Below are 57,671 nucleotides of genomic sequence, written 5' to 3' on the forward strand. Positions count from 1 at the left end.
TTGTGCATCCGTCTTTGCCCGTCAAGTAGCGTTCGGCCACATGAATTTTGAAAGCCTTCGTAAATTTGACCATAAAAACACCCCATAAAAGTTGGATTTTTATGTCCAACTTTTATGGGGCAGTTCACATTCGGGGTTTTTCGTATACGCACGAATCGCTATAATGAACCTATTCATTTAGACGGGAGAAACAACCATGAGCAAAATCATTTTCAATATCCATCAAATTGATCAGCTTGAGTCGAACCCGAACGTTTCGTCGGTTTCAGAACGCTCGATCCAATACACCGGTGAATTCAAAATAAAGGCCGTGCTTGAAAACATGGACGGCAAGGGACCCCGGCAGATCTTCACGGAGGCTGGATTCGACCTGACGGTAATTGGGAACAGGAAGGCGAAGTCCGCGTTGGAACGATGGCGCCGAACATATCGAAAAGACGGGGAAGACGGTCTCCTGAACGACAAACGTGGAAAGGCTCTGGGAGGTGGACGCCCGAAAACAGACGAGTCGATGGAGAGACGGTTAGCGAAGGCAGAGGCAAGAATCAAGTACCTGACGGCAGAGAATGAACTCTTAAAAAAGCTAGAGAAGTTAGAAGGGCAGGCGAAACATACGAACTGACACCAGCAGCGAAATATCAGGCCATCAACACCGTCATCCGCATCGCATAGCTGAAGTACCTCGTCCGCCCACTATGTGAGATCGCCGGCGTGAGCCGGAGTGGCTATTACGCCTGGTTGAACCGTGCCGAGGCGGAGTCCCTCCGGGAGGAGCGTGATTACCTAGACGCGACACTCCTCAAGAAAATCCACGACAGCCATAAAGGTAAAGTCGGTTATCGGGGGCTGTACATGGAGGTGCTCGCGACACTCGGCGTCCGGATCAACCACAAACGGATTCTCCGACTGATGCGCAAGTATAACATCGTCACCAAAATCCGGAGGATGAATCCTTATCGGAAGCTCTCTCAGGCGACGCACGAGCATCGCGTCGTGCCGAATCTGTTGAACCGTCAGTTCCGACAGAGCGAGCCTGGAAAGGTGTTCGTGACCGACATCACCTACCTCCCGATCGCCTCCGGCGAGAACGTCTATCTGTCATGCGTGAAGGACGTGGCCACGCGTGAGATCGTGGCGCACAAGCTGTCCGCAAGCCTTCACATGGACCTCGTCTTTCAGACGATGGAAAAACTTGAAGATCACCTCCAAGGGAATCTGCATCCCGAGGCGATGATCCATTCGGATCAAGGCTTCCACTATACACATCCGGACTACCAACAACTCGTTCGCAGCCTTGGACTGATCCAGTCCATGTCACGTCGAGGCAACTGTCTCGACAACGCACCAATTGAATCATTCTTTGGCCATTTGAAGGACTATGTCACCAACCGATCGTGTGGATCAATCGAGCAGGTCAGAGAAATGGTCGGGGACTACATAAACTATTACAACTGCGAACGCGGTCAGTGGAACCTAAAAAAGATGACCCCGGAACAATATCGGGGCCATCTAATCGCCGCATAGGACATACGGGCTTTTTATTAAACTGTCCATTTTACGGGGCTCAGTTCAAATTGGACGGGGCTACCCTAATTTTATTGAGACAATATAAAAACACCTTCGGAGTGGTACACTTTTAAAATGTGCTAGCATCGAAGGTGTTTTCTGCTTGAATAAAAACATATATCAGATTGAGTAAATATATATTACTTATATTATATAATTATTTTAAAAAAGGAAAAAATTAAAAATAAGGGTTGATTTACCTTTTATTGAATTATTATCCTTGTAAGGTATTAAACAATATTAAAGCAGAGGTGGTTTATATAAGATTTAAGATCACGCTTGTTCTAATTGCATCTCTTTTTGCTTTCTTTGTTTTCTTTAGACCAGAGAGCGAGACTAAAAGCACGTCAAATCACCTCAATAATTGGGCTGACAAAATAGTTGGACATGATCCAACTGTTTACGATGATCCCATTAAAATCGCTATTTTAGATAGCGGTATTAATAAAGATCATCCTGCTTTAGAAGATTTAAAGTTCGAAGAATACAATGCAATTTCTAAGGCTGAAGAAGCTGTGTCCGATGACTACGGGCATGGCACCGCGATTGCAGGACTAGTTGCGGGCCAAGGAGAACGAATACAAGGCATTCTAACTAATCCAATTATCTATGACGTAAAAGTATTAGATGAGAATGGTGAGGGTAAGTTAGAACCTGTCGTAGAAGGGATTAAATGGAGTATAAATAACGAGGTCGACATCATCAACATTAGCTTTGGATTTACCAAAGACTACGACGAGTTACATAAGATCATCCAAGAAGCATTAAAGCAAAATATCATCGTAGTAGCATCTTCTGGGAATAATATGGGGCTTTTTGTAGATTATCCTGCTAGTTACGAAGGTGTAATTTCAATAGGCTCTATCAATAAAGAACTTCAAATTGATGAATCCTCAGCTATCAATGGTGTGGACTACTTTGCCCCAGGAATTGATGTAGTTTCTACCTCTAAAGATAAAGACTACAAATCCTTTTCCGGGACTTCTTTTGCTTGTGCTTATGCCACGGGAGTGATTTCTTCAATCGTTTTGAAAGAAGATTATGTTCGTGGTAATCAAATATCCTCAGTCCTCAACCAGTACTTGGTCTCTACAAAAAGCAAAGACAACTCTACAGCACGTATTCTAACTCTTAACAAAAAAATATTGGAGGATTCTAAATGAAAAAGTGGTTTACTAAATTTCTACTTGTAGTTTTTACTAGCGGCGCGTTATTGACGCCGTCACAAGGAGCAAATGCAGAAGGTAATGTGAAGGTAGCTGATGAATCCGATTACTCTATTCAATCGCTTCAAGAAGGTGATGAAGAAATCGTATTCAACTATGAAAACAGCATTGAAAATGAGTATGAAGAAGATTCAAAAACCATCTATACTGTTGATGTAGAAGATGAATTTAACATTCATAACGAGAACTTTGAAATGACTGTTTCTGAGTCTGATAACGAAATGACTGTTTTCTCTCAACTAGACAATGGGAGTACAAAACTTTCATCTGAGTTTTATGTAAATATTGAAACTGGTGAAACGTATGTAACTGAGACAGTACCGAATTCAGAAGGTGGAAACACTACTAAAGTTTATGATATTGCTTTTACTGATATCGAAGGCGAAGAGTTCAAAGCAACTCTTATTGATCGTGACAGTGACGATGTATATAATATCAATACAATTGATGCAAAAGCTTCTGCAATTCCAGTGTTAGCTATCGTTCTCCAAATGGGCGCTAGATGGGCTATTAAGAAGTATGGTCAACGTGCATTGATCAGTGCTTTTGGAAAATACGCGTTGAGCAATGCAATTAAAAATGTTCCGAGTTTGGTAGTAAAGAGTAAGCATCTTCAAAGTCACACGGGAACATGGGCCAAGTTTAGCACTAACAGTCAAGCAACTGCTAAGTCGTGGATTAAAGAAGCTCTACAAAAAGTTTCAGTCTCAAACTTTCAAATTAATAACAATGAAAAACTATCCTTCAGATTTGATGTAAGTATGGGTAGAAAAGTTGGAACTAAGGGTGAAACAAAAATTCGAATTGTGATAGGATATGATGGAAAAATATGGTCAGCATTCCCGGTCAAGTAACTTTTAACTACGATTTTATCAGTGATAGTAATTCGATCTCCAATAAGTCTGCTAGAAATGTACCTACTATCCTCTCTGTAGAAGCGGATTTCACAATTGAAATCAATCAAGAAGTTTATTTTCAAGCTGAACTTCCTATTTTAGAATTCTACAAATCTTTATACAGATGGAAAGAAAACTTGAGCTCAACTTCTACCCCTGAGTTTCATTATTACTCCGTTGAACATGCAGACTATGATAACGGAGCAATTATTTCGATGATTCCTTTCTCAGATAAAGGTAGAATCAAGTCAATCTGGGCAAAACTTGATGTTTATAATGTTTTTGACCTTGATTATCTGGTTAAAAGTCTATTAGATTTAGAAAGTAGCTTGAAGAATGATATCGAGAACTTCTATGGCATCGATATGAATAAGTTCATAAAACATATACCTTTTACTCTTGCCCCAGATGATAATGAATACAGTTAATAGATTTTATACAAAAACTCTTTGAAGAACCGGAAAAAATGGTTTCTCAAAGAGTTTTATTTGTCTAATTTTTTATACTTACACCTCCATCAATATTACACACAATCCTTTAAAACCATTTAAAACATTATTTAATATAATATCGAGTCTTATCGATTTTTTCGACAACTCAAATATACGTAAAAATGTAATGAAATTTATTTATACATAATTTTTTTGAAAATTCACAAAAGCTATTCATACTCATTGTCAAAAATATAAATAGAATAATGTCGGTGATATGATATGCTCCCCAATAGGTAGACAGATGAAATAACAAATCTGTTTATCTATTGGGGAGTGTTTTTTTATGGCGAGAAGTCGGCATTCGATTGAACAAAAACTGAGTGCACTACGTATGATGGAAGAAGGAACATGCACCTGGAAGGAAATCGAGGAGGCTCATGACGTCTCTATGAATACCCTTCAGTTGTGGAAAGTGAAATTCGATACCGGTGGGATCGATGCGTTGAAGGAGTCGAAGACATGGAAACATTACACCAAGGAACAGAAGATCGCGGCCGGACGTGACTATCTCGATGGGTTCACTAAAATGGAGGTTCTCTCCAAATATCATATTAGTAGTTGGTCGGTTCTATATCGGTGGATCAAGAAGTATACTGGTCATAGCGAGTTAACAGATTCGAGAAAAGGGATGGATCGAGCTATGGCCAAAGGGAGAAAGACAACATTCGAGGAACGCATGGAGATCGTCAGGTATTGCCTGGACAACGGACGGAACTATCAACGGACGGCCGAGATATTCGCCGTGTCGTACCAGCAGGTCTATGGCTGGACGAAAAAATATGACGCCGACGGCGTGCACGGGCTCGAGGACCGGCGCGGACGGACAAAGCAAGAAGAGGAACTGACCAACGAGGAGCAGCTTGAACGTCGCATCCAACAGATCGAGCGGGAGAACGAGCGCCTTCGGGCCGAGAACCTGTTCCTAAAAAAGTTAGAGGAGATCGAGAGGAGAGGTTGATCAGCCAGATCCGGCTACAATTGCGTTACACGGCCATCAAGGAAATGTCGACAAGCGACACGTTCCCGGTCGTGCTCTTATGCGAGATCGCGCAGGTCTCACGGGCCGCCTATTATAAATGGTTAAAACGTACCGTCTCGGTACGCGAGGAAGAGAACTTGAGTCTACTGGAGGACATCCGTCTCCTCTACGACCAGGTGAACGGGACCTACGGGTATCGACGGATCACCATGACGGTCAATCGGAGACGACGCCAGCATGGCCTACCGGCATACAACGAAAAGCGGGTCTATCGTCTCATGCGCATCCACGAGATCCGTTCGGTCATCCGCCAGAAGCGAAAACGGTACAAAAAGTCTTCCCCGCAGCATGTGGCCGAGAACCTGATGAACCGAGAATTCAGCGCGTCCCGACCGGACGAGAAATGGTGCACCGACGTCACCGAGTTCAAATATGGCGCCGGGAGGAAGGCGTATCTGAGCGCGATCATCGACCTCTATGACGGCTCGATCGTCGCCTATCGCATCGGGAAATCCAACAACAATGGGCTCGTCTTCCAGACGATGATCCCAGCGATCGCGGGGCTCCGTACAGGAGCGGGTCCGATGATCCATAGCGACCGAGGATTTCAATATACATCGAGAGGGTTCAAACGCATGGTGGAAGACGCAAAACTGACCCACAGCATGTCTCGCGTCGGACGTTGTCTCGACAACGCCCCGATCGAGGGTTTTTGGGGTACCCTGAAAGTCGAGATGTACTACCTGCGTGAGTTCCAGGCCTATAGCAAACTCACGTCGGCCATCGAGGCCTACATATCGTTCTACAACCATGATCGTCTCCAGAAACGACTAAACGGCTTGAGCCCTGTCGAATACAGGGCTCAAGCCGCCTAGGTTGGTTTTCATTATTTACCCTGTCTACTTGACGGGGAGCAGTTCAATAGACACATTGGTATCTTTTAGATATTTTATAAATTCGGTCACGATTCATATCTGTTCAACCATTCTTTATACACGCACCACATAAGTTTCGACGCGCCAACTTTCTTAAGCGTTGTTCTGACGCTCCGTGCCTCCCGTAAGGGGAAGCGGTGCGATGAGCGACTTCGCCACAAGGCGTTAGACGCTCACGCATGAGCCCGGATCACCATTCCTTCTCCCATGCCCCGTCTTCAGAGACTCCCCAATCCTCGAAGCGATACTTGATGAGCCAATGCACATGCATCACTTCATATTCGAATACACCCTTCGATAGCTCCGAGACGACGAAGCTGACGTCCCCATCCGCCACTATCCATGTCCCATATAGATACACGATCTTGATGGGACACTCTTCCGCATCCAGATAGATCACCACGCGGAAGTAAGGCGAGTTCCGTCCTTCATCGAACCGGACGACTTTCTCGACGCAATGTTGCCTGTCGACGACACGCATCCACTCGGGGTGTTCCATCAGTTCCGAGAAGACGGTCCGAACGAACGGATCCAATCCCGCGAACGCATAGTCATCAAGCAGCCCCTCATCCATCACGTCTCACCCTTTCCGGTTCTTTATAGAACGATTCCCCGTCCAGAGCCAGTTCAGTCCTTGTTCATGAACCTCCAGAAATGAAGACTTTTAAAAAATGTATACAACTATCCCTTTTTCTTATGTACGACGATTCCGTCGAATCATATTGGTATTAAAAAAGACGGTGAGGTGGGTCAAGCGTTCTCCTTCCTTCACATCACAAAGAAGATCCATGCTCACAAGTTTTAAGTCGTCAAATTCTTCTTGAAGCCGGTCAGGAAGGCGTCGAAGCAATACCTCCGTCATCTCGTCCATTGTCTGTTGATCTAGTTGGTAGCTGTCCATCTGAATCATCCTCTCCTGCTGATAGCCTCATGATACCTCGTATCCATGTAAGCAACATCTCGCCTAATTTCACGTAAGCCCTGGTGTTGTTTCAAACAAGCCCTAGGGCTTGTTTAGAAAACATGATCATTTTCAATAAACAAACCGCGTTTTTACTTCTATCGTTTCATCAAAAAAACTCTTTACGAGACACGTCAAAATACTATCCTATATCTACGCACGAACCACTCCGTTTTCGTCATACGAAAACGACCCTTTCCCGGATCCCGCTCTATGGATCCAGGCGATAGCAACGTGAGTCGCCCGTCCCGTCAAAGAAAAACGTACGTTTTTCGTCCTTGCCCTTACCGGACGGACCGGGACCGGTCCCCCGGCCCCACTCCATTCCATTCAACCCATGTAACCTCGCTGTTTCATACTGACGTATGACTCGTCCGCACCGAGGATGAGATGGTCGAGCACCGGGATGCCGATAAGGTCCCCGGCTTCATGTAACCGTTCGGAGACAAGGATGTCCTCCCGGCTCGGGGTCGGGTCTCCGCTCGGGTGCTGATGACAGACGATGAGACATGAGGCATTGTTTAGAATCGCGCATTTGAAGACTTCCCGTGGGTGTACAACGCTCGAGTTGACGCTCCCGACGTGCGCCCGATGGACACCGATGACCCGGTTTTTCGTGTTCAGCATGATGACGAGGAACACTTCACGGTCGTCGTCCCCGATGAACGATGACCCGATTTGTCGGGCGCTGTCCGGAGAATGGATGATGGCGTGCTCGAGGGCGACCATTTCCTCGCGAACCTCTTGCTTGATACGGATGACCTCGATGATGGCGGATAGTTCCATGATGGTTTGTCCCCTTTCGGATAAGCTGACCTCAGAACGAACACCGTTGTGCGTCCTGTTGACGGGAACGAAGCGAGCGTCGGGAGACGGTGCAAGGGCGACCGCAGGGAGAGCCTCAAAAAAATGCGTAGAGCGCTTACAGGACCTGGCTTCCGTAGCCAACGAGCGAAAAGCCTCGCTTTGAGCCAAAAGCGAAGGAAGACGGGCCGAAGGGTGCGTCATTTTTTTGACGTCCCTTGCACCGACGACCAGCGAGCTAGAGTACGGAAACAGGACGCACGGATTACCATTCATGAAATATCCTGTTCAAAACAGATAAAAAGAGTATAAAATAAGAACAAACGTTCGTTTTTTATTAGGAGGGTGATTTTTTATGACGATGTATCGCGATCGGGGTGAGCTGAAATGGATTCCGTTCCTCATGCCCGAGCACAAGGCGCTGCTGACGAAGTACTATAAGGAGATTCAGAAGATTGAGATGCCCGATATCGACGAACAGGTCCTATCAGTTTATGAGAAGGTGTTGAATGACGCAATTTTCAGCGGGGATATGGTGGAGGTGAAATATGTGGAGGAGCGGGAGATGAAACGGTTCAAGGGTTTTGTCCACCGGACGAACTACATGGAGCGGACCGTCGAACTGGCCAATCAGCGGGACGGTATCATCCATGTGCCGTTCAAGGCAATCATTCACGTGGAACAATCGATGGACTAACGCCCTAGCGGTTGTAATTGACGTAAAATCCCTTGTTGGTTTTATGGTGGTATGTGGAACCAGAAGAGAACGGGAACACGCTAGCCTAAAGGTGTAGTATATCAATCTTGAAAATATAAAAAGCATTAATCACTCCCATTTAAATGCTTTGGAGGTATTATCAAGGCTCTTTTTTTATCTAAGTAAATTGTCGTATACTGGAAACAGAGAATGTAATAATTGTTTGACCACTTTCTAATCATACTCAGATATCATTAGCGTGTGCTTTTTCATACTAGAAAGCCTACAACAACCTATGCAAAATAAATAACGGAGGAAAAAAGTATGCTCTTTTCAAAGCGAAACAGCCAAAAAGAAATTGAGATATTCCCTTATGACAACACTTTACCAGACCGTCTTCGAAAACAACTCTACCATTTATTGGTGGAGGTTTATCAGATTGAAACCCGTCGTGGTTATGCGACAGAATCTAGCGCACTATACCTCTTGAACCAACCGAATCTATTCGCGGATGTTCGACAATATATTTGTGCTGAGCATGGTCTACTTGATTTTTCTGATGCTCCAGGTTACGGAAAAGATTTCAGTGATCCCATTTCAGCCTGTCTAAAATTTTTATTAAGTTGCATTGAGAGTGACTGGGTCGTCGATATGATTGAGCTACTCTTTAGATTCGCTGTTGATTTCAGTTTAGCTGGACCCGAAACGATTAAGACCTTGAACATGAGATTCCGGGAGAACGGTGTCGGACTAGAGTTTGTGGAGGACCAATTCATCAAAATTGACTCTACCATACTCCACACGGAGGCAATTAAGCCAGCACTCACACTCATGCATAACGCCCAATTCGCAGGACCTTTGAATGAGTATTTGGAGGCACACGGACAATACCGTGACGGTGACAACAAAGCTGCTATCACTTCCGCTGCTAAATCGTTCGAGAGCACGATGAAGACTATTTGCCAAGTCAATGGCTGGTCAACAGGAAAGGGGACAGCCGCCGCACTCATTCAGGCACTCTTTGACAATCAGTTCCTTCCAAGCTATTATCAAACGCAGCTCACCTCTCTTCGGGCGACGCTTGATGGACTGCCTACAGTCAGAAATAATAACACAGGACACGGGCAAGGCCCGACGATTGTCAATACTCCGGATTACCTGACCCAATACGCTCTCAACCTCGCTGGGGCGAACATCACCCTTTTGATTAAAATATATAATGAATCTCAGAAATAGCTTGATTATCTGCAATTATACGTCGTCCTCAACACTGTGAAATGGAGGCTAATTACATGGAGTCTAGAAATAAAAAAGCAATCCTACAAATAAAGCGGACTATAAAAGATATTAAAAATTATCAAAATGATTATTTTTATGCAAATGTTTTTGAAAATTTTGCATCGACTCTTAATAAATATGCGCTTCAACTAGACTTACCTGGTTTTAAGTTTGAAGAATTTCATTACTCCGTATCTAAAAAAACTATCAATGAGAATGGGTATCGATCATTGCTACACTATGTAGAAACGTTGGAGGAAGAATTACCTCAAGCTTATACAAACCATACAGATAATAATCGTCCCCCTTCAAAAACAGATGCTCAAAAAGTGTTTATAGTTCATGGAAGAGACACGACTTCCTTAATCGAAACGGAGCTGATACTTAATAGAGCAGGATTGAAGCCTATAGTTTTAAGTAGACAAATAAACAGTGGGTTGACGTTGATTGAAAAGTTTGAAAAATACGCTGACGTTTCCTATGCGGTGGTTTTACTTACACCCGATGATGTAGGAGCTTACGTTGAAGGGAATATTCAGCCAGATTTAAAGTTTAGAGCAAGGCAAAATGTACTGTTCGAACTAGGATTTTTTTATGGGAAATTGGGAAGATCGAATGTAACCTGTTTAATAAAAAACAATGTTGAAAAACCGAGTGATATTGATGGGATAGCCTATATCCCGTTTGATAAATCTGTGGCTGAGATTGAACTTCACTTACTTAAAGAGCTAGGTGCCGCGAATATGAATGTAGAGTCTCTTTGGTAGAATCTAACTTTTATCTAAAGCTTACATCCTGCCTTTCAAAATGTACCGACTTCAGCTCAAATTGATGAACGAATTTAAATATCGTATCTACAAATTTGATACTTCTAGAGAGATTAAGCACAGCTAAAGTCCACGGTTATAGGAGAGAAAAAATGAATTTATTTATTGTTGGAAATGGATTTGATTTAGCACATTTTTTACCTACTAAGTACGAGAACTTTCATACATATTTAAAAAACACTTATCCAGGAGCTTTACAGACTGACCTTTCTTTTGATATATCATCAATCACTCATCCAGATGGTTCCGAAATCTTTGAGGCTAATGAAGTCGTTGCTTTCATAATAGATATTATATCCGAAGCAGAGACTAACGGTGACAAGTGGTGCGATTTAGAGAACAGTTTAGGAAAATTAGATTTCGAAAAATATTTTGATGAAATGTCCTATCTTTACGATGAGGCCGATGATGATTTTAATGAATTTCATAGGGCATATGATTATGAAGATGTTTCAAGTAATTTTCACGATGTGATTATAAAAGTAAAAGACTTATTTGCAGAATGGATTAATTCAATAAAAATATCAGACGTTAAAGCAAAACAAACTTTCAAAGAAATATTGGATACCTCAAATGACTATTGTATTAACTTTAACTACACTAGGGTATTGGAAGATATTTACGGAGCAAAAAACGTATTTCATCTGCATGGACAGCAAAATAGTGAAATAATTATCGGTCATGGAATCAATCAAAATGAAGACAGTCGCTATATTGGCACTGAAGATGCGTTGTGGGAAATCCATCACGCCCTAAAAAAAGATACCAGTAAAGTAATTGAGCATTGGAAATCACTATTTGATTCATTGAATTTAGTAGATAAAATATATTCTCACGGCTTTTCATTTTCTGATGTAGATTTGCCATATATTAAAAGAGTTTGTGAAACTGTTAACACTGAGTCTGTCACGTGGTTTTTGAATGACTTTGAAGAGAGTATCATTAGAGAAGAATACATGAACCGGATTAGACGATGCGGATACAGAGGTGCGTTCTCTGCATTCAGTTTATAAACGAAAAACTGAATAGTTGGCACTTCTCCACTACCTAATAAAATCAAGCTTGAAAAATGTCATTTGTTCATATTGTATTCCTCAAGTATTATTGGGCGAGCCTACAGTTTTGTCTTCTGATAGTTCTCTTGCGCTTCATATAATGACACTCTGAAAAGGCTATAGATTCGTTAAACATTTTACATATACAATAATTAAGAGGATGTATACATTTCGACGTCGAATGTATACATCCTCTCTAGAATTACTTACGGTTACTTGTATTTGCTAATCAAATACGGGAAAATGTAAACGAGGTAATCAAGTGTATTTTATGTCTTATATATTTGTATACAATAAATGATAAAGCGGTGAATCTTATGCAGTCAAATGAAATTAAAGTGACTTCCTTTCGCGTCTCACAAGAGGTTAAAGAACATATTCAACGCCTTACAGAACAACGACAGCTGTCTACCAATCAATTGTTCGAGGAATTAATCACTTTATTTGATAAACAGTCTCCAGACCCTTTAGTCGTCGAGGAGAACGCATCACTCGAAGCAGCACTGAATCAAGTCCTTGCCCTGTTCAATGAACGAGCCACTCGACTAGAAACGCAACAAAAAGAACATGAGAGAATCAACGCGCGCTATAAAAATACCATTCAAGACCTTGAACAAAGCGTAATTGCAGAAGCTGAACGACTCCAAGAAGAGTATGAGCAAAAGGTGTCGTCACATGAAATTGAAGTCACTCAATTACAAGATCAAATCAGCCAACTGATCACGGAAAAAAAACATGCTGAAGAAACGTTGGATACAGAACGGAACTCATTTAAAGAAGAGTTAAAAGATCAGAAGAGAACAGTTTTTCATCTAGAGGGTGAACTGAAGACGCTCGAGCAAGAGCGTAGCCAGCTCAACCGTCAAAACCAGAGCCTAATGGACTCGCTTGACGAGTTGAAGGCACGGACGAGACGAAGCGACCAACTCGAAGAGGAGAATCAAAAACTTCACCTAGAAGTGCAGCTCCTCCGTCGTGAAAAAGAGGCGTTCGAGAACCGGTTACAGGAACAGATCGAGCTCGCGGTCCTACGTGAGCGAAACAAGCTATCGGATAGTGACTAATATGAAAAAAGTACCCAAGACACGTCATACTTCGACGAAGATTGGGTACTTTTCTGTCTTAATGATAAAACATCGTATGTTTATGTGTCATACATGTGTTGATCGAGCACATTTAAATCATGTGGACGTATTGTCTTGAAAAACTTTCGAATCTGGCTTCTTTTCACGACTTCATACCGCTTCAAATATATACAAAAGTCTAGGAGGGTATGCTGACGAATAAGTGTTTGCTGTTCCTCTTGATTTACGATGTACAGTTCAGCGTCTGTGATGACTTCTCGAATGTCCGCGTCATCGCTACATATCAATCCAGCGCTGATCAATCTAGCGGCAGCAAGACTGTGGATTTCACCCAAGTCGCTCGTATGTTTGAGTGGCCGTCCTTCTCTGATTTTCTTTTCGTCCAATTGTTGAAACGCAAGGCGAACTTCTGTCAGATAAACGAGATAAAGGTCATAGAGTTCATCCGTCGCAATCGATGCTTCCGATTCAGGATCGAACAGCACCCACTTCCCGTCGTGGATGAACGCGTCGACACTTTCTCTTACCGAAGATGTCTTGAGTTCATTCAAGACCTCCACATGGATAAGGACTTGTCCATACAGGCTACTGATCCAATCGAAGACGTCGGCTTGTCGAAAACTTGCCGCATGAATGATGATGTTCGCATCGATGAACACCGGCTCCTTAATCATGGGGGGTGTCCTCTTGTATACGACTCATTTCATCTTCCTGGAACGATCGAGCCAGATCCGGTCTGTAGACGGAGAGTTTGTTGGCAGCATTCAGTCGCGTCATGTTCTCCGCCTCGACCGCCTTGACCACGACTTGTTCATAGGCGGGGAACGATTCAAAACGCTGGGCTTGATCCAATGGGCTCGGAGCGATTCCTATACGGTTCCGTTCCTCACGCCAATCGGATTCCTGTTCACTCAAGTCAGAGAATCGATAATTGAGTTCTCGGAGTCGTCGGACGACCGAGACGTATGGCACTTGGGCCATATCTGCCAAATAGATGATGGCGGACTTCGTATCATAGCCGTCCTTCAGCTTCTCCCAGACTTCTTTTGTCGTACTCTTCGGCAGCATGATCGCAGCGGCGAACCGGTCGGCCGCCCGCTCGTGTTCGAATCCATCGACCTGCCATTCACTTGCTTCAGACAAGTGCCATAGTTCATGAGCCGCGGTAAAGTAACGCATGCGCAGCGGTTGGTAGGAGTTTAATGCGATGAACTCTTCTCCTGACATATGCTTGATGGCGACACCGTAATAAGAGTCGTCCTCGACATATTGAAAGATGAGGTTCGCGCGTTTGGCCAACACCTGTTCAATGTAAGCTCCAATGAAGACGTGACTATCAATGACTTGCTCTAAAAAATCGGCTGCGAACGCTTCTGCCGTGTCTTCAGCAATTCGTGTTGACGGCTTCATCTTTGCTCACTCTTGAGACCAATATAGTCTTCCACCGCAAATTTCAGACGCTCAAGCTCCATTTTGGACCGTCGATTTGAGAGGGTCCCGCGCAACTCGACCGTCATGCGCTCGTCTCTCATTGAAGCGTCGGTCGTCAACTCGTTGACCGATACACCTAATACCTTCGCGATAGCAACGATACGTTGTGGTTGGATGACACGGCTCTCATTCAGCATATGACCGACCAGTGCCTTGCTGACCCCGATTTTTTGGGCTAACCATTGCTGCGACTTTTGATTATCCTGTAGCCATAATTTTATATTATTCACGATGATTGTATTTGAGTTCATGAAACCACCTTCTTTCAAAGCAATTATAACACCCCTTGTAGACAACCACAAAATTAAAAAATAAAAAAGTATACTTTGAGCTTTTAAGATAGAAAGAAAGGAATAATAGGCCATGGTTCTAAAAAAACAATTGTATTATTATGATAGATATATGTATGGAATCTGACATGGTAAAATATTCTATATCAAAAAAATAAGGGGATGATTAAATAATGATTGAGGAATTACAATTACATCGAAGAGAAGTCTTAAAAAAGTATTATAAAAACCCTCTTTATAAAACAAAAGAAACTAAATCATTTAGGTTCTTTTTTTACGGAGCTATCTTCTTTGCTCTGTTTTATGTGTCGACAACTTATATTTTATACTTAAAAATCACTTGGCTTTTAATTTTGTCTTTATCACTTTTAATAATATCAAGTGTAATAATTTACATTTCAAATTCATTCTTAGACAAACACATTCTAATTTCAAATATATTAAAAAATCAATTTACCAAGGACCAACATATTGATTACCTTGAGAACCTATATGGAGACATAAATTCAGAACATCTATCTAAATTGAGTTCTATAATTTTTGAAAAAGCGCAAAAGAAAAGAAAAAGTATAGTTATAAGTTTTAGCTCACTTTCTATCATCATTCCATTCATTGTTACTTTTATTAATTTGCAAAACAGTTTCAAATTAGAATGGTTAATGGTATCAGTAATTTTACTTATTATCATTTTTCTAACAGTAAGAGTTTTAACAAAAAAAGTAGAAAGCGTATTGAATAAAGAAGCAAATGAGTTGGAGGAATTAGCAGAAATTTTAAGAGAAGCGGCTATATTTATAGATCGAAGGAGAATAGTACCTATTGAAATCCATCGATTAAAAGAACAGGCATTTCCTGAGTACTTACCCGTAATGTCTAAAAAAATTAACCACTTAAAAATGAAGATTACTATTGTTGATAAAAATAATCCTCAAGAATAGTTCGAAATCTAATGGTGTTTAAGTGAAAGGGATTCGATTTCGTTATAACAACGCATTCGAATCCCTTTTTTTAGTTAGATCTATTTAAATAGTTGCTCAAAGCACGCCGAATAATTTCATCTGCAGAGACATGTTCTGCCTTGGCTTTTTCAGTTAATCCAACATATAGAGGGTCGGTCAAATCATCAAATCGGATTTGGACTTTCATCGGTTTGATTGTTGTGGCATCCCCTTCAATGACACGTTGCTCTTGACGCTCAATCAGCATGCGCTTTACTTCACGCAGTTCTTCACGCGTCATCTCATAGATAGTCTTGTCTCCTGAAGCTGTGTAGTACTTCTTATTCTCAAGTAACGCGAGCTTCGGATCTTCTGGCCACGACAACAACTCAGCAAGTTTTGTCGCACTGAAATCTTGCTCGAGAGTCTTCTCTAAGATGTTCGGACCAAACGTGTTCCAAAAGGCTACGAAGCGACTGACTTGAGGGTGTGACATTCCAATCTTGTTTAAAAAGTCTTTCCAAGTTCCTTGTTCTTTTTGGAACTCTTTTTTTGTTTCAGGATCACGGAATAGACTGTTCGCATGGGCAAGTATACGACACTTTTCGACAAAACTAGTCGCTTGAATCGCATCGATATGATTGTAATATTGAACGATTCCATCCATGTCCTCGGGAAGCCGTTTCGTGATGATACGCGACAATCCTGTCGCTGGGAGGGCCTGATAAGGGTTCGACACGGTCGTCGTCGCAGAGAACTCTTTCACGGCCTCGACTTGTTCCGTACGGCTATCCGTCGCTTGTTGATTCTGATTCACCGGAAGGTTGGCACTGAACGTCGAGATTTTAGGCGTATGTTTCTTTCGGTTACGTGTCATAAAGCAAGTACCTCCTGAGCAAGTAATAGATAGGCGTCTGTGGCTGGGCTCTTGTGATCAATGACGGGACGAGACTCTCGCTGCAACGTCTGAACCTTCACCGCATAAGGAATCGTCGTCAAAACAGGAATACCGACCTCTTTCCCGAGTTCTTCAAGTTCTTCGACTGTCGTGACATCCCCCTTCGAGCGGGCACTCACCATCGTAGGGATGAAGGCAGCGATATGAATGTCTTCCCGGAATCGTTTCATCTCTTCCAATTCTTCTGGTGCCGAATAGACGGCATCCATCGAGAACTTCTGCATCTGTACAGGCATCACGATGCGATCCTGAGCGACGAGTGCGCAACGGGCATAGGGATTAAGGGCAGAAGTCGATCCTGGACAATCGATGAGACAGATGTCAAACAGTTCATCAATTTTGGCGAGTTCTTCGCTGAGTCGATACTCGTACCCGATCTGGCTCGTCAGGTCACTCGGTGAGGCTGAGCGTCTCGTCGGAACAAGATAGACCGTTCCCGTCTCATACTCGCATGTCACGATGACCTGTTCGATCGGTGTATAGAATGGATCATTCTCTTCAAGCAGGCAATCGAGTAACACCTTGCCTTCATAATCGTTTGTCAGACCGAACCCATTTGTCGAAGAGGCCTGGTCGTCCGCGTCGATGACAAGGACACGTAATCCGTCGCGTGCATAGGCATGAGCCAAATTGATGGTGGTCGTCGACTTCCCGACGCCGCCCTTTCGATTGTACAATGCGATTTTCTTCATGATTCGTCTCCTCGCTTATCGTCTGTGACGTCGATGATATTGTCGTTCACGGTCCGCTCGATGATTTCCGTCAACAGCTCACTTACACTCCTGTTTTGTGCATGCGCATACTGTTGGAACTGATCGGACAGATCCGACGGGATTCGTGCAGAAAGAACCGCAGATGGTTTCTTCGGTTTTTGAAACGGGCTGACTTTGACCTTCGATACAGATTCACGTGTTTTACGGGCCTCACGGATTTGTTTGACCGTCAATTCGTCGACACCTCGAGACTCGCCGTCGATATAGAGTCCCTGTTCGACGACTTCCTCGACATTGTCGAGATACATCAGTTCAAACAGCTTGGAAGCCGGCAAGCTCGCAAGGGATGCTTCAAGTGGATGTAACGTCTCATATGCTTTGATATACCGGGATGCAAGAGAACTCGACATCGAAACGGCTTCGAGAAAACCGATCCATTCTTTTTTGTCATGCATCTCAGAACGGGCGATGACCAGCCGCTTCCCGATCTCGAATACAGAAATCGTTTGAACTTTTGAGAGCTCATTGATTTCATGGACGAGGTCTTCGACTTCTTTCGACACCGGAAGTTTTTGAACGAGTGTACTGATATTCGTCAAACCGCTCTGATATGGATGCTGCTCACTCGGCTTAATTTTATGAATGTTTCGGTTCCGTGCCTTCATGACGTCCCACCTGCCTGTTGAACGACTTGTTTGGCCAATAGTCTAAACGGTTCAGCGAGTCCCTTCGATTCCTTGGAGCGGTACTGGATGACACTCTTGCCACTATCGGCAGCTTTCTCAATGAATGTGGATCGTTTAATCATCGGAAGGATCTCTATTGCCTCCTCCTTCGCGATGGCTTCCATTGCTTCATAGTATTCTTTATCTGCCTTTAACGAAGCATCCATGGCGACAGGAAGAATTCCCGTGATGACGAGGCCCGGATTATAGAACTTCTTCACTTTTTGTATGGTCCTTACCGTACTCGCAAGTTGATCGAACACGAGCTTCTTCGGCATGAACGGGATGACCGTCATATTTGACGTCGAAAGCACGACTTTCGAGAGTTCATTGATCGATGGGACCGAGTCTAGGATGATCCAATCAAACTCATCCTCGAGCGGTGCAATCATATCTTTTAATAGAAAGAGCTTGTCTTGCTCAGAGATCAAATTGATCAACCTCGCATTTCGTTCATTCGAGGGGAGAAGACTCACGTGATACGTCTCATCGTCAAACAGGACTTCTCGGATATCGAGATTGCGTGTATGTACATCAAACATCGTCATATACTTGATCGTGTCAGATTCTTTTAACATCAACTTACTGAGTGAGCCTTGGGGATCCAAATCAATGATGAGAACTCGTTGTCCCAGCTCACCCAATGCGTAAGCCATATTCAAAGAACAGGTCGTCTTGCCTGATCCACCTTTCGATATGTAAAACGTGAGTATGTTCATCTTCTCTCCCCTTTCTCTTTCATATCATGTCACATTCACTCTTTCCATTCAACACAAAAACAGCAAAGACAATGATAAATTCAATATAAAAATGTATACAATAATGATTTGGATTTGTATACGATTTTTGAATCTAAATATTTTTTGTATATGTTTCGACGTCGAATTGTATACAGAGACATTTTTGACCTAGGTATTTATACAAAGTTCCTGTTGTGAACGTCATTCATATTTGTAGATCTCTTTTATAGAATAAATACGTGGCACATCTGAACATGCTTTAAATAATAGAAGAAGAGATAAAACCATATTCTTCTGAGTTAAAAAAATATAAATAGATTAGAGAGAGTTAAATAAAGATTAATAGAATTAGAAAAAGAAGAGGGTCGCTCAAGCCAGTCGTACCAATCCTTCTGACGATTTAAGTGAAAAGAGATATTTCAAAAGCGCCATCGTTTCATTCACAAAGGTTCATTTTTTTTCAACGCTGATTTGAGAATTAAAAAACAAGAGAAGATTTAATTCAGTAAATCCTTGATTACTTAACTGTTTGGTTTGATTTTTTTCCTAAAAGTAAAAAAATGCAGATTCAGTATGCACTGATGACTTAGAACGAATGGGAAACAATACAAACAGAAGGAAACACCTGAAAGAATGGGTCATTTTCATATATACTTTCAAAAACGAACATGACAAATAGACCATCATGCGATAGCCAATTTTGCCTGGTTCTCTTTTAGTCGTTGATGGAGATAGAAGATCGGTTCTTCAAAGAACAGCTTATGGGTGCTCGAGTGGACCAAGTCCTCACGATGGTGTAGGAATGCCTGTTTTAACTCTTCGACGACCCGTTTGAATGTCTCGGCCCCGAATGTATCGCTCATCGAGAAGAGTGAATCACGGTTGACCTTGAGAGCATCAAAGTCGAAGAACTCCCCTACTCGCTTGCGCATTTCGAACCAAACGAGCTGAACTTCAGTGCGGTCTTTCTCTTTGATCTGCTTACTGTCTTGCGCAGCCGATAGCTGGACTTCAAGTAAGAGCGGTCGTGTCGCGTCTTGGACTCGTTTCTTGAGCGAGATGTTCTGTTTGACCATATTTAAGAAACGCTTACTGTCTTCAACAAGCGACACTTGAAGGAATTTGAGACCAGACATCATCTTTTGGATGGCGAGCTTATGGCCACAGTATTTAGGAAGGAATCCTTTGATCTCATCGTAGGTCAGGATGGCCTGTTCATTTGACTGGACATGAACGTCTTTTTCGACCTGGACGATTGTCCGTAGCGCGAGTCGTAACGTGTTCACATTATCAAGCGCGATTAATTCGGACAAGAGACCGTGCCAAACAGACGTATACCCGGTCTTCGAAACGACCACAGCACCGTCTACAAACAAATCACGATAGTTTTCAAGGTAATCCGTCAATTGGATTGAAATCACTCCTGGGAAGTGACGGATGACCGTCATGAGGCCATTCTGTTCGAAGGTCTTCAAGTTGTTATGTAGGGAGCGGACCGACGTACAGGCAAAATCCGCGACCATGTGGTCTTCGATGAATTCAAGCTTCCCTTGGTCGTCAGCGTAGGCGAGAATAGAGAGAATATGACGGATTCGAGACTTGGTCCATTTGAAGGCCGTGAAACAGGCCGGGATGTTATAATGATGCTGCTCATAACGATAGTGATCTGGGCGTTTCGTCCAGCGTGTCAATCCGCTCATCGCGACCAATAGTTTATTGGCGATTAAAATGTGTCGATTCGTCTCCATCATCTCTCCTACACCTCCCCTATCCTAAAATATGCTAGTTTCAGTATCCAGCTCTTTCAAGATAGTGTCAAAGTGCGTTTTCAGTACGGCATTTTGTTACCAAAATGAAAAATTCGTTGATATAAAGCCATTTTGAACCAAGAAAAATATGCGTTTTCAGTACGGTCATTTGTTACCAAAATTGATTCATCCGCTCTATAGCGCCATTGCTGTAGAGAATAGAGTAGATTTTTTTAGATGGAAAGGAGAAAAGTGTAGTTTCGGTACGGTGTTTTGTTACCAAAAACGAAAAATTGTAAGTTTGGTACGGTTGTTTGTTACCAAAAGAGAAGGAAATGTAGTTTCAGTACGGTCATCTGTTACCAAAAAAACAAAAAGAGTCTCAAAAATTTATTTTCTAAAGGGCGAGGAATCCATAAAAATGTAGTTTCGGTACGGTGTTTCGTGACCAAAATAAGAAAATGCACTTTCAGTACGGTCATCTGTTACCAAAAAACGAAAAGTGCAAGTTTGGTACGGTCATGCATTACCAAAATCGTTGAAATCTGATATAAAGGAAAGCCATATTCACCAAGAAAGGCGATTTGATTGAATATCTATCGAATCTTAAGATGAAAATTTAGGGAAGGTAGATTCAAACCAGCGCCATTTTTTAAGAAGAATGAGAGGAAAGTGTAAGTTTGGTACGGTACAAGAGAAGATATAATTCAGGATGTCCGACGATACTCGACATCATTGGACGTGTTGGTTCCAACTTCACTGTTAAATTCGAATCGTCGTGATTCATGTGAAACAATGAAGTAGATTAATTAAAAAAGAACCCAGTCTATCTGGGTTCTTCGCGATAACAGTTATAATAGTAACGTGTCCGAATGACCTGGCAATTCCCAAGACTCCAACGGATAGAAGGTGAAGAAGTAATAATCGCCGGAACGGTGCCAATCCTTCAGGATGAAATCATGTTCCTTGATTCGATCCAGATTCAACTCAAGCTCTTTCAGGTTGTCGGCCTTTCGGACCTTGTTGAATCGAATCGAATAGGTGAACTGACGCCAGTGCCTTCGCACCGGTTGTTGCTCCCCTGTCTGAATGGAGCTCATGCGCTCTTTTTGTAGGACGAAGGCCAGATGATAGGCGAAGCTGCCTTTCAATTGTTCGATCTGTTCCCCGTAGATGCTGACAATCTGTTGTTTCAACAGGTCGTCGTAGATTTCCTCACTGACCGTGACGATGACTTGACTCTCGGCTAATGTCGTCGCATTTTTAATGGTCACCGAGGAGAACAGGCCTCGGATGAAGAAGTCCCCGTCCTCGTTGTGTCCTGCGACCCGATAATAACCGAGCTTCATGAGACGTTGCGTCGTCAAATCGTAGCTTTTCCCACTATCGTTCGCATACAGCTTCTTGACGAGCTGCGAGAGCGGGAAGATAATTTTCCGGCTTGTCTGGAACGTCATGTCCCGATACGCCAGAATCTCTGTGAAGGCCTCGAAGTCTTTCGAGTCAAGGTCCGGCACTTTCCCGTTCAATTCTTGGATGAATTCTTTGCTGACGAGGACCGAGAGATGGTCGGGAATCCCCTTCTTGTATTTCGGGATGACCGTGTCATAGTTTTGAAGCTCGAGATTCAGCTGCGACGCTTCGTTCAGTTTCTCATCCAACAGGTCTGTCTGGTTCTTGATGCGGTCGGACATACCGAAGAACGGGATATCGACGGCGAGAGTCGGAGAATGGTGCGCAGTCGGTTGGTTGAGATCTACCTCTTTGGCGACCTCCCATAGGATCATCAAAACATCCGTCTTGAGTGAGGTCTTCTTCTGATTCACCGTCTTTTGGGACCAGTAAGGATACGTATGGATTAACAGATTCGGATTCTCAGCCCATTCTTTCAATTCTAGGATGCATTGTTGCATATAACTTTCGATGGTTTTCACGTGAAACTCTTTCAGGAAGGCTTCAGGGCCGACCAAATGATGATATGCGGTAATCATCTCGAACCGGGCACGCAATTCTTTCTTCGGGCCACGTCCCTCTTCGTAGTTTCGGATGGCAGCCTGCACCCATCGCTTCTTTAGCTTGTTGAATGAATGATAACGTATCTTCTTATAAGAAGCCTCTAGATTTTCGAATTGATAGTGCTCCTGATAAAGTGTCGTGACGAATTCCTGGATATCAAAGATAGACACGCTGTGGAGAATCTCCTCCATACGATGCCTTTGAATAGCCGTGACCGCTTGAGAAATGATGAGTTGTTGCGAGCGGCCATTGGAGGTTGATTGAGTCTCCATATTGATCACCTCTTCTAAGGATAAATATAGCACAAATTAAGGCATATTTTTTTATTCAATTAAATTATTTCAAATACCGTAGTTTTCATATAAGTGTGCGCCGGCGCACACTTTTGGAATATAAATATTGTGGACAAGGCGATTTCTTATTCTTTCACTCTGTCTTCGACAATAAAAGAGAATAAAGATGCTTGGCAAATAACTAAGCATCTTGATGTGTCAGCGCTCTTGAATTATTTTTTAGGATTATTTAAAACAATTTGATCGGTTTTAAATCAAAAGTGGGCTTAGCATGTGTTTGAGACATAACAATGTTTAGACTCTCTTTTTTTTAGGATGTCCAAATTTGTTAGTTCATGATACATAAAAGCATTTAGAAAAGTGTGCGCCGGCGCACACTTTTGTGGATTGTTCAATTATAATAACGTTTATAGTTTTTTGAAGAATCAACTCATGTTAAAAATCAACCCGATTCGACTGAACATCACGTCTATGCTGATAAAGTTTATTTTTGTATCTTAGAACGTTGTAATACTTTAAAAAATGAGAAGCTTAAGTATTATAAGCAGCACTTATGAAATATATAAAAAACCGTCAAAAGATAAAGAAACCATAGATTTATCTTTTGACGGGAAGTTTCAAAATACCTTATTCAGTTATATGTTTGTTAGTGAAGACTTTGTCCGTTATGAGCATTAGGACTTTCGTATAAATAGTTAATTACATTCCATTTTTCTTAAAATCATTATTCAAGCGTTGTTCAATCAAATCATAAAACGCTATATTTTCTGATTCAGTCAGGCTAGAAATAAATTTAGGGACAATGATTGCCTCGTTCGTTTCATAGTATAAAAAGAAGTGACCATCGTCTTCACCAACGACCTTAATTGAATCCCATGGCACATCAGTTTTTTTGATCCCACTTTTAAAAGAAGAGCTTACGTGAACCCCGGTTTCATCGAGCTGCAACGTCACATCCCGTGGCCATCTTGTATCATTTTTATACGCAGATTTGAGTTTGCGAAGCGTGACGAAATCGTAATACTTTCCGATGAACGGTCTCAATAGAATGACGGGGATAATGGCTAAACATACTACGATGAGTTTAAATATATTCTCCGAATTCAAATAGAGAGAATAAAAATAGAGAGACATCGGCAATATGATATGGAGAACAATAAAGCCGAACAAGAAGACCATCATGGCGAGTGCGATGGTTGTAATATTGTATCTAGCTTTATGATGCTCGGTCCTCTTTAAAGAGTCTTTCTGTAAGGCCATAAAGTCTTCAAACGTCAATTGATATTTTGTATCCATCCTACAGCTCCTCTTCTTCCATATAAATAAAATTTACTTACATAATGCTAACCTAGGTCAACCGTAACAGATTATTTACGTTATTTTCCAGCGATATGACTTTAATCATATTTTGTATAAAGAGTGTACATATCTTTATTTGTTAAAGAATGTGGGCACTATCAGGTAGGTATACAGTGACAAATACTTATTATCATTTCAAATAAAGCAGTTTTTGAAGTTCAGAAAAGAGCTTAGTTTGATTTATGAAATAAGCTCTGTTTCATGGGGACAGTCTAATGAAAAGTGCCTCGATTTCTATGCGGCGATTAGCTGGCCTCTGCATTGTTACGGGATCATCTTTTTTAAGTTCCATTGTTTGCCTTCGCTGTTGTAATAGTCGATATAGGCGTTAACCATTAAACGAACCTCGGTGAGGTTCAGTGCCAATCGCTGGTCGACAAGGTCCTTCAGGTGCTTGTAATGAGACTAGAACGGTGCGTTGTCCAGACCGTTCCTACGACGTGACATAGACTGGACCAATCCTAGCCCGCGAATCTGCGATTGGTAGGCCGGATAAGTATAGTGAAACCCTTAGTCCGAATGGTCATCGCATCAGGATGTAAGTTCCTTTGGTGGTTCTCTTCCAGCTTCTTCATCTTCTGAAAGACGATGTCTATGTGAAGGCTCGTCGACATATGGTGCGCCACGTCCTTCACATAAAAGAGATAGACGTTCTGCTACTTTCGTGTCGGGAGATAGGCGATGTCCGTCACGAAAACCTTGCCCGGCCTGGCTCGTTTTGGTCGAACTGACGGTTCAGACGATTTTGAAGCTTTTAAATGTTCAATCCTCAAACCCCTCCGTAAAAGTTTCAAGTCCAACTTTTACGGAGGGGTTTAGTAGAAAGTGCTTTTATTTATACGGTTTGAAAGGCAAGTCAATTTTTATTCATCGTTTAAGTTTCACGCCATTTATATTATCAGTTGTAATAAGCTATGGATTTCTTGCTGTCCGCATCAACTTAAATTCGAGCTTCAAATAAATTACTTGCTAATAGTTAAAGAATCAACTTAAGAATTGTCCGTGTCTATTGTTTGCGGCGATTATGTCAGAGGATAAGTATTGATTGAGCAGGTCCCGAAGCTTTTGTTTCTCAGCCTTACTTATTCTAGCATCGCTAATAGGGACGATTACTCCCTCTTTAGATTCAAGATAGTATAAAAACAGACGAGTTTTGTCGTTACCCAATCTTTCAATAGATTTCCAACTAACCTTAGTGATTTTTTTAATTTGATTATTGATTGAGTGGATTTCTATTCCAGTTTCTTGAAAGTGCAAAATTAAATCTCGTGGAAAGCTATTGTCTTTTTTTAAAACGAACCTATAAATTAAGAGCCTCACAAAATCGGAAATTTTGCTTATAGCCGGCATCATCAATACAATAAATAAAACGGATCCAAATGCTCCCAGGATAGGAAGTATGTCATAAAATGAACTTGTCGAAGAAGTCGGTTTAAATAGAAGTGAAGCAAGGAATAACCCAATCCAATATACAATGAAAATTGTTGCGATGATTAAGGTGGTCTTTTTTTGTCGACGAGACCTTGTTTTATTTAAATAATCCTTTTGTAGTGCGATAATGTCTTCATAAGTCAATTGGTAGTTAATAATCATTAAGATTCTCCTATTTTCATGTCATTATTTTTATAATCACTTATGATTAATTTTTTCTGAAATCTAATACAATGTACTAAGTCTAAATACGTTTTGTTATTTACATTTGATGCATTAGGATTCCGTTATATTCTGAAGAAAAGTTCTCCTCACTAGATATAAAATTATATCTTATTTGAAAGTAACATAGTTCTGTTCTTTTCATAAACAACTTACCTTCATATAAAAATCCATAACATACATTTTAAGTTCGTTTCACTACCATCCCAGCGGCTCCTTAAGTCCAAGTACCTCTATAATCTGGTGAAGATAATTATTGAAAGGTATTTAAAAAACAAACCCCATGAAAGCTAGAATTTCATGGAGTGTTGATCTTTTGAGTTTATTTAAATAATATTTGGCAATCCCAAGGGGCACACACATATAATTAATTATAATTTTATATTTTTGTATGAAATTGAATAATAAAGATAATTATCTCGAAGATAGATTTAATCACTATTATTTTGGAACTCATAATTTAAATGTTGCTTAAGTAGCTTTCGGAGTATTTCTTGTTTTTCTTTACCTAATAAATTATAACTTGTAGGTATAATAACTGCTTCGGTTTCTTCATAATACAAAAAAAGATGATTTCTGTCTTGACCGATTGTTTTAACCGAGTCCCAGATTACTTTAGTGGTTGTATCCGAATTCTCGCGAGAATATGTTAAATCGATACCGACTTCATGTATATTCAAGGTTATATCATGTGGCCAACGTTTATCGTTTCTAAGCATGAATCTTAGTTTTGCAATTGTAGCAAAAGCATAAAACTTTTTAACATAACACATCATTACCAAGGCAAGTAGGATTCCTATAAATATCGGGAGAAGTTGGTACAATTTAAACGACATTAAGTACGATGATTGAGGCAAAACAAGAATAGAGAGCACAATTCCAAATAAAAATACCATTACCGTTAGCAATATAAACAGAATACTAGATTTTATTCGATGAAATTTTGTTCTTTTTAAAGAATCTTTTTGTAAAGCCATATAATCTTCATATGACATTTGATACTTTACGATCATCCATTTGTTCCTCTTTTCTACTTAGCATTTAATTACTTTTTAAGTATGTGGAAATTATTCTATTTTCAAAAATGGGTGGTTTAAAGCAAGAATAAAAAAGTTATTCTCTATGCCTACTCTTTTTATAAAAAAATATAAGAGTAGAAAGATATTCAGTTTCTAGTAAATGTTCACCTTAGGTTAACAGTAATAAATTAAATTTCCAAATAAACCACATTAAACGATAAAAAATATTAAATTATTTAAATGGTAATTTATTGTTTGAAATATCCTGAATTTGATTTAACGATTGCAAGTAACCATTCGTCGTATTAATTGAATTATGACCGACCAGTTGCATGACCCCGATCAATGGGCTGCCATTGGCCAAGAGTTTCGTGATATAGGCGCGACGGAACCAATGGGGTGGTGTCTTTTCCTCGGTCTCCACATGCTCGACCGCGTTGTGCGTCATCAGTCGAAGAGCTTCATAGGTCATCGCCTTGCCTGACTTCTTCGTGCTGAAGGCGATATAAGGAGAGGTGATCTCCTCGATCATCATGAGCGTTTGCAGTCGGTTGATGAGGTGACTCGCCTTCTCGGTGAGCGGGATCCGGCGCCACTTGTCACGCTTGCCTTTCACCTCGAGGTAGAAGGTGTGCTGGTTGCGTTTCACGTCGGTGAATTGGACTGAGAGCAGCTCGGCCGCCCGCATTCCGGTCGTCAGCAACAAATATCCGATTGTCTCGTTCCGGAGCTCCATGAGCTCCTTTTTTTGTGCTCGCTTGACGGTATAGCGGAACGACTCGGCGATCCGCTCGATTTCGGCAAAGTCGACCTCACGTCGGAGCAACTCAGGGCGCTGCTGGTTCTTCACGTGGAAGGCTAGATTATGTAGATGATATTGGTTGACGTGGAGGTAGGTCAGGAGACGTTTGAGCATATGGTTCTTCCGTTGCGCCGTGCGTGGGGCATACTGTTCGTTCACCTCGAATAGGTAGCGATGGATGTCGAGAACGGTCAGGTCTTTTAACCCGTCTGTCTTCGTCATAACAAAATTAAGGATGAACTCAAGGTCCAATTTATATGCGCGTCGCGTGTGTGGGCTCTTGTCCGCATAGATGGGGAACAGTTCTGTCGCCCAGAACAATTCGATGATTTCGATGTCAGTCAACGTTTTTAGATCGATATGGTCCTTCCTTAATGCCTCGGCCAATTTTGGATTCGCACCGGTCAGTTCTCGCAACGCTACTTCGAACGCCTGCTGCTTCTTCTCGATCTCCATGCTTCTCCCTCTTTTCCTTCTGTTTTTTGGAAACAATGTCCAATTTATTGAAAAGCAACGTGTTTTCTGTGTATTACACACGTAATATATAATAAAATACGAATGTTATAAGCTTTTATATTCAAAATGATGATGTATTACTTACATGTATCTTTATTATAATTAAATCCATTAACTTGTGATAATCTTATATTATCACAAGTTAAATTTAGAAACTATTTTATCCAGTAGTAAATCTAAAAGAGAGAATTGTATGGACAAATTCTTCGTATCTAGAATTAAGTTAATTGACTATATTAAAAACATGAACTTCTGTTTATTAACTTTTTTTCTCTGCCTATATTGACAATTCTAGAGAGTAGACCCTGTTGTTAATGAAGTTTTGTCGTCTAATAATTTTTTTGAGTGTATGGTACTAAAATTTATTTTGTATTTTTTAATACTAGGCGTTCCTAAAGTTACATATTAATGGTAAGAATTCAATTTTAGAATCAAAATTTTCAAACAATTTCGAATAATTGGCAAAGCATTGACTCCAATTCCAAATTAATGGAATAATAAAAATGTAATAAAAAAGGGGAAAACATAATGTTTGATACAAAAAAGGTACTTATTTCTAGTTCGTTAGCTTTTTCTTTGATTATGGGTGGGGCAAGTGCTTATGCAAATGAGACTGATACTATTTCTTCTAAAGATAAAGCCCTTACAGAAGCATTCGAACCAAATATTGAAAGTCTTCATGATTCAATTGATTTTGAAGGAGCACCAGCTTCATCACCAATGCAATTTTCTACTGCGAGTGCATGGGACACTGTAAATATTCCATTTATTCAAATTGTTGATTTAGCAGAAGGGTCGTCAAGTATTTCTGGAACTACAACAAAAGTAAACTCTTCTGGAAAAACAAAAGGATTAAAAATTACTACAACTACATCTGTAACTAATTCAGTAAAAAATCATGATACTAATAAAATTGTAGCTGGGTCAAAATCGATGGCGATTGCTAAATTTACTTGTAACTCGTCGGCCTCTATTGCTAATACTAGTAAAAAACAAAGATACTCTTCACTTTCGATTCATACAGCAACAAACCAGGGTGTTCTTTATTCTAAGAACACTGTGAGATACGCAATCTTCTAAAACTGTAAAAGTAAGATCGGATAACCGATCTTACTTTTATTTTTGAAAGGAATTTATAATTATGAAGAAAATAATTGGGTTATCCATAATAGTCATTCTTGCGGTAGGTATGTATATATATAATTCACATAATATTTTTGAAAATAAAGACCCTGTTATTATAAGTCAGGATTATGTTTATCTTAATGAAATAGCTTCAGAAGATGGTGAGGATTTAGATGGATATGAAAAGGCCATTCTTTTCGAACCAGAAAAAGAAAGTACTAAACATCTTTCTATTGATTCAGAAGAACTTAAATATGTAGTATCAAAAAATGGAACGATTAGTGGCAAATTAATCGTTGAAAACAAAAGTGATAATGAAGTAACAACGTATAACAGATTTTTTCAAGGGGGAGTTAAACTAAACTACCGATTAGAAGAAAATAATGAAGAAGTTGAAAGCTATAAGGTTGTTACACCTCCTAACTCAAGAAGCGAAGTTGAAGTGACCTTAGAAATTGATCAAAAGGCCCAAGAAGAATTTTCTTATCTCCCACTAGACACTTCCCAACCTGCGGATGGATCTGCGTTATCATTACTTAGATACTATGTAGCTGACAAAGAAATAGATTCTATTTCGGGTATTGAAAATCAATCTGAGGCTGAAGAAGTTGAAATTACAGAGGCAGACATGCAAAGTTATGATTTTGTAACACGACCGTCAATTGAAGAGTCAGCAGATGGCAACTTTACAATTCAAACTTCAGCTGCATTATTACAAAGTGATTTAACCATATATTTCTTGGACGAAGAATATAATATATTACACACCATAGATGATTACCAAGTTCCAACAAAGCAGAAAACCGATTTACTTCTGCCGACTGAATTTAATCAATGGTTAAATGATTCTGAAGCAATCTATATGTTATATTATTCTTACGAAGGAAAAGAAATCGTTAAAGACTTTGTAGAGGCTGTAAATGGGTTAAAACCTTATATGACCACTCAACAAAATCTGATAAAATACAGCAAGGATGATTTTCATGAATAACAATATTTTCTTAAGTGTATCTCCATTTTTACTAGTAGTAATTTCAGTGTTTATGTTAGACCTTTCTCCCTTGTCACAATCACTTTTTTTCTTAGTTTTATTTATAAGTGTTTGTTTCTCTCTTCATAGTATTTGGGAGTATGTTTCTGATAGAAAACCAAAATTAGTGAAGAAGATTGACGATTTGAAAACTATCTATGGTCTTTTGATAGGTTTTGTATCTTTATGCTTCTTTTTAGGTCTTTTCTTGTTTGTTTTTAATACATTTAACGCTACAGGATTATTAAATAATTTAATCACTTTAGTGTTAATGTATTTAGGACTAGGCACTTTTATATTTATATTAAGTTGCTTCTTAGAAGGAATTACCCAACAAAAGAAAACGACTGTATTTAAACCTGTTATGCTATTTGTTTCAATAGGTTATGTGATAATGACTACATTTGGAATCCTACAATTGCTTTCAATGAGTTGATGTATTCTCAATCTTATTTTTATTACACCGGCACATATCAAGAATTTGATTATTGAAGGAAGTATTGAGAAGTTCGTTTCTCCTTACTTCTTTTTTTGTAACTAATTTATTCTGAAGTCACTAAAACGCATATTGTGTAAATTAATAGTTTATTATTGAAACTTATTACTATTAAAAAAATCATTTAGACCTATATCTAAACCATCACAAAATTTCTGTATTGTGCTTATCTTTGGGTATTTCGTACGGCCACTGATTAACTCTGAAATTGTTGCTTGATTCAATCCGCCCTTTTGGATCACTTGATGGATGGTCATATTCCGTTCCGCTGCGAGCTCCTTCATACGCTCGATGATTGCCTCGTTCAATTCCACTTGCTCACCTCACGATCAAAATACTCTCTTCATCACTATTCTTTACGAACTCTTCTTTTCCTCTACCCTAACACAATCTCTTGAAATCAAAATATTTGTCATTATTTTCTATAATCAAAGCGTTATTTTTTTTACAATTGTGCTACAAAACCAAAAATATTGAGTTACTGTTGCTCTTTATCCCTTATATAGCGCAGATTCGACAAGAATCGCCAATTGTAAAATTTCTGACATATCAGAAAACTGATGATTTTTAGACCTAACCCTGTTATATTGGAACCAACAAAAGGAAACATCTGTTTGGTCGCCGCTCTGGTTTACAGAAAGGGGAAGGCTTATGTATCGATTCGGGGAGTGGTTGAAGGAGAACCGCCGGCTCTCGGGCTGGTCACAGGTCGAACTATCAGAGAAGACGTTCGGTGAGATTTCACAGCCCGCCATCAGCCAGTATGAACAGAATCGCTCGGTGCCGTCGATCGCGGACATCGATCATCTGGCCCGCGCCTTCGGGCACACGCTTGCGACCGTACCATGGGACGTCATCGATTTCGGATATGGTGCAAAGCGGAGCGTTACCAAGCTCGAACGACGTCGGTTCGACCTGAAGGAGCTACCGCAGGCTGACTCGGTCCGCACGTTCGACGGGAAGACGTATGAACTGCACGGTTTTATTGGCATCGAGGAAGGTAGCGGTAAGGTGGTCCAGCTCACGCAACTCTATTACCGGATCCGGACCGTCGTCTGTGACTCGCACGTGTTGGCCAAGCGAAAGAACCCGGATGACGAGCTCATCCACGTCAAAAAGCGAAAAAACGTTCGACAATAACCGACACCGACGCAGCAGCACATCCTTAAGGATGGTCTCCTCCAATCGCATACCGGCGTGTCCCTCACCAGTGACCGGGTGGGCGGGATCTACGCACAAATGGTTCGGCGAGAGTCGCCTAAAACTCGCCACAAGGTCACCGTATCGTTCCGGGTCATCGAAAAACCCTGTACAGCTCCTTAGATTCATGAGGAGCAGAGTTCGTGGGGGAACGGCTAGAAACCCACCGCACCGAATCCGACTGTCCTTAATGATGTGCTGCTGCACATCACGAGACCAAGGGAAGGAAGTGTGTACTGTGGCATCAAAAGAACAGAAACAGAACCGCAGCTTCGCCGAGAAACTTTTACGCATCCGAGGGAAAGACTACGAGGAGTGGCTCGACGAGCAGCATCAACAGGTCATCCAGGACAACCAGGAACTCATTTTGGAGGCGCTCGAGGCGAAGCTCAGCTTCAAATCGCCGGCGCACCAGGACTAGGGAGGGAACGACATGGGACTCAATGAGACAGGACTCAGCTTGCTTCAGTTCTTCCAGGGACTCGCCGTCATCGCCGCGGCCATCGCCTTCGCGATCGGGGGCTTCTACTTCATCTTCGGCGGGGATCGTGGCCGCTCGAAAGCAGTCGGTTGGCTCGTCGGTGGCGCCGTCGGCCTGATCATCGTCATGGGCGCGTTCACGCTCGCCGAAATGGTCGACCAGAACATCAAATTCTAATGCACACTCACGCAGCGTTCCAATCGGAAGGCTTTTTTTGTTGCTTGAAACGAGAGGAGGAACGAGATGCTGTTTGTACGATTCACCGACGTACCGGACACACGGATCCAGAACTATGAACGGCTCCCCTTCGCTGAGGCGGTCGTCGCGACACATGATCTGCACCATGCACGTAGCCAAGAAGGGACGAGCTGTTCCGGTGACTTCCGGCTCTTCGACCAGAAAGACGAACTGCTCTATCGGGGAACGTTCACGTTCGGAACTGAAGGCATCTATCCGAACCTGTACCATCAGGTCAAGGACCGGGTATTACGGATTCGGACGAAAAAAGAGGACGACGCGAAGAAGATGTGGCTCCTCGACGAGATTGAGTCCGAGACACCCGACGACTATAAGCGCCAGTCCGTCAAATCGAACTCGATTGTGTCGTCGACCTATCAGTCACGCCTAAACCGCCTGCAACGCCGCCTCATCTACGGGGCGGCCACGGTCGGGATTCTATTTACCTCACTGTTCACTGCCGCGCAATGGGTCATCGACAAGGAGGCACACGCCGAACAGGTGACCGGTGTCGAACAGACGTGGCTGGAGGCGTACGAACAGGCGCTCCAAGGCAAGGAATCCTCACTCATCCAGCTGTTGGAACGAAAGGACCGTACTGAGGAAGAGGATGCCCTATTGGTCGACCTCTACCTTGCAGAAGGAGCAGACCAGAAAGCGCTCGAGCTCACGGATGACCCCATCCTGATCGAGACGAAGTTGGCCGGGCTCAATCTATCAAATAAAGAAAAATTGGAACGGCTCCAGGACTTCCAAGCGTCACATCCGACCAATGAGGGGGCGTTCGATATCGCTACACTGGAACGGGACCATGAGACCGTGTCCAAGACCGAAAACGTGGAGTGGACCGCTCCCCGCGTCTCCGCGAAAGTGAACGCCTATCTGTCCCTCGGGGACATCGAGTCCGCGAATGAGTGGGCGTCCAAAACGAACGACCCTGCCGCACAAGTAAAGATTGATAAATACCAAGATATTACGGCCACTATCTTCGATCTGAACGAGAAACTGAAGAAGACCTCTAGCAAGGACACTTCGGCCCGTGAGAAGATTCAAGCCGCTATCGCTGCTGAAGAAATTGACCGAGAAACAATTCTTTATTCAGATTAAGGTAGGTGAAATAATTGAGAACTGAATCTCTATCACCACGATTTTCGATACGGCTACTGTTCCCCGCCCTGTTCTGTCTGTTGGTGTTGCCGGTCGGGATTTTTTATCTATTGAACGGGACCTACAACATCATTCGACAGATCATGACCCCGATAGTACAAGACGGGCTGTTGACCGGGGCGACGATTCCGACGCTCTCCCCTTCCTTGTTCTTGGAGGTGAGTCTTCCCTCTTCGGCCGTCATGCTTGGACTGATGGCGTTCAGTATGTTCATCGGACTGGTCGTGTTCGGCAAGGTTTGGCTAAACTTCCGGGATCTGCGGAAGGATCAGAAAGGAAGCGCCCGCTTCACCTCGTTCGATGAATTGAAACAACAATACCGTCGCGTCTCGGACCGGAAGAAGCGCTATGACGGTGTGGGTGGCGTCCCCGTCGGACGGGTCAAGAACAAGCTGTTCATCGATGACTCGCCCGTCAATAACCTCGTCATCGGGACGACCCGATCCGGGAAGGGAGAGACGTTCGTCTTCTCAACGATCGACCTATACAGCCGGGCACGTGACCAGGCAAGTCTGATCATCAACGACCCAAAGGGCGAGCTCTTTGCCGCCTCGAAGGAGACGCTCGAGCAACGCGGCTATCAGGTCGAGGTATTGAACCTAATGAACCCACTCCAATCGATGTCGTACAACCTGTTGCAACTGACGATCGACGCGTTTTTAGAAGAGAACTACTCGCTCGCCCAACAGTATGCACGCTCGGTCGCCTTCATGTTATACCATGACCCGAAGGCGCGGGACCCGTTCTGGGCCAACTCGTCAATCGACCTGTGTACGGCGCTCATCCTCGGGCTCTGTGAGGAGGCGAAGGATACGCCGGAGAAGATCAACATGTACAACGTCGCCCTCATGCTCTCGGATCTCGGCTCACGGACGGTCGTGACGCGACAAGGGCAGGAAATATCGGCACTCGACGAGTTCTTTCAGCGCTTCCCGGAGAACCATCCGGCTCGGCTCCAGTTCGCGACGCTCCACTTCTCCGGTGGTCAGACGCGGGCAAGTATCCTGGCCAATACGAACGCGAAACTCGGCATCTTCACGTTGAACGGGACCGGGAAGCTGACGTCGATGAACTCGCTCGACATGCGACGCATCGGCTTCAACCGGTGGATCAGCGGACGGGCCGAGCCACTGACCCGGCTTACGTTTAGGTTCCCCGACGGGACGACCCATGCGCTCACGACAGACGATGACGGTAGTTTCATCGTGTACCATACGTCGCCACTCAGAATTGGAGACGCCGTTCAAATCTCGACCGACGCAAGCACTTCGACGATTCAGTTGGAAGCGCATGACGAGTTGAGTGGACGATTCGATTACTCCATCGACGGTGCCATCCAAATCCGTGAGGTGATGCACCAGCTCCGTCCCGTGGCGGTGTTCCTCATCGTCCCGGACTATGACCCGACGTTCAACGTCATCGCGTCTCTCTACATCAAACAGGTGTACACCGCGCTCGCTCGGGTCGCCTCGCAGACGAAACAAGGCAAATGCGAGCGCCAGGTCGTCTTCCTTCTCGATGAGTTCGGGAACATGCCGCCGATCGAAGGCATGGCCAACATCATCACGGTCTGCCTCGGCCGCAACATGCGTTTCAATCTCGTCATCCAGGCCTACTCTCAACTCGAGAACCTGTACGGCGAGGACTGGAAGACGATTGACGGCAACTGCGGGAATACGCACTATCTGTTAACCGCGGACGAATCGACCGCCGACCTGATCTCAAAGAAGCTCGGCGAGGCGACCATTGTCACGAAATCACGGTCCGGGCAGACGTTCTCGCTCAAGAAATCGAAGACGGAGAACGTGGACGGTCGCCGGCTCATGACGGCGACCGAGGTCATGGGACTCAAAGAAGGCGAGATGCTCATCATCCGTGTCATCAAGCGCCAGGACACGAAGAAACGACGCATTCAGTCGTATCCGATCTTCCTGAGCGGTAAGACCGCGATGAAGTACCGCTACGAATACCTGGCGGACGACTTTGACACGGACCGCTCCCTGCATGACATCGACATCCCCTGTCGTCACGCCGGTCTCGACTTCGAACAGATCCGTATCCGTTTCACGAAAAAAGAAGACGAGACGGAAGCGAACACGCCATCGAATCAGGAAGAAAAGCCACTGACGGTACGGGACGTGCTACAGGACAGCATCCTCCGTTCGATGTTCGAAGGACATGACATCGGTGGGATATCCCTCCCCGAGTTCGAGACGAACCTGAACTTAGGAGTTTACGACGTCACCGACAGCCAGAAGAGCTTTCTGAGCACGATGATCGTAAAACGACTCGAGAAGCTGAAGCAAGGTACACCGTAGAGAGGAGGCCGAACCCATGGCCGAGAGTGCGAGAGAGAAGCGAATTCAGAACGAATTGCGTGTCGTCGCGAGGATCATCGAGACGCAGCGCGTCCGCCTCGAACGGGGCGACGTGCTCAATATCCAGACGACCGACGGCTTTTTGACCGTCTATCAGGACGACACCTCAGACACCCCCAAAACTGTTACACTAATAGATAAGTTCGACTTCCGCGTCAACCTGAAAATCGCGGATCTATTGAAGGGGAAAATCGTCTGACGGAGGGGTAAACGTTATGAGGAAAATCTTGATTGGTGTCCTACTCGGAAGTTCGTTACTTTTAGCGTCGTGTGGTGCCGAAAGTTCAAATTATCTTTCTACGACTTCTGTTGAAGAAATTGCAGATATTAAAACTGGGCAAGAAAGTGCATACGTTCTTGTAGACAGCGACAGTCAAGGTAATGAAGGGGCTTACGTTGATACTGTACGAGAAGTCGCCACGGAAAAAAAGAAAGACGTTCTCTTATTCAATCCGTTTCAGCCTAATGGGGAAGATCTTGAAGAACGTTCTACCCAAGAACATCCTGAACTTAAAGGTGGCAGATTGTACGAGATGACTGATGGTGAAATCAGTCGTGAATTAAATGTATCTGCCCTTACAGAAGATGAATTAAAGGATCAAGTTACTAACTTCATTAAATAGCCTCTGAATGGAGGGATTCTATGGGTGATAACGAAGTCGTAAATAAGCTACAAGAGTTCACTGATATCCTTAGTCTCAGTACACTGGTACTGGATGCCCTCCGCTCAATGGGTTGGATTTTAATACGTGGCTTAGCAGTATTGATTGACGGACTTGAAAAAGTGACTGACAGCATATTACTAACGAAAACATTTTTTAATAACTCTCAAGTGGTTGAATTCGTTTCTACGATTCAACCTTTTTTGTACGTTCTTTTAGCAGCTAGCTTCTTATTCACTGGTTACCTCATCATTTTCCAAAAGAAATTTGATCGAGAAGGATTTTTAATCAATCTGTTTATCACATTGCTCATTCTCGGACTCTTATCTCCAACAATGACGCAAGTAAGTGAATTTAGTGATACTGCGATTGATTTCACAACTCAAAACTCTGACGAAAATTCTTCCAGTGAATCGATATCAAATCAGATTTTACGAGAAAACATTCATGACTTGATTGAATATGACCGAAACGATTTTCCCGGTTTGGAAGGTGAGGCTTTGAACTCTTTGCCTCAAAGTCATTTACGAAATATCGATATCAACGAGGTATTCGATAGCAATGAATTTCGCTTGGGAAGTACTGGTGAACAAATCTCTCAGTCCAAACTAACCTGGAATGGTGAAACGATGGGAACCACGAAACTCGATCAAGGAGGTGTTGAGTGGAACAACCAGTATTACTACCGTTATCAGCCGAACTGGTTGACCATCTTCGTCACGCTCGGGATCATGGGCTTCACGCTTTTCTCGATCGCCTACAAACTGGCGCGCCTCTCTTTCGAGCTCGCCTTCAACTATGTCTTGGCGATCCTCGTCGCACCGGCCGACCTGCACAGTGGCCAAAAGACGAAGAAGGTCATCCAAAGCATTCTGAATACGTTCCTCGTGATCATCCTGATCTTCGTCTCCATCAAGCTGTACACAATCGGGACCGCCTATCTCGCGGAAACACTGGACGGGTTCGCCTATCTGATTGCCCTCATCGCCTTCTCGGTCGCTTTGATCGACGGTCCTAACATGGTCGAGCGGCTGTTCGGGATCGATGCCGGACTCAAGCGGGGCTGGGGTGTCGCCCTCGGCGCCTATGCCGCCGGGAAAGGCGTGACCTCGGCCGGTGCCCACGCGGTCTCGAAGGTCGCGCGTGCCACACAAGGCGCACCGAAGATACCCTCGCTCCATGAGGCTGCGACGGCTCGGATGGATTCGAATGCCATGCCGCAAAGTGATTCACCGCTTAGTGTGGCGACCCAAACTTCAAAGCGGATGGACGCCGAGAGACAAACCGATCCAGATGGTGTTGCTCAGACGAATCAAACCGCAAGTCACACTCAACCTGACCAAGACAAGCCGACAAATCCGAAGGACGTTGCGCAACCAAACAACGGTCAAGAATCCGAGCTGGAAGCAGACGGTTCTCCACACGTGAACGAAGCGTCGGGCCGCCCGTCTCCCGAATCGATCCATGCGACGATCCCTGAATCAAATGCCGAACGTGGACCCGACCATCAACCAACGTCATCGGAGACACAAAGACCGGAATCGATTCACGATCATTCAAGCTCTGGTCATTCTCCAATCCCGGCTTCGCCGACTCTCGAACCGGTCACTGGATCCATCGATACCACATCCGGATCAGACCATCGTCACAATGAATCGATAGCGAGAAACGACGCGACGTCAGCGACACCTCATGAGGCACCACATTCAAACGATTCATCCTCGTCTTCGTCATCTGCGACAGATTCGAGTGATACGGCAACAGAGAAACGCCAAGGACGCGCCCGCCGGACCATCCATCAGGACACCGTGCTCGACGTCGAGACCGAGGTCATCGAACAGGTGCGTGAGAATCAGACGCACCGTCATAGCCAGCACCATGATGAGTCGCGAAGGATCTATCCGACCTCGCCACCGCGACCTGACCACATGAAGAAAAAGGAGTGATGACCCATGCGCAAATACCGGATCCCAAACGAGGTCACGACCGAACTGAAGATCAATAAGATGCTCTATCTGCATGACTTCCTGTTCCTCGTCGGGCTCATCGTGCTTCGCCTCGTGACGCTCCCGTTCATCCCGTCGGCACTGCACATCCCGTTCACGGTCTTCCTCGTCGTCTTCGGGCTGTTCATGGTGCTCCGTCCGGCGACGAACCCGCAGAAGCGGATGGTCCATGCACTCTATTACGCGCTCATCAAACGGAAAGACACCTATCTCGCGCTCGACGCGCAGACGAAAGGACGTGATTGAGATGGCATTTATCGAAGACACGCTACAAGAACCGAGACGCACAGGCACTTGGCTCGACGAACAGGACGTGGTCGAGAAACGGAAGGTCAACGACAAGGTCGTCGTCAAACCGACGGTCGCCGAACTGATGCCGGTCGTCGATATCACCGGTACCGAGGCGTTCGAGATGCGCGACGGGACCTATCTCGACATGGTCCAGCTCACTTCAAAGGACATCTACTCCTTGAACGAGGAGGAAAAAGACCATGACGTGTTCTCGCTCGCCTATCTCTTACAGGCGTACACGCACCCGCTCAAGGTCGTGCCGCTGAACACACCGCTCAGTCTCGAGCGGCAGAAGATCAGCATCGAACGACAGATTCGACAAAATCAGACACCGGCCTACCTGCCCTTCTTACTCAAAAAAAAGCAGGAGCTCGAATACCTTGAGGAGCATCGCACCAATCGCGATTATCTCCTCTTTTTTTATGCCGACGACGAGCGGACGTTACGCGAACGGAAGACACATCTCTCTAAACTGCTCCGCCGCTCGAACCCGATGCGCGAGCTGACGCTCGACCAGAAGGTCCATGTGCTCTATCAACTGAACAACCCGAACACGAAACCGCAACTCGACGCCTGAAGAAAGGAGTGACGCGCATGTGGCAGCGCCTGCGTGACAAGTTATATAAACAACAGGATCCGGAGACCGTCAAAATCGAGAAAGGCTATAGCCCCGACGTCATCGCCAAGATCCAGCCGCAGGGCGGCATTAAGTTCGATGCCAATTTCGTCCGACTCGGGGACGGCTACCTGTCGTGCCTCCACGTCTATAAATATCAGTCGCTCGTCTATGACTACTGGCTCGAACCGATTTTGAACATGCAGGGCGTTTTGACGACGCTCGACATCGGGACGGCCGACAAGCGCGAGATCATCCAGACCATCAACAAGTCGATGGCCGAACAGAACACACGCTTCGAGAACGCGAAGGACAACATCGACCGTATCGATGCCAGGGAGACATACAAGGAGCTGAACGAGCTCTACGAACAGATCACCCAGGGCGAGACGATGAAATATCTGCATCTGCGCCTCTACGTGAAGGCAAAAACGCTCGACGCGCTCGAGATAAAGGTGCAGGAAGTGATGGAAGAGCTCGAGGCCCGGAACTTCCGTTCGACGATTTTCCTGAACGAACAGGAATGGGAGTGGCAGAGTCTGTTCACGAGCTATGACCAGCAACAGAGACTACCGAACCGGCGCCGTGGGAAAGAGATCCCGTCCCTCTCCATCGCCGGCGGCTATCCGTTCCATTTCACGTCGCTCCAGGACGCGACCGGCACGTATTACGGGACGACCGACACGAACGGCAGCGTCATCTTCGACCTGTTCCATAAGGACAAACAGCGCAAGTTCTATAACGCGCTCATGATCGGCAAGATGGGATCAGGAAAGTCGACACTATTGAAGAAGACGGTGCTCGACCAGGCGATCAAGGGCAACAAGATCCGCATCCTCGACGTCACGGGCGAGTTCTCGGATCTTGTGCGCCAGCTCGGCGGGAAAGAGATCGCGCTCGACGGGTCGGCCGGGCTCATCAACCCGCTCCATGTCTATAAGACAGTGACGAACAATGACGGGAGCGCCAACGAGGCACTCTCGTTCATGCAGCACCTGTCGAAGATGGCCGTGTTCTATCACTACATCAACCCAGCGGCGACGCAGGAAGAGACGAACGAGTTCGAGATCCTGCTTCGGGATCTGTACGTCCGGCACGGACTCTGGGATGAACAAGGCGAACTGCCGATCACGACGCATCCGGCGAACCGGTACCCGACGTTCTCCCACTTCTTGCATCTCGTGCGTCGCGAGCTTTATACGGACGACACACGCACCTCGATCAAGGATGCGATTAGTCCGAACCGGGTCCGGCGCCTCGAGAACATCGAGCTCGCCGTCACGAACCTCGTCCATAACTACGGCAACATCTTCGACGGGCACTCCTCGATCGACCGGTTCGACGAAGAGCTCATCGTCTCGTTCCCGCTCCGGAACCTGACGAGCCTACGCGACGAGGTGTTTCAGGCGCAGGTGTTCTCTTTGATGAACATGCTGTGGGACGGGATGATTGCCAACGGCTCGAGTCAACTGAAAGCCTATAACCAGGGCGTACTCCGGACCGAGGAGGCGTGCAAATACCTCATCGTCATCGACGAGGCGCACCACTTGATCAACACGCGCGACATCGCCCAACCGGCCATCCTGTATCTGCAACGTTGCATGCGCGAGGCGCGGAAGTACTTCGGTGGCATCTTCTTCGTGTCGCACCTGATCACGGACTTCGTTCCGGCCGGATCGAAGTCCGAGAACGCGGAGAACGTCAAGTCGCTCTTCCAGTTGACGCAATACAAGATCATCGGCGAACAGGACGCCGAAAGCATCCCAATCATCCAGACGGTGTTCGACGGCCAACTCTCGAATTCCGAGATGCGCATCATACCCTCGCTCGAGACGGGGCGTGTCGTCCTGAGCATCTCCGGCGTGCAGAACCTCATCTTTGACGTCGACGTCGCGCCTGAGGAGCTCGCTTTGTTCGGTGGAGGTGCCTGATGTGGACGGCCGCGAAACGGACGGCCCGCTTCGCCGTCACGGCGAAATGGCAGCTCGCGACGCTCAAGTGGCGACTCATCCTGCTCGGCATCGCGGTATTTGTCTTGTTCTTGGTCATCCTTATCGTCGGAATCCTCGACACGCTCACGGGTGTCCAGAACGAACAACCGACCGACGTCCCGTTCGACACTGCCGGTGGACTCCAGGTGAGCGACCAGGTGCTTCAATATCGGGGCTTGGTCGAATTGGAACTGACGAAGCACGGACTGGCCGACCAGACGAACCTTGTGCTCGCGCTCATGATGCAGGAGAGTGGTGGACGTGGGAACGACCCGATGCAGGCGAGCGAATCGAAGTGTGGACGGATCGGTTGCATCACCTCCCCTGAGGAGAGCATCGTCTACGGCGTCGAACATTTCACTTCCGTCTTCGAACGGGCGAACCGCGACGTGCAGCTCACATTACAGAGTTACAACTTCGGCGGCGGCTTCATCGACTATGTGCAAGAGAACGGCGGACGCTACTCGAAAGAACTCGCCATCTCGTTCTCCCAGATGATGTACCAGCGTGTGAAACACACCGGCATTTACCGCTGTCATCGCCCGAGCGCGGTCCAGCACGGCGCCTGTTACGGGGACATCGAATACGTCGATGCGGTGTTGAAATACCTTGCGCCGGTCGCCGTCGCAGACGGGGTCATCACGAAAGAATTGTTGTCGGGGTTACATTCCCCGCTCGCCATCCCGCTCAACGTGACATCGCGTTTCGGCTGGCGCGTCGTCTTCGGACAACGGGACAACCACACTGGGATCGACTTCAGTTGCACGCCGTCCGACACGATCCATGCGGTCAAGAGTGGCACCGTCGTTTATAGCGGGAACCGCGGACCGTACGGCAATCTCGTCCAAGTCCGGCACGACAATTACATCACGGCGTACGCGCACCTGAGTCGTCTCGGCGTCCAGACCGGGCAACAGATCGAGGCCGGGCAGGCGCTCGGGTACTGCGGTACGACCGGCCGATCGAGCGGGAACCATCTGCATTTCGAGATCAAGACGAGCGAATGGTCAGGCCATATCGACCCCGCCCCGGTGTTCGGATTTTGAGTCATGTAAGTATGGAGAGGAGGAAGAAGAATGAACTTCACCGCACGTCACTTTGCGTATCTGTTCGGAATACTGCTCCTGATTTCACTCGCGGCGAACGTCTTTTTTTATCAACGCGCGTCACCCGCGGCAAGTGCCTCGAACACGAGTGAGACACAAAACGAGAGCAACGTGTCCTCCGAGTCGGCAACCCCGGCGGACACATCAACAGACACCGAGCGAATCGCCACATCAACTGAAATCGAACGGTTGCAAGAGTTGACGACACGGGCGACACGCTTCGTCGAGTACGCCTTCACCGTCACGAAGGACAGTTACGCGACACAGAAACGACAGGCGAAAGACGTCATGTCGGAGGAACTCGTGACCACGCTTTTCGCCGCTGACGGGAGCGACGTCGGCACGTTCGAGACGACCGTCCGTGACATCGAAGCGTTTCCTTCTGTTTCTGGAGATCATTGCCTCGTCCGGTTCGAACAAGACCTATTGATCACTGAGACAGGTTATGAAGAGACGACGCAAGAACTGTTGGCCCTGACGTTCGAGTCCATCGACGGACATTTGGTCGTCACCGAGATGGAAGACCTGACACCGGAAGGAGGGATCTAAATGCGGCGACAATCGCGACGGCGTCTCACCCAAAACGTCTCCCGGTTCTACCTCGGACTCGGCGTGTTCTTTGTCATCGGCTTCCTCTTTTTCGGCACCTCGTCGTTCTTCTTTGCCGAGGAAGTGCCGGTCAATGAGACGCCGGTCAACGAGGCAATCCGCCTCTCGAATGGCGAGGTCGTGACGCTTCATGCCTGGAGTTATGACATGGATAAACGGACGATGCGCATCCGCCTCTCACTTGATGACGCACCAGGTAACACGAACGATCATGTCTTTCGTTCCGTCTATAAGGCACGTCCAGATTCTGAGAAGGAGGTTGTGTTGCTCTATGAACGGAACGACCAATACGTGCTCGAATTGAAGGACGTGCCGAACGACTTCGACCAACTCGCTGTCCGGATCTATGGATTGGATGAGTCGCAATCACTCGTTAAACTTACACCCGAGGAACAAGAGAGCCGTCTCCTCACGTCACTCTATGCTGACCGTCGGACCATCGACCAGGCGAGCCACAGTTCATCTGACGAGACAGCTTTTACGAAACTATTCGTCGAGGACGAGCTCGTAGAGACCGAGCGCCAGTTAGAAAAAGCGCAGCAGTCGGTCGAAGTACAGCGACAACAGATCAAGCGACTCGACCGTGACAAAGAGGAGCTCGAAGGCGAACTTCCCTACCTCTCGCTCGACGAACAGGTCGAACAGGAGAATGAAATCTTCGACCTCGGCCGGAAGCGTGACGAGCTCAACCTGGAACTCGAGAAACTCGAAAAGTCGGTCCAAGCACTCGAAGAAAAGCACGACAAATTACGCGTCAGGCTCCGGGAACTGTCGATTTAAGTGGCACATTTCGTGCCAAATCGCTGGTTTCACTGGCACATTTCGTGCCATTTTCGGATTTTTGATGATATCACGGAAACCCCAGGCTCTGCCTGGGCTATCACGACAAGTGATAGCAGTTTCCCCTTATGCTCTTTGAACGATTTGAACGAACTTTTAGGACCTCGGCAATATACAGCCTCTAGAAAGGTGGTCAGGCAAATGGATCTGTTACTCCGCGACATCGACCCCGTCATCGTAAAGCAAATCGATGAATGGGCAAAGGAACACAACCGCTCTCGACAACAATATTTGAAAGAACTGCTCGCTTCCTGGTGCGCGAACGGCATCCAATCGACACAGGTCGAGCGGCTCGAACGACAGCTCGAGGCGAACACGCTCCATCTGAAACGGAGCGCGGATGAACTTGCCGCGGTGACCCGGTTGTTGAATGAGGTGATGCAGGATGCGTGAGACACCGAGCGTCGTCATCAAGTCGAAGTTCAAGATACCGGGCACAAAAAAGAAGTCGCGTCGCTACACGACGTACCTCGACTACATCAATCGTCCGGACGCAAAAGACAGCCGCGAACAGTTCGAATCGTATCACGATTATATGGAAGACAAGATGAAATCGAGCGGTTTGTTCACACGCGAGGACGACCGGTTGAACGACGAAAAGCGTCGCGCCGTCCGCGACATCTTCAAGCTCGCGCAAGAGAACGGGAGCATCCTCTGGCAGGACGTCATCTCGTTCGACAACGCCTGGCTACGGGAGACCGGCGTACTACACGACGACCTCGTCGACGAGAAACGATTGATCCAGGCGACACGGAATGCGGTCGATTCGATGCTCCGAAAAGAGAAGATGGTCCATGCCTACTGGACCGGTGCCGTGCATTACAACACCGACAATATCCACGTGCATGTCGCCATCGTCGAGACGAGCCACATGCGCGAACGCGGCAAGCGAAAACCAAAATCGATCGAGCTGATGAAGTCGAAGGTCATCCATTCCCTCGCCGATCGGACGAAAGAACAGGAGAAACTGAACGCCTTCATCCGCGACGAATTGGTCGCCCATAAACGGAACCGGAAGATCCAAACGCTCCCGAACCGTGTCCTGCATCCCGCCCTCGTTCGCCAGTTCAAGGACATCTATGAACGGTTGCCGGAAGACAAACGACAGTGGCGCTATAACATGAACGGGATGCAGGCACTCCGTGAATCGCTCGACCGTCTGACCGACCGCTATATCGACATTCACTTCAAATCAGAGTTTCAAGCCTTCAATGAGCGCCTCGAACAGGAAGTGTCGTTCTATCGTCGCAGCTACGGCGACACGGAGAAGGCCGAGCGCTACGGGACGACGAAGCGACAGGACCTCTACACCCGGATGGGGAACGCCATCCTCTTTGAGATGCGCGACTTGTCAAAAGAACAAGCGACATGTGAGAAAAATGAATCCTACAAACATCCGGTCCGACGTGCATTCAACCAACAAAAAATCTTCAACGAATCACTCTACCGGATCGAGCGGCATATGAACGACGAGTTCGAACACTTGAAAAATCAACGTGCTTTCGAACAGTTGGAACGGGACATCGAATATGGAAAGTGAGGGAGGACGATGGAAGAGTTGAGACAGACCCGGCTTCGATTAAAGCCGGAGACGGTCGCGTATTTGGAGGAGTTCGCCGACGACAAACGTTTCGGTCATCTTGGTCAGGTCATCGACCATATCACAGAAGAACATAAAAAACTGGCCGACGAGAAGTGGGACATGCAGTTCCTCATCCGCTCAATCAGCACGCAGGTCTCTCATCATATTGAGAAGTTGATGCACGAGCAGGTGTCGACAGAACTCGAGCGGATCCGGCTCGCCGCGAACCGCTCCGACCGTCACGGACAGATCCTGACAGAGCTCCTTCAGGCGCTCATGCAGACCGAGGGCATCGAGGACATTATGACGACGGACCAATTTAAGCCGACGTTCCTCGCGACGGCGGAACGTGTCGTCCAGGGACGCATCGAACACAAAAAACAGAAGAAGGACACACTAACTTTTAAGAGAGGATGAATCCTATGCTTCTACTATGATAATAGGGAGGTATCAATGGACAAGATGATGGAGATTGCTTTGGACAGGAAAATCCGTTTCGACATCCTACCGTTTTATTAGCAGAATAAATTCATTGAAGAGATCCTCGCGATTCTCTTCGATTTCATCGCCGACAATCACTGATAGGCATCAGATAGACGCCTAAGAGGGTTTTTTTATATGCCCACGCAACCCTATGCAAAAAAGTAAACGGTAAAGTCTTCCTTCTTTTTCATTTCCATAAGATTCCATAGTATGATTGAAATAGAAAGGAGGTGACCAAATATGACAACAATGAATCAAAATAAAGAAAAAACCGAGCTTGAACAGGCGCTCGATACATTCCGCGGCTATCACCAGGCCCACCATCGCCACGACCCGAGCATCCTGCTCAACGAGATATGGGAGTGGGCGAGGGCGCTCGAAAGTGAGCACCCGTTCCTCCATGCGGAGAAATCGCACGGCCAAGACACGGTCATGCTGGACATCCGACTCGGCAAGCATACCGAAGGGCGACTCGTCGCCAACCTGATCGATAACGGCAAGCAACCGATCTTCCAGGTCCATCTTGATGTATCGGACTCACAAGTGTGCGCGAAGCTTCGCTTCGAGCCCAACCATGACGGCATGTTCTTCGCTCGGAAGGCCGTAAACAACGAGGAGATACGTGTCCAGAAGGGACTCCTGAACCAGGACTACCTCAACTACTTACTCGGAAGGCTCCTCGCCTACTTGATCGAGTGCCTCGAACCGAATAAGTTCACCAGTCCAACTACATGACGGAGGGAAAATACACATGACAGAAGAGAACAAGAACGTCAAACAACCAACGGAGCTGGAGCTCGCACTCGAGAAGGCGAACGATCTCTATGAGTCGGCCTACCGCGGCGAGATTCGCAACAACCTCAAGGTGCTGAAGGTACGTGCCGAGCAGATCGCCGAGGACCACGACTTCCTCGAGTTCCAAAATAGTGGCGAATACTCTTTCGCCCTCAATGTAGAGGTCGGCCAACGCCTGAACGGGCGCATCTTCTGCTCTGTCAACGGCAGAGAGCAGATCCACATCGGCCTTACCATTCCAGACCTGCGCGAGAAGTACGAGCTCTTTTCAGAACAGAGTAGCCAGGGGTACCTGTACACCATCGCAGCGGTGGACCAGAACCCATACGGCATCAGCAATCGCAACGTGATCAACTCGAAGCTGATCGACCACGTCGTCGCCAAGATGATCCAGCGGATTGAGTACCACGTGCTCAAAGCTATCCCAGAATGACCCACCGAAGACGCCAACCGGCGTCTTTTTTGTATGTTTCCAATGATAAAGAGAGGATTCAAATGTGGAAACCGATACCCGTGCGTTCCCCTCGACCGGAGCACCACCGAGTGGATGACGCTACAAAACGGTTAACCCCAGGACGGGCCTAATCAACCAGGATATCTCCGATGTAGACCGCGCACGCCTTAAAAAGTATCAAAAAACAGAAAAAAGACACTTTAACTTTTGAGAGGATGAACCTTATGCGACCACTTGAACGCCCCTTCACGATGGGACAACTGTTGACGCTTCAACCCGATACCGTCACGGTCCTCATCTATGGAAAACGGTACGACATTCAGGTGTCCGTTTCCGAGCAACAACTTTTGACCAACATCGCGCAAGACGAGATCGTCTTGCTTCCTGTCAATTTCGAACGGACACGGCTGTTACTGGAAATCCCGGAAACGTCGCCACAACTCGAACGTGAACTGAACGAATTTGCGGATAGTGATGAATCTGTCACCGACTTGTTGAAGGAAGGAGTCTGACACAATGGCCAAGACGAAGACGAACGAAGAGCGGAAAGCCGAGCTAGAAGCATTGACCGAACAGATGGGACAACAGATCGACAGTTACTTTGAGAGTCCACAGAAAATCCAGGAACATCTCCAATTCCTCGGCAAGTTTCATCAATACTCGATGCGAAACGCGGTCTTGATCGAGTCCCAATTTCCCGGCGCGGTTGCGGTCGGCTCTTACCCGTTCTGGGAGAAGCAAGGCGCACAGGTGCAAAAAGGCGAGCGTGGCATCAAGGTGTTCGTCCCAAGTCCAGTGACGTATGCCTTGCACAAAGACGAATGGGTACCGCTCAGCAAGGCACCGAAGCCGATAAAGGAAGGCGTGAAACAAGGACGCATCCCGTCACGTAAGATGATGTACTTCAAGATCGGTCACGTGTTCGAGTACACGCAGACCGACGCGCGTGAGAAAGGAATCGAGGTCTCGGACATCTTCAAACGATATCACCGGGACGGCGGGCTCGAGAACGAACAAGACATCCGTGACGCCTTGACGACGCTCGCGGATGCCCGGAATGTGACGCTATTGGAGGAACCGCTCGACGAGATCGGGACGGCGAAAGGATGTTACTATCCGGAGCTACATGCGATCGCCTTAAACCCGCGGAATACATCCATCGAGGACATCACCGTCCTGATCCATGAGCTCGCCCACTCGGAGCTGCACAACCAAGAGCGGAATCTCGAACGGGACAAACCGCTCACGGCACCCGAGAAAGAGTTCCAAGCCGAGATGATCGCCTATGTCGTCTCACATCAACTCGGTTTCCCAACGGATGATTTCTCACTGTCTTACTTGGCCGGTTGGACGAAAGACAAGGAACTCCTCGACAAGGAACAGCTGTTGCAGGAGGTCCACCAGACGTCCGCGACTTTCATCAATCATATCGAGTCACATTTAGAGAAGGTGCACACCTTGCAACAGAAGAAAGAACAGAGCCCACTCGATTACCTCAAACAGCTGGAGCGGCGTATGGGATGGAAAGACTCTGATTTCAGCCTTTATGAACGGGTTCATGCCGTACAAAGTGTGTTTCCTGAGGAGGTAGAGCCCTATCTGAACGCAAAAGCGACCCTCGAGACGAACCTGAAGGTGGATTGTGTAGATGAGCCACTCATGTATATTCATGATAAAGGGTTCGGGTTCCAGTCATTCGGTATTGCCAACAATCATGACTTCAGTGAAGATACACTTGTCGCCTATACAATCGCCTTACCGGATAAATCATTGATCAGCGGTCACTTCAATCCGGAAAGAACCGTGCATCCTCTTCACGATTTGGAAAAGAGCAATAAGGTTGAAAAACCAACCCTCAAAAATCTTGAAGATAGTTGGCATAATGTGTTGCTCGAAGAAGAAAAGAAGTCGCTTTCAAGAACAGCTATACTAAACATTGAACGACTAATTTAAATAACTTTGATATTTGGCTCCAGAGAGTCCCATATTATGTATTCAGCCGACCAGTCTTCATGTGCTTTGTTAATCTAATGTGATCGCTGCCCATCATCCTATTTGTCATGTCGTCTCTTTTCATTTCAAAAAAACCTTTTCAAAATCAGTTTCTCTCTGATTTCGAAAAGGTTTTGGAAAGAGGTGTTTTCCCACCACTAATATAATTTTTAGTATGGAGCTAACCACTAAAAGTGTAGAATTTACTTTTAAAAGTATATATCCCAAACGATATATAAAATTACAAGCAAGAGCAAGATAAAAGTAAACTTCCCCGCATTGCCTAAAAACATACGATCAAATACGTCATCTTGTTTATCGTTTCTCATGGTTTTCCCTCCTACATTAGCGAGTATTAAAGAATGCTACTTGATACAGTCAAGTTGAATGACAACCCATTACTGACCACTACAGAAGTAGACGTTGCTTTTTGGTATCCTTCCCATAAAGGAATCCAGGTAGAAGGGATAGCAAAAGTTTGATTAGAATCCGCAGATGGTGTTTTAGTCATGCTAACTGTTTGATAATGGCTACCCCAATGAGATTTCCCTGATTGCTGGACCACTAACTTTCTGTTAGAAACGAATGCTCCATTAGATTTATCCCAGCTAGTTGTAACACTGTTCATATGTTTACTATCTGCCAATCCGCTCTTTTTGTCTACATGATATTTAATAGTAACATAACCAGTAACATTCCCTACCCATTTTGATGCGGTAGAAGCATCTGTTGGAGAGCTTGTTGATAGAGTTGTAAACCCGCCATCTCCTTCTGGAACATCAGTTATTGATTTCAATTCTGATAGATTTTCTTCAGCATAGACCTTACTAATAACGAAAGCATCCCCATATCCTTTGTCAATCTGCACCAAAACTTCGGCATTTAATTTTGCATTCGCTAGATTCCCGTTTTCATCTGTCATCTGTGCTTCGAGTATCACATCTTCATTAGAACTTGATGTTTCAGAAATAGTAACCTGCCCTACCCCTTCATTGTATGCGTTCTCATTTTCTGATGCGAAAGAAGTTGGACTAAGAATCAAGCTCCCTCCAATAACACCACTTAAAACTGCAAACTTAGAAATTTTATTCATTTTAATTCCCCCTTTTTATTTCCAACATTGATAATTATCTCCTAAATTGATTTTTATGTATATAGTTTTTATATATTTTCTTTTTTTAGTTTAAGATACAAAAAAAGTAATTTACGTCTCGTATATTTAAAAATGAAAAACAAAAACTAATTAGAGCATCATTCAAGAAATTTCATGTGCAACACCTCATACGTCCTATACATGGATTTGTCACTGTTTGTTAACACCCTACACGGTACACTTGAACTAAAAAGGGGTTCTCCTCATGCGACTTCAAGATTGGATTCAGCAATATCACGGTACAGAGATACTACACTTTGATCACCTTTGCGAGTACTTGGATGCGACACCATTTGAAATCAAGAGCCACCTTGACCAGATCAGTCCTGAGATTACTGGAGTATTGAAGTTCGAAGGTGGTGTTGACGACGACGCGTTCATCACGAAGCTGGAACACCATTTGCTGAATCGATTCAACAAACGAAGAAAAAAAGTGAAAGTCACGATTGAGGTCGAACTGCCATTACCGGAAGAAGCCTACAACTTTTGTCAGCGTGAACGGTTTAGTATGATTGAACGCGTGACACGGTATATGGAGGAACAAAACGTGAAGGATTGGCGCATCGTAAACATGCGGAGAATATAATTGAATATCAGTAATGTTGACTCATCTATGAATATACATACTAGAAGGAGAAAAGATGAAATTTACCTACTTAACCTTCCCTTTGGCCATCCTACTGATGGCAGGTTGTACCAGTGAAGACAAACCTTCCACAAACGAGACAGTCGAGGAACCTGCTGCTCAGACAGAAGAAGTCGTCGAGACGACTGAAACGAGTACAGACGACTCGAACACAGAAACGACTGCAGAAGAGCCTGCAGAAGCCGAGGAAACGGTGACAAGTTCGGATAACAATCTGTTCTCCGGCTATAAACTGATTGACGTTGACGGTGGGGACTTGTCCGGCTACCGTGAGGCGAACGTCGTCGTCGATATCGGATATGGTGAGCGTGAGTATTGGGCGTTCACCAACGAACATGGTCAATTGGTTCGTGTCATCGCCGACCAGATCATCCTTCAAGATGACGACACAGAAGAAGTGACGTCGGCCGGCCGCTACTATCATGACGAAGCGAAGGTACCAGGTGTCGAACACAGTGAACTCGACGAGGGGCACGTCATCGCTGACTCACTTGGGGGCGTATCGAACGCCTACAACATCACACCACAAGACAGCACCCTCAACCGATATGGGGACCAGGCCTATATGGAGGACGTCATTCGGAAGGCCGGTGGCGCGACCGACTTCGAGGCGATCATCACGTATCCGGATACGAGCACACACATCCCTTCACACTATGAGTACACCTACACTATCAGAGGAAATGTCGTCACCGATTCCTTTGACAATGTGAATCCGGACGAGGTGAACGAAGCGCTCGGCCTCACAGAAAGTGAACCAGAACTTCCAGCCACGACAGAGCCCACCGAACCTGCTGGCGATGTCTCGAGCGTAGATGCGAATGGCAACGGTCAGGTGACGATTCAAGAGGCGAAAGACGCCGGTTTCACGATGCCGATCATGAGCGACCATTGGCTTTATCCTTATATGCGCGATAACGACAATGACGGAATGGTCGGGGAATGAATTGCTTTTGAGTTTAAAACAATAATTATTGCATAAAAAGACATTCTCTAGTCCTTAAGAGAATGTCTTTTAGTGGTTATTTTGTTTCATATCCGATAGCCTTTTTTACGCGACTCAACCGGTTCTGCCTGGATCACATCTTTTCATACCCAGTTGCGAACCGTCTCCTTATGGCTTGTTAACTCGCCACTAAGCTTATCTTTGAGTAATGCTCATTTTCATTTGCTTAAATATACATTTTTGCCCATGCAAAAACACCTTCGATATCAGTACTTTTAATAATGTACTATTCCGAAGGTGTTTTATATTGTCTCATAAATTTAGGGTAGCCCATATTCCGACTCCAAAATGAGGGGGATTATGCACAATTTAAAATCATTTAAAGTTACAATTCATTTTCGTTTAAATAATCAATATCAAATTTTTGAGGTAAATTCTTTTTTAGTTCTTCAATAGACTCATATTTTTTTTCATTAGAAAATAAAATAAATCCAAGTCCATCTCCATCTACTTTAATAAAAGAAGTTGGTATACTCATATCAATTAAAGGTACAAATTGAGTTCTAGAGAACAGCCACTTACCATATTTTTTTAAAGTGAAATTCAATTTATCTTTAAAGATAATGTTATAAAACCCATTTTGAGCAGGCATCCAGTACGTTTCGTTAATCAAAAACCTTAAATCTTTTTCGTTTTCTATTTTTGCATTGCAGTAATAAAAAGAATTCTCATCCTCAGAGCAATAGTTCATAGAATATTTAATTTTCTTTGAATCCATTTTTTCAACCATCTCATTATCCTGACTTATATCTTTAGATAATATAAATGTTATAACTATTGGATATACATTTTGGTAAACCAAAAAATCAATTAAAACTTTTTGGTTATCGTTAATAGTGAAATCATCATAACTAGTGATCTCATAAACCTTTTTAATTTCACCTATAATGAAATAATTATCTAAATTATCTTCAATCTGCTTTAATAGATGCTTCCTTTCAATAATTGTAAGCTCTTTCATTATAATCACCTTTTATTCGTAAATTCTCATACTTATTTCAATTTAATTATCTTTTTTTCCAACTCCATCCTGTTGTTCCTTTTCTGTTGTGTTTATATTTATAAGGATGTAAAGGATAATGTGTATCATATTGTGATGTTTTTTTACCTCTATGAAAATGTAATACTTTACGAGTGGAGGTATACTTATTTTTCCCATTACCAAAACGAAGATAGTTATAGTCAATCCGTATTGGATGTCGATCGATTAAGCGGTTTCTAACTCCAATTATCAATTCTCCTTTACGCCCTTTAAGGTGACCTCGACCACGGACAAGAAATTCAGTATTTCTTGCGTATCTTGCAACAGTTTTCGCACCTCTGACAATTGCTTTTCTTTTCCCCCAACCAATAGCACCTAATGCTGCTGCCCCTGCAACATACCCAACAGTTTTCCATCCACCATAATTACGTTGTTTAGCAGTTTTATAACCTGAATATGCTCCATAGCCAGCTCCAATTGCTGCCCAAGCCCATGTTCCATCTGGATCGACTTTTAAGACCGGATTATTATCCGCATATGAGTAACCATTAGCCATCGATACTGTCTCGTCCGCATCGAGTTCTGGGTCGACAGAGAGGAAAACAGCCTGTTCTGGATGGTAGTAACGGGCCATTAAATAGTAAAGCGCCAAGTCTTCGTCATAATAGTATGACGCATAACGAATCGGTTGACCTGTCAGCTTCGAATCGATGACATTCGTTGTGAGTGGTTTGCCCCATGTGTCATAGGTGTACTCGGCAGCAACGTTACCTGAAGTGTCCGTCATCGCTACAATATCCCCACGATAGTTCCGTTGATAATTGTACCATGTCCCATTTGTTTTTAGTCCGATAAGGATATGGTCTGCGTTATAGACGTACTCTCGGATTGGTTTGCCGGCCGTATCTGTCTCGGCCATCAGTCGATTTGAATCTCCGTCGTAATGGAAGAGAATCGTGCCGCTCGGCCCCGTCTTCTGGATACGACGCCCTTGTTCGTCATAAACAAATTGCCATTTCTTTGTGCCGTTGACTTCTTCAATTATAGTCAAGACCCCTAGACTGTCCTACGTATATATCGAGTAGAACGTATAAGGCTTTTTGAAAATTAAAAGAACGAACCAAATCACATGTCGTGATTTGGTTCGTCGAAAGTTTGAAAATACTTTTTAAAATTTATATATACTATCAAATGAGTAATAGTCATCTCATGGTCAGGTGATAAGCAGAGATGAAGTTGATACTATAATCAAAGCTTAGGACTCATTTCAACCAATTTAATCTTTAGCTTAATTCAAGCATCCGATTGATCTTTGTCTTCTTCAGATAATTCTTCAAGCCAAAACTTAGATCCAATTTGGTCTGAAATCCAAAATAGTAGCTCTTGATCATGTAGTTCAGGTTGATTTTGCTTAAGTGGACCCGCCTCAAAAATATAGTCTTTATTTTTAATGCGTTTTTCTTTTATAAAATCTCTAAAGTGGTATGCTCCATAACCTTTCACGGTATTTAGTTCTGGAAGCGTATCTTCACTAATACGTATGTCATTACTAATTTGAGATAAATAAGTGAACAAACGAGAAAGTGCAAGATAACCTTCAGCATTCCCTACAAAATTTACCCCATAATTATCTACTCGAACTTCTAACTTGGCTTCTTCGGTAAAGAATGGATCAAATGAGTCATACTCTTCTTCGTCATACTCTTCTTCGTGTTCTTTGCAGGTCATTTGAACTGATTCTCCTCTACAATTTAAAATTTATATCCTTGTTTCTTAAGATATTCTCTCACCTTTTTATTAGGTGGTCTAGTAGTCTCATGTTTCCTATTCGGGTGGTGAGGAGTTCCGTCTTTGTTTACAGAGCCTTCTTGCTTTCTGTTCTTATCCCAATGAGCATGTGGTTTGCTCCTATCATGATGCTCCAATCGAACTCTCCATCCATCTACATAAACAGTTTTTGATTGGAACATGTAATTTTTATATCGGTTGATTGCCCAAGGTATTCCATACGTTTTAATTAAATAAACGCCGCCAACTACTGCGGCCATACCTGCAAGCGTAGCCCAACCGACACCAGGAACGAAAATCAAACCTCCCGCAGGTATAGCGTATAATCCGGTGCTATCAATCATGTTAACTGGATTATTTTGTGCATATATATACCCATTAGCCATTTCCAAAGTTTCATCTGAATCTAACATGGGATCAACGGACAAGAAAACTGTCTGTTCAGGATGGTAGTAACGGGCCATCAAATAGTAAAGCGCCAAGTCCTCGTCATAATAGTATGACGCATAACGAATTGGTTGACCTGTCAGCTTTGGATCGAAGATGTCCGTCGAGAGCGGTTTGCCCCACGTGTCATAAGTGTATGTGGCAGAAACGTTACCTGAATTGTCCGTGATTGCTACAATATCTCCGCGGTAATTTCGTTGATAATTGTACCATGTTCCGTTTGTTTTGAGTCCGACAAGGATATGGTCCGCGTTATAGACGTACTCCCGAATCGGTTTTCCAGCCGTATCTGTCTCGGCCATCAATCGGTTCGAGTCTCCGTCGTAATGGAAGCGGATCGTACCGCTCGGTCCAGTCTTTTGAATGCGACGCCCTTGTTCGTCGTACATGAACTGCCATTTCTTTGTGCCGTTGACTTCTTCGATCGCAGTCAGTTTCCCCAGACCGTCCCATGAATATTTCAGACGTCCGTCATTGATCCGGTTCCCGTCTGCATCATACGCAATGGCTTGACTCTTGAACTTCGTCATCCGGTTGGAATCATCAAATTCAGCTATGACTTGGTTATTGATATGCGTGCGGTTCCCACGTTTGTCATACGCATAGCTGACTGTCTGTCCGTCAAGGATCTTCTCTTCAATCAATTGATTCATCGCATCATAGGAGTAACTTGCAGTTTTCCCGTCTTTTTTAAGGACTGAAAGGTTTCCATATTGATCGTAACTATATCGCTCAAATGCAATCTGTTTGTCACCAGCAGAGGCGGACCAGGCTGACACTGCCCCGGTCTCATCGAACTCGACCAATGACTCCCCGCCTTGTCCCGGCATGGTGATCTGAGTCGTCTTGCCATTCTCATTGTGACGGAAAGCCCAATGTTGACTATCGACAGTTACTCCATGGTTCCGTTTGGCGACATCATAAGTGAATTCACGTTTCGTTCCCGCTAACGTGATGGAGAGCGGAAGCTCGGTTCCGACACCGTTGACATCTTGGTAATCCCATGACTGAAGGACCTGGTGATAATCCGTCAGCTTCAACACACGACCTTTACCTGCATCTTTCGTATCATATTCGTATTTCTTTAGTTTCGCACTGTCGTTCCCCATTTGAATGGAAACAAGGTCGCCCGAGGTCGCATCATAGCCATATTTGAATCGTGTTGCATTGGATTCTTTTAGCTCGGTAATTTTTCCCTCATCGTCATAGACCTTTCCGAGTCTTTTTCCGGATGGCAAGATGGTTTCTTTTAAGTTGCCCGTATGGGGCTCATAAACATATTGAGAGCGTTGTCCCCCTGGACGGTCCACAGAAGTGATACGACCTTTTGCATACGTGTATGAAGTGATTTTTCCATCAAACGTTTTTTGTGTGACTTGTCCTTTCTTGTCATAAACATAGGAAATGACAGTCCCGCTCTCCGCGGTCGTCGTCGTCAAACGGCCTAGTAGATCATAGGTGTTCGTCCGTGTACGATTCCCTTGATCGACGGTTAAAACATTTCCGAACGCGTCGACCGTATTGGTCACTGGAAGTTTCGTCAGCCCGGCGTCTTTTAAAACGTGGTTTCCTTGCTTGTCATATGTCGAGTCAGACACGACTCGTCCGATAGATGCCCGGACCGCATCGATAAGAATGGTGCCAGTCGAACCGTTCTTGATGGTGAGATCGACTTTCACGAGTTTTTTGTTCTGATCTGACGTCAATTGAATCGTCTGACGTTGCCATGTCGTGTCATTGTCTTTTCCGGTATAGTCTAGCGCATGGAATGTGGCTGTTTTCTGTACCGTCGTTCCGTCCTCATATGTCGCTTCCACATTTAGTGAATCTGTTTTCGAGGCCTTTTGTGCCAGGGCACTCACATAGAACGGTTTTGCTATCGATTGGTTAACAAAACGTGCATTACAACACCGACAACATCCACGTCCATGTCGCCATCGTCGAGACGAGTCACATGCGCGAGCGCGGTAAACGAAAACCAAAATCGATCGAGCTGATGAAGTCGAAGGTCATCCACTCTCTCGCCGACCGGACAAAAGAACAG

General features: G+C 44.8%; 58 protein-coding genes and 2 pseudogenes (1 of these 60 running past the window's edge). 38 read left to right on the top strand and 22 right to left on the bottom strand.

Going from position 1 to position 57,671, the window contains the following annotated elements; translation table 11 throughout:
* Positions 1-196 precede the first annotated feature (196 nt).
* The 5 genes and pseudogenes from EVJ21_RS14005 to EVJ21_RS14025 all read left to right on the top strand — a co-directional run bounded on the left by EVJ21_RS14005 (position 197) and on the right by EVJ21_RS14025 (position 6,036).
* Positions 197-1,524: pseudogene (locus tag EVJ21_RS14005) on the top strand (IS3 family transposase).
* Between the two features lie 248 nt (positions 1,525-1,772).
* Complete coding sequence (locus EVJ21_RS14010; RefSeq protein ID WP_161568960.1) at positions 1,773-2,729, top strand: S8 family serine peptidase; 957 nt, start codon at positions 1,773-1,775, stop codon at positions 2,727-2,729.
* Positions 2,726-3,646 carry an SAR2788 family putative toxin gene (locus tag EVJ21_RS14015; RefSeq protein WP_071399721.1) on the top strand — a complete coding sequence of 307 codons (921 nt, stop codon included), beginning with the start codon at positions 2,726-2,728 and terminating at the stop codon, positions 3,644-3,646. Before EVJ21_RS14010 ends, EVJ21_RS14015 begins: the two co-directional genes overlap by 4 nt.
* Positions 3,622-4,116: a DUF7878 domain-containing protein gene (locus EVJ21_RS14020; RefSeq protein ID WP_071399722.1), complete on the top strand. Its 495-nt coding sequence runs from the start codon at positions 3,622-3,624 to the stop codon at positions 4,114-4,116. Before EVJ21_RS14015 ends, EVJ21_RS14020 begins: the two co-directional genes overlap by 25 nt.
* Positions 4,117-4,465: 349 nt before the next feature.
* A protein-coding gene (locus tag EVJ21_RS14025; protein ID WP_131490749.1) for an IS3 family transposase occupies positions 4,466-6,036 on the top strand; the annotation gives its coding sequence in 2 pieces (ribosomal slippage) (positions 4,466-5,105 and positions 5,105-6,036; 1,572 coding nt in all).
* 250 nt (positions 6,037-6,286) lie between these two features.
* Here EVJ21_RS14025 and EVJ21_RS14030 read toward each other — a convergent pair.
* The 3 genes from EVJ21_RS14030 to EVJ21_RS14040 form a co-directional block, all read right to left on the bottom strand.
* Positions 6,287-6,670 (bottom strand): hypothetical protein, encoded by a 384-nt coding sequence (locus tag EVJ21_RS14030; RefSeq protein ID WP_071399724.1) that lies wholly within the window; start codon positions 6,668-6,670, stop codon positions 6,287-6,289.
* A 120-nt stretch (positions 6,671-6,790) separates the two neighbouring features.
* Complete coding sequence (locus tag EVJ21_RS14035; protein WP_071399725.1) at positions 6,791-6,997, bottom strand: hypothetical protein; 207 nt, start codon at positions 6,995-6,997, stop codon at positions 6,791-6,793.
* A gap of 390 nt (positions 6,998-7,387) precedes the next feature.
* Positions 7,388-7,843, bottom strand: a complete 456-nt coding sequence (locus EVJ21_RS14040) for a JAB domain-containing protein (RefSeq protein ID WP_034799670.1) — start codon at positions 7,841-7,843, stop codon at positions 7,388-7,390.
* 373 nt (positions 7,844-8,216) lie between these two features.
* Between EVJ21_RS14040 and EVJ21_RS14045 the strand changes: the two genes are divergently transcribed.
* The 5 genes from EVJ21_RS14045 to EVJ21_RS14065 all read left to right on the top strand — a co-directional run bounded on the left by EVJ21_RS14045 (position 8,217) and on the right by EVJ21_RS14065 (position 12,782).
* Complete coding sequence (locus tag EVJ21_RS14045; RefSeq protein ID WP_071399726.1) at positions 8,217-8,558, top strand: YolD-like family protein; 342 nt, start codon at positions 8,217-8,219, stop codon at positions 8,556-8,558.
* A 324-nt stretch (positions 8,559-8,882) separates the two neighbouring features.
* A complete protein-coding gene (locus tag EVJ21_RS14050) occupies positions 8,883-9,794 on the top strand; it encodes an STM4504/CBY_0614 family protein (RefSeq protein ID WP_071399727.1) in 912 nt (303 codons plus the stop codon).
* 56 nt (positions 9,795-9,850) lie between these two features.
* Positions 9,851-10,603: a TIR domain-containing protein gene (locus EVJ21_RS14055; RefSeq protein WP_071399728.1), complete on the top strand. Its 753-nt coding sequence runs from the start codon at positions 9,851-9,853 to the stop codon at positions 10,601-10,603.
* Between the two features lie 152 nt (positions 10,604-10,755).
* Positions 10,756-11,676, top strand: coding sequence for a bacteriophage abortive infection AbiH family protein (locus EVJ21_RS14060; protein ID WP_071399729.1), 921 nt, complete (start codon positions 10,756-10,758; stop codon positions 11,674-11,676).
* Between the two features lie 359 nt (positions 11,677-12,035).
* Complete coding sequence (locus EVJ21_RS14065) at positions 12,036-12,782, top strand: hypothetical protein (RefSeq protein WP_071399730.1); 747 nt, start codon at positions 12,036-12,038, stop codon at positions 12,780-12,782.
* Between the two features lie 80 nt (positions 12,783-12,862).
* Here the strand turns inward: EVJ21_RS14065 and EVJ21_RS14070 are convergent, their stop codons facing one another.
* The 3 genes from EVJ21_RS14070 to EVJ21_RS14080 are packed head-to-tail and all read right to left on the bottom strand — an operon-like array spanning position 12,863 to position 14,545.
* Positions 12,863-13,477 (bottom strand): hypothetical protein, encoded by a 615-nt coding sequence (locus EVJ21_RS14070; RefSeq protein WP_071399731.1) that lies wholly within the window; start codon positions 13,475-13,477, stop codon positions 12,863-12,865.
* Entirely contained in the window at positions 13,470-14,213 is a 744-nt protein-coding gene (locus EVJ21_RS14075; RefSeq protein WP_071399732.1) for an ImmA/IrrE family metallo-endopeptidase, read from the bottom strand. Before EVJ21_RS14075 ends, EVJ21_RS14070 begins: the two co-directional genes overlap by 8 nt.
* Positions 14,210-14,545 (bottom strand): helix-turn-helix domain-containing protein, encoded by a 336-nt coding sequence (locus tag EVJ21_RS14080; RefSeq protein WP_071399733.1) that lies wholly within the window; start codon positions 14,543-14,545, stop codon positions 14,210-14,212. The genes EVJ21_RS14075 and EVJ21_RS14080 overlap by 4 nt, the downstream gene beginning before the upstream one ends.
* 212 nt (positions 14,546-14,757) lie before the next feature.
* On the opposite strand from EVJ21_RS14080, the gene EVJ21_RS14085 reads away from it, so the two are divergent.
* Positions 14,758-15,522 carry a hypothetical protein gene (locus EVJ21_RS14085; protein ID WP_131490750.1) on the top strand — a complete coding sequence of 255 codons (765 nt, stop codon included), beginning with the start codon at positions 14,758-14,760 and terminating at the stop codon, positions 15,520-15,522.
* Between the two features lie 70 nt (positions 15,523-15,592).
* On the opposite strand, the gene EVJ21_RS14090 is transcribed toward EVJ21_RS14085, so the two are convergent.
* The 10 genes from EVJ21_RS14090 to EVJ21_RS14135 form a co-directional block, all read right to left on the bottom strand.
* Complete coding sequence (locus tag EVJ21_RS14090) at positions 15,593-16,399, bottom strand: ribbon-helix-helix domain-containing protein (protein ID WP_071399741.1); 807 nt, start codon at positions 16,397-16,399, stop codon at positions 15,593-15,595.
* Entirely contained in the window at positions 16,396-17,172 is a 777-nt protein-coding gene (locus tag EVJ21_RS14095; RefSeq protein ID WP_071399740.1) for a ParA family protein, read from the bottom strand. The genes EVJ21_RS14090 and EVJ21_RS14095 overlap by 4 nt, the downstream gene beginning before the upstream one ends.
* Positions 17,169-17,858 carry a hypothetical protein gene (locus EVJ21_RS14100; RefSeq protein WP_071399739.1) on the bottom strand — a complete coding sequence of 230 codons (690 nt, stop codon included), beginning with the start codon at positions 17,856-17,858 and terminating at the stop codon, positions 17,169-17,171. Before EVJ21_RS14100 ends, EVJ21_RS14095 begins: the two co-directional genes overlap by 4 nt.
* Positions 17,855-18,637 (bottom strand): ParA family protein, encoded by a 783-nt coding sequence (locus EVJ21_RS14105; RefSeq protein ID WP_071399738.1) that lies wholly within the window; start codon positions 18,635-18,637, stop codon positions 17,855-17,857. Before EVJ21_RS14105 ends, EVJ21_RS14100 begins: the two co-directional genes overlap by 4 nt.
* 704 nt (positions 18,638-19,341) lie before the next feature.
* Entirely contained in the window at positions 19,342-20,409 is a 1,068-nt protein-coding gene (locus EVJ21_RS14110) for a hypothetical protein (RefSeq protein ID WP_131490751.1), read from the bottom strand.
* Positions 20,410-21,257: 848 nt separating this feature from the next.
* Positions 21,258-22,694 carry a hypothetical protein gene (locus EVJ21_RS14115; RefSeq protein WP_071399736.1) on the bottom strand — a complete coding sequence of 479 codons (1,437 nt, stop codon included), beginning with the start codon at positions 22,692-22,694 and terminating at the stop codon, positions 21,258-21,260.
* 720 nt (positions 22,695-23,414) lie between these two features.
* The gene (locus EVJ21_RS14120; protein WP_131490752.1) at positions 23,415-24,011 is read right to left on the bottom strand and encodes a YcxB family protein; all 597 of its coding nucleotides are present in this window, start codon (positions 24,009-24,011) and stop codon (positions 23,415-23,417) included.
* Between the two features lie 1,047 nt (positions 24,012-25,058).
* Complete coding sequence (locus tag EVJ21_RS14125; protein WP_071399735.1) at positions 25,059-25,667, bottom strand: hypothetical protein; 609 nt, start codon at positions 25,665-25,667, stop codon at positions 25,059-25,061.
* Between the two features lie 491 nt (positions 25,668-26,158).
* A complete protein-coding gene (locus tag EVJ21_RS14130) occupies positions 26,159-26,740 on the bottom strand; it encodes a YcxB family protein (RefSeq protein WP_131458669.1) in 582 nt (193 codons plus the stop codon).
* A gap of 238 nt (positions 26,741-26,978) precedes the next feature.
* Positions 26,979-28,004, bottom strand: a complete 1,026-nt coding sequence (locus tag EVJ21_RS14135) for a tyrosine-type recombinase/integrase (protein WP_071399734.1) — start codon at positions 28,002-28,004, stop codon at positions 26,979-26,981.
* 588 nt (positions 28,005-28,592) lie between these two features.
* Here EVJ21_RS14135 and EVJ21_RS14140 point away from each other — a divergent pair.
* The 3 genes from EVJ21_RS14140 to EVJ21_RS14150 all read left to right on the top strand — a co-directional run bounded on the left by EVJ21_RS14140 (position 28,593) and on the right by EVJ21_RS14150 (position 30,655).
* Complete coding sequence (locus EVJ21_RS14140) at positions 28,593-29,144, top strand: hypothetical protein (protein WP_131490753.1); 552 nt, start codon at positions 28,593-28,595, stop codon at positions 29,142-29,144.
* Positions 29,145-29,205: 61 nt separating this feature from the next.
* Positions 29,206-30,180, top strand: a complete 975-nt coding sequence (locus EVJ21_RS14145) for a hypothetical protein (protein ID WP_131490754.1) — start codon at positions 29,206-29,208, stop codon at positions 30,178-30,180.
* Positions 30,173-30,655, top strand: coding sequence for a hypothetical protein (locus tag EVJ21_RS14150; RefSeq protein WP_131490755.1), 483 nt, complete (start codon positions 30,173-30,175; stop codon positions 30,653-30,655). The genes EVJ21_RS14145 and EVJ21_RS14150 overlap by 8 nt, the downstream gene beginning before the upstream one ends.
* Positions 30,656-30,807: 152 nt before the next feature.
* Here EVJ21_RS14150 and EVJ21_RS15585 read toward each other — a convergent pair whose 3' ends face one another.
* The gene (locus EVJ21_RS15585) at positions 30,808-30,999 is read right to left on the bottom strand and encodes a helix-turn-helix domain-containing protein (RefSeq protein WP_131490756.1); all 192 of its coding nucleotides are present in this window, start codon (positions 30,997-30,999) and stop codon (positions 30,808-30,810) included.
* A gap of 367 nt (positions 31,000-31,366) precedes the next feature.
* Here EVJ21_RS15585 and EVJ21_RS14160 point away from each other — a divergent pair, with 367 nt between their 5' ends.
* The 21 genes from EVJ21_RS14160 (at position 31,367) to EVJ21_RS14260 (ending at position 49,566) form a co-directional block, all read left to right on the top strand.
* Complete coding sequence (locus EVJ21_RS14160) at positions 31,367-31,855, top strand: helix-turn-helix domain-containing protein (RefSeq protein WP_131490757.1); 489 nt, start codon at positions 31,367-31,369, stop codon at positions 31,853-31,855.
* A 298-nt stretch (positions 31,856-32,153) separates the two neighbouring features.
* Complete coding sequence (locus EVJ21_RS14165; RefSeq protein WP_021065836.1) at positions 32,154-32,336, top strand: hypothetical protein; 183 nt, start codon at positions 32,154-32,156, stop codon at positions 32,334-32,336.
* A 12-nt stretch (positions 32,337-32,348) separates the two neighbouring features.
* Positions 32,349-32,573: a hypothetical protein gene (locus EVJ21_RS14170; protein WP_012390467.1), complete on the top strand. Its 225-nt coding sequence runs from the start codon at positions 32,349-32,351 to the stop codon at positions 32,571-32,573.
* Positions 32,574-32,639: 66 nt separating this feature from the next.
* The gene (locus EVJ21_RS14175; protein WP_131490758.1) at positions 32,640-33,740 is read left to right on the top strand and encodes a hypothetical protein; all 1,101 of its coding nucleotides are present in this window, start codon (positions 32,640-32,642) and stop codon (positions 33,738-33,740) included.
* Positions 33,741-33,754: 14 nt separating this feature from the next.
* Positions 33,755-36,118, top strand: coding sequence for a VirD4-like conjugal transfer protein, CD1115 family (locus EVJ21_RS14180; RefSeq protein WP_145963261.1), 2,364 nt, complete (start codon positions 33,755-33,757; stop codon positions 36,116-36,118).
* A 16-nt stretch (positions 36,119-36,134) separates the two neighbouring features.
* A complete protein-coding gene (locus EVJ21_RS14185; RefSeq protein WP_024127790.1) occupies positions 36,135-36,377 on the top strand; it encodes a hypothetical protein in 243 nt (80 codons plus the stop codon).
* A 16-nt stretch (positions 36,378-36,393) separates the two neighbouring features.
* On the top strand, positions 36,394-36,801 hold the full coding sequence (locus tag EVJ21_RS14190) for a hypothetical protein (protein WP_131490760.1): 408 nt from the start codon (positions 36,394-36,396) through the stop codon (positions 36,799-36,801).
* A 20-nt stretch (positions 36,802-36,821) separates the two neighbouring features.
* On the top strand, positions 36,822-38,786 hold the full coding sequence (locus EVJ21_RS14195; RefSeq protein ID WP_370259229.1) for a pLS20_p028 family conjugation system transmembrane protein: 1,965 nt from the start codon (positions 36,822-36,824) through the stop codon (positions 38,784-38,786).
* A 6-nt stretch (positions 38,787-38,792) separates the two neighbouring features.
* Complete coding sequence (locus tag EVJ21_RS14200) at positions 38,793-39,092, top strand: DUF5592 family protein (protein WP_128124166.1); 300 nt, start codon at positions 38,793-38,795, stop codon at positions 39,090-39,092.
* Between the two features lies 1 nt (position 39,093).
* Positions 39,094-39,714 (top strand): hypothetical protein, encoded by a 621-nt coding sequence (locus EVJ21_RS14205; protein ID WP_131490762.1) that lies wholly within the window; start codon positions 39,094-39,096, stop codon positions 39,712-39,714.
* Positions 39,715-39,731: 17 nt separating this feature from the next.
* Positions 39,732-41,684 (top strand): VirB4 family type IV secretion system protein, encoded by a 1,953-nt coding sequence (locus EVJ21_RS14210; protein WP_201739995.1) that lies wholly within the window; start codon positions 39,732-39,734, stop codon positions 41,682-41,684.
* Positions 41,684-42,790 (top strand): lysozyme family protein, encoded by a 1,107-nt coding sequence (locus EVJ21_RS14215; protein WP_131490763.1) that lies wholly within the window; start codon positions 41,684-41,686, stop codon positions 42,788-42,790. The genes EVJ21_RS14210 and EVJ21_RS14215 overlap by 1 nt, the downstream gene beginning before the upstream one ends.
* A 30-nt stretch (positions 42,791-42,820) precedes the next feature.
* Positions 42,821-43,399 (top strand): hypothetical protein, encoded by a 579-nt coding sequence (locus tag EVJ21_RS14220; protein ID WP_131490764.1) that lies wholly within the window; start codon positions 42,821-42,823, stop codon positions 43,397-43,399.
* The gene (locus tag EVJ21_RS14225; RefSeq protein ID WP_131490765.1) at positions 43,400-44,239 is read left to right on the top strand and encodes a hypothetical protein; all 840 of its coding nucleotides are present in this window, start codon (positions 43,400-43,402) and stop codon (positions 44,237-44,239) included.
* Between the two features lie 201 nt (positions 44,240-44,440).
* Complete coding sequence (locus EVJ21_RS14230; protein ID WP_058765879.1) at positions 44,441-44,692, top strand: hypothetical protein; 252 nt, start codon at positions 44,441-44,443, stop codon at positions 44,690-44,692.
* Positions 44,685-45,839, top strand: a complete 1,155-nt coding sequence (gene mobP2 / locus EVJ21_RS14235) for a MobP2 family relaxase (RefSeq protein WP_131490766.1) — start codon at positions 44,685-44,687, stop codon at positions 45,837-45,839. The genes EVJ21_RS14230 and mobP2 overlap by 8 nt, the downstream gene beginning before the upstream one ends.
* A 9-nt stretch (positions 45,840-45,848) precedes the next feature.
* A complete protein-coding gene (locus EVJ21_RS14240) occupies positions 45,849-46,298 on the top strand; it encodes a hypothetical protein (protein ID WP_131490767.1) in 450 nt (149 codons plus the stop codon).
* A gap of 306 nt (positions 46,299-46,604) precedes the next feature.
* On the top strand, positions 46,605-47,099 hold the full coding sequence (locus tag EVJ21_RS14245) for a hypothetical protein (protein WP_131490768.1): 495 nt from the start codon (positions 46,605-46,607) through the stop codon (positions 47,097-47,099).
* Between the two features lie 16 nt (positions 47,100-47,115).
* The gene (locus tag EVJ21_RS14250) at positions 47,116-47,592 is read left to right on the top strand and encodes a hypothetical protein (protein ID WP_131490769.1); all 477 of its coding nucleotides are present in this window, start codon (positions 47,116-47,118) and stop codon (positions 47,590-47,592) included.
* A 245-nt stretch (positions 47,593-47,837) separates the two neighbouring features.
* Positions 47,838-48,125 (top strand): hypothetical protein, encoded by a 288-nt coding sequence (locus EVJ21_RS14255; protein ID WP_131490770.1) that lies wholly within the window; start codon positions 47,838-47,840, stop codon positions 48,123-48,125.
* Positions 48,126-48,129: 4 nt separating this feature from the next.
* Positions 48,130-49,566 (top strand): ImmA/IrrE family metallo-endopeptidase, encoded by a 1,437-nt coding sequence (locus EVJ21_RS14260; RefSeq protein ID WP_131490771.1) that lies wholly within the window; start codon positions 48,130-48,132, stop codon positions 49,564-49,566.
* Between the two features lie 394 nt (positions 49,567-49,960).
* On the opposite strand, the gene EVJ21_RS14265 is transcribed toward EVJ21_RS14260, so the two are convergent.
* Entirely contained in the window at positions 49,961-50,698 is a 738-nt protein-coding gene (locus EVJ21_RS14265; protein ID WP_131490772.1) for a hypothetical protein, read from the bottom strand.
* A 265-nt stretch (positions 50,699-50,963) separates the two neighbouring features.
* Between EVJ21_RS14265 and EVJ21_RS14270 the strand changes: the two genes are divergently transcribed.
* Positions 50,964-51,344 carry a hypothetical protein gene (locus EVJ21_RS14270; protein WP_131490773.1) on the top strand — a complete coding sequence of 127 codons (381 nt, stop codon included), beginning with the start codon at positions 50,964-50,966 and terminating at the stop codon, positions 51,342-51,344.
* A 55-nt stretch (positions 51,345-51,399) separates the two neighbouring features.
* Positions 51,400-52,350 carry a DNA/RNA non-specific endonuclease gene (locus EVJ21_RS14275; RefSeq protein ID WP_131490774.1) on the top strand — a complete coding sequence of 317 codons (951 nt, stop codon included), beginning with the start codon at positions 51,400-51,402 and terminating at the stop codon, positions 52,348-52,350.
* 385 nt (positions 52,351-52,735) lie between these two features.
* Here the strand turns inward: EVJ21_RS14275 and EVJ21_RS14280 are convergent, their stop codons facing one another.
* The 4 genes and pseudogenes from EVJ21_RS14280 to EVJ21_RS14295 form a co-directional block, all read right to left on the bottom strand.
* Positions 52,736-53,371, bottom strand: a complete 636-nt coding sequence (locus tag EVJ21_RS14280; RefSeq protein ID WP_131490775.1) for a hypothetical protein — start codon at positions 53,369-53,371, stop codon at positions 52,736-52,738.
* 46 nt (positions 53,372-53,417) lie between these two features.
* Positions 53,418-54,446 (bottom strand): annotated as a pseudogene (locus tag EVJ21_RS14285) (RHS repeat domain-containing protein); the annotation flags it as partial.
* A gap of 239 nt (positions 54,447-54,685) precedes the next feature.
* The gene (locus EVJ21_RS14290; RefSeq protein WP_071398593.1) at positions 54,686-55,120 is read right to left on the bottom strand and encodes a hypothetical protein; all 435 of its coding nucleotides are present in this window, start codon (positions 55,118-55,120) and stop codon (positions 54,686-54,688) included.
* Between the two features lie 23 nt (positions 55,121-55,143).
* Entirely contained in the window at positions 55,144-57,306 is a 2,163-nt protein-coding gene (locus tag EVJ21_RS14295; protein WP_145963262.1) for an RHS repeat domain-containing protein, read from the bottom strand.
* Between the two features lie 218 nt (positions 57,307-57,524).
* On the opposite strand from EVJ21_RS14295, the gene mobL reads away from it, so the two are divergent.
* Positions 57,525-57,671 carry the 5' portion of a relaxase MobL gene (mobL, locus tag EVJ21_RS14300; RefSeq protein ID WP_071398595.1) on the top strand. The gene runs 579 nt beyond the window's last position, so 147 of the gene's 726 nt are visible here — the first part of the coding sequence; its start codon is at positions 57,525-57,527; its stop codon lies off the right edge, out of view.

Source organism: Exiguobacterium sp. SH0S2 (genome assembly GCF_004337185.1).
GTDB classification, from domain to species: domain Bacteria; phylum Bacillota; class Bacilli; order Exiguobacteriales; family Exiguobacteriaceae; genus Exiguobacterium; species Exiguobacterium aurantiacum_A.

Coding starts and splice junctions, on each gene's coding strand:
- EVJ21_RS14015 (WP_071399721.1), top strand. CDS start 2,726: ATGAAAAAGTGGTTTACTAAATTTCTACTTGTAGTTTTTACTAGCGGC.
- EVJ21_RS14020 (WP_071399722.1), top strand. CDS start 3,622: ATGGTCAGCATTCCCGGTCAAGTAACTTTTAACTACGATTTTATCAGT.
- EVJ21_RS14030 (WP_071399724.1), bottom strand. CDS start 6,670: ATGGATGAGGGGCTGCTTGATGACTATGCGTTCGCGGGATTGGATCCG.
- EVJ21_RS14035 (WP_071399725.1), bottom strand. CDS start 6,997: ATGGACAGCTACCAACTAGATCAACAGACAATGGACGAGATGACGGAG.
- EVJ21_RS14040 (WP_034799670.1), bottom strand. CDS start 7,843: ATGGAACTATCCGCCATCATCGAGGTCATCCGTATCAAGCAAGAGGTT.
- EVJ21_RS14045 (WP_071399726.1), top strand. CDS start 8,217: ATGACGATGTATCGCGATCGGGGTGAGCTGAAATGGATTCCGTTCCTC.
- EVJ21_RS14050 (WP_071399727.1), top strand. CDS start 8,883: ATGCTCTTTTCAAAGCGAAACAGCCAAAAAGAAATTGAGATATTCCCT.
- EVJ21_RS14055 (WP_071399728.1), top strand. CDS start 9,851: ATGGAGTCTAGAAATAAAAAAGCAATCCTACAAATAAAGCGGACTATA.
- EVJ21_RS14060 (WP_071399729.1), top strand. CDS start 10,756: ATGAATTTATTTATTGTTGGAAATGGATTTGATTTAGCACATTTTTTA.
- EVJ21_RS14065 (WP_071399730.1), top strand. CDS start 12,036: ATGCAGTCAAATGAAATTAAAGTGACTTCCTTTCGCGTCTCACAAGAG.
- EVJ21_RS14070 (WP_071399731.1), bottom strand. CDS start 13,477: ATGATTAAGGAGCCGGTGTTCATCGATGCGAACATCATCATTCATGCG.
- EVJ21_RS14075 (WP_071399732.1), bottom strand. CDS start 14,213: ATGAAGCCGTCAACACGAATTGCTGAAGACACGGCAGAAGCGTTCGCA.
- EVJ21_RS14080 (WP_071399733.1), bottom strand. CDS start 14,545: ATGAACTCAAATACAATCATCGTGAATAATATAAAATTATGGCTACAG.
- EVJ21_RS14085 (WP_131490750.1), top strand. CDS start 14,758: ATGATTGAGGAATTACAATTACATCGAAGAGAAGTCTTAAAAAAGTAT.
- EVJ21_RS14090 (WP_071399741.1), bottom strand. CDS start 16,399: ATGACACGTAACCGAAAGAAACATACGCCTAAAATCTCGACGTTCAGT.
- EVJ21_RS14095 (WP_071399740.1), bottom strand. CDS start 17,172: ATGAAGAAAATCGCATTGTACAATCGAAAGGGCGGCGTCGGGAAGTCG.
- EVJ21_RS14100 (WP_071399739.1), bottom strand. CDS start 17,858: ATGAAGGCACGGAACCGAAACATTCATAAAATTAAGCCGAGTGAGCAG.
- EVJ21_RS14105 (WP_071399738.1), bottom strand. CDS start 18,637: ATGAACATACTCACGTTTTACATATCGAAAGGTGGATCAGGCAAGACG.
- EVJ21_RS14110 (WP_131490751.1), bottom strand. CDS start 20,409: ATGATGGAGACGAATCGACACATTTTAATCGCCAATAAACTATTGGTC.
- EVJ21_RS14115 (WP_071399736.1), bottom strand. CDS start 22,694: ATGGAGACTCAATCAACCTCCAATGGCCGCTCGCAACAACTCATCATT.
- EVJ21_RS14120 (WP_131490752.1), bottom strand. CDS start 24,011: ATGGATACAAAATATCAATTGACGTTTGAAGACTTTATGGCCTTACAG.
- EVJ21_RS14125 (WP_071399735.1), bottom strand. CDS start 25,667: ATGATTATTAACTACCAATTGACTTATGAAGACATTATCGCACTACAA.
- EVJ21_RS14130 (WP_131458669.1), bottom strand. CDS start 26,740: ATGATCGTAAAGTATCAAATGTCATATGAAGATTATATGGCTTTACAA.
- EVJ21_RS14135 (WP_071399734.1), bottom strand. CDS start 28,004: ATGGAGATCGAGAAGAAGCAGCAGGCGTTCGAAGTAGCGTTGCGAGAA.
- EVJ21_RS14140 (WP_131490753.1), top strand. CDS start 28,593: ATGTTTGATACAAAAAAGGTACTTATTTCTAGTTCGTTAGCTTTTTCT.
- EVJ21_RS14145 (WP_131490754.1), top strand. CDS start 29,206: ATGAAGAAAATAATTGGGTTATCCATAATAGTCATTCTTGCGGTAGGT.
- EVJ21_RS14150 (WP_131490755.1), top strand. CDS start 30,173: ATGAATAACAATATTTTCTTAAGTGTATCTCCATTTTTACTAGTAGTA.
- EVJ21_RS15585 (WP_131490756.1), bottom strand. CDS start 30,999: ATGAAGGAGCTCGCAGCGGAACGGAATATGACCATCCATCAAGTGATC.
- EVJ21_RS14160 (WP_131490757.1), top strand. CDS start 31,367: ATGTATCGATTCGGGGAGTGGTTGAAGGAGAACCGCCGGCTCTCGGGC.
- EVJ21_RS14170 (WP_012390467.1), top strand. CDS start 32,349: ATGGGACTCAATGAGACAGGACTCAGCTTGCTTCAGTTCTTCCAGGGA.
- EVJ21_RS14175 (WP_131490758.1), top strand. CDS start 32,640: ATGCTGTTTGTACGATTCACCGACGTACCGGACACACGGATCCAGAAC.
- EVJ21_RS14185 (WP_024127790.1), top strand. CDS start 36,135: ATGGCCGAGAGTGCGAGAGAGAAGCGAATTCAGAACGAATTGCGTGTC.
- EVJ21_RS14190 (WP_131490760.1), top strand. CDS start 36,394: ATGAGGAAAATCTTGATTGGTGTCCTACTCGGAAGTTCGTTACTTTTA.
- EVJ21_RS14195 (WP_370259229.1), top strand. CDS start 36,822: ATGGGTGATAACGAAGTCGTAAATAAGCTACAAGAGTTCACTGATATC.
- EVJ21_RS14200 (WP_128124166.1), top strand. CDS start 38,793: ATGCGCAAATACCGGATCCCAAACGAGGTCACGACCGAACTGAAGATC.
- EVJ21_RS14205 (WP_131490762.1), top strand. CDS start 39,094: ATGGCATTTATCGAAGACACGCTACAAGAACCGAGACGCACAGGCACT.
- EVJ21_RS14210 (WP_201739995.1), top strand. CDS start 39,732: ATGTGGCAGCGCCTGCGTGACAAGTTATATAAACAACAGGATCCGGAG.
- EVJ21_RS14215 (WP_131490763.1), top strand. CDS start 41,684: ATGTGGACGGCCGCGAAACGGACGGCCCGCTTCGCCGTCACGGCGAAA.
- EVJ21_RS14220 (WP_131490764.1), top strand. CDS start 42,821: ATGAACTTCACCGCACGTCACTTTGCGTATCTGTTCGGAATACTGCTC.
- EVJ21_RS14225 (WP_131490765.1), top strand. CDS start 43,400: ATGCGGCGACAATCGCGACGGCGTCTCACCCAAAACGTCTCCCGGTTC.
- EVJ21_RS14230 (WP_058765879.1), top strand. CDS start 44,441: ATGGATCTGTTACTCCGCGACATCGACCCCGTCATCGTAAAGCAAATC.
- mobP2 (WP_131490766.1), top strand. CDS start 44,685: ATGCGTGAGACACCGAGCGTCGTCATCAAGTCGAAGTTCAAGATACCG.
- EVJ21_RS14240 (WP_131490767.1), top strand. CDS start 45,849: ATGGAAGAGTTGAGACAGACCCGGCTTCGATTAAAGCCGGAGACGGTC.
- EVJ21_RS14245 (WP_131490768.1), top strand. CDS start 46,605: ATGACAACAATGAATCAAAATAAAGAAAAAACCGAGCTTGAACAGGCG.
- EVJ21_RS14250 (WP_131490769.1), top strand. CDS start 47,116: ATGACAGAAGAGAACAAGAACGTCAAACAACCAACGGAGCTGGAGCTC.
- EVJ21_RS14255 (WP_131490770.1), top strand. CDS start 47,838: ATGCGACCACTTGAACGCCCCTTCACGATGGGACAACTGTTGACGCTT.
- EVJ21_RS14260 (WP_131490771.1), top strand. CDS start 48,130: ATGGCCAAGACGAAGACGAACGAAGAGCGGAAAGCCGAGCTAGAAGCA.
- EVJ21_RS14265 (WP_131490772.1), bottom strand. CDS start 50,698: ATGAATAAAATTTCTAAGTTTGCAGTTTTAAGTGGTGTTATTGGAGGG.
- EVJ21_RS14270 (WP_131490773.1), top strand. CDS start 50,964: ATGCGACTTCAAGATTGGATTCAGCAATATCACGGTACAGAGATACTA.
- EVJ21_RS14275 (WP_131490774.1), top strand. CDS start 51,400: ATGAAATTTACCTACTTAACCTTCCCTTTGGCCATCCTACTGATGGCA.
- EVJ21_RS14280 (WP_131490775.1), bottom strand. CDS start 53,371: ATGAAAGAGCTTACAATTATTGAAAGGAAGCATCTATTAAAGCAGATT.
- EVJ21_RS14290 (WP_071398593.1), bottom strand. CDS start 55,120: ATGACCTGCAAAGAACACGAAGAAGAGTATGACGAAGAAGAGTATGAC.